We start from the raw sequence: 55,776 nt of genomic DNA, 5'->3' as shown, positions 1-55,776 counted from the left end.
GCTAAAGCGAAGAAAGCCGCCGCGGCGCAGGCAGCGGCCCCGCAGCCTGAAACGGAAACATCACAGCCTGCGGATGCTGCGGCTGATCCGCGCAAAGCCGCAGTGGAAGCCGCCATCGCCCGCGCTAAAGCGAAGAAAGCCGCCGCGGCGCAGGCAGCAGCCGGCACGCTAACTGAAGATGTTCAGCCGGTCGAGGACGTGCCGCCTGTCGATCCGCGTAAGGCGGCTGTAGAGGCCGTCATCGCCCGTGCCAAAGCGAAGAAAGCGGCTGCCGCACAAGGATCAGAAAAGGACGTCGTGACCCTCGACGTTGAAAACAGTGATGCGCGTCCGTCAGACGATGCGCGTAAGGCAGCTGTCGCTGCCGCTATCGCCCGGGCCAAAGCGCGCAAAGCGCAAACGCCGTCGACGTTTGAGGAATAAATGGCTTTTCGTATTGCAAGTTCACCCTATACCCATAATCGTCGTAGCACCGGCAATATTATGATGCTGGTGGTGCTGGCGGCCGTGCCTGGCTTTGCTGCACAGTGGTATTTCTTTGGTTACGGCAGCGTCATTCAGGTGCTGCTGGCCGTGCTAACCGCCTGGCTGGCAGAAGCGGCAATCCTGCGTCTGCGTAAGGCACCGCTGGTGCCAAACCTGGCGGACAACTCTGCACTACTGACGGCGGTGCTTATCGGCATCAGCCTGCCGCCGCTGGCCCCCTGGTGGCTGGTGGTCATTGGCACCGTGTTTGCCATTGTGATTGCCAAACAGCTCTACGGGGGCCTGGGGCAAAACCCCTTTAATCCCGCGATGGTAGGTTACGTTGTGCTGCTGATTTCCTTCCCGGTGCAAATGACCAGCTGGCTGCCGCCCGATGCGCTCCAGTCGGTGAAACCCGGCCTGGCTGACGCGCTGAGCATGATCTTTACTGGCCATACGCTGGCGGGCGACACCATGCAGCAACTACAGCTTGGCGTCGATGGTATCAGCCAGGCAACCCCGCTCGATAACTTCAAGACCGGACTGCGCGCCGGTCACAGCGCAGAGCAGCTGCTGGCGCAGCCGATCTATACCGGTGTGCTGGCGGGTCTCGGCTGGCAGTGGATCAACGTCGGTTACCTGGCGGGAGGACTGTTCCTGCTGTGGAAAAAGGCGATTCGCTGGCACATTCCCGCAGCGATGCTGATCTCACTGGCCTTCTGCGCCACGCTGGGCTGGCTGATTTCGCCGGAAAGTCTGAATACGCCGCTTATTCACCTCTTCTCCGGTGCAACCATGCTGGGCGCATTCTTTATCGCCACCGATCCGGTCACGGCTTCCACCACTAACCGGGGCCGCCTGATTTATGGCGCCCTGATTGGCCTGCTGGTATGGCTAATCCGGAGCTTCGGTGGCTATCCTGACGGTGTCGCCTTTGCCGTGCTGCTGGCAAATATTTGCGTTCCCCTGATCGATTACTACACGCAACCGCGCGTTTACGGCCATCGCAAGGAGTGATCGATGCTCGAAACTATTCGTAAAAATGCTGTCACGCTGGCTATGTTTGCCGTGTTTACCACCGGCCTGACCGCCGTGGTGAACTACGTGACGAAACCGACGATTGCGCATCAGACGGCGCTGAACCAAAAAAATCTGCTGGATCAGGTTGTCCCGACAGAGATGTACGATAATCAGATTCAGCGTGAATGTTACCTTGTCACCGATTCTGCGCTGGGTACGGCAACGCCGCATCATCTCTATCTGGCGCGCAAAGGGGATCAGCCGGTGGCGGCCGCACTTGAGACCACGGCTCCGGACGGCTATTCTGGCGCGATTCAGATGCTTGTGGGCGCGGATTTCCATGGCAAGGTGCTGGGCGTACGCGTGATTGAACATCATGAGACCCCCGGCCTTGGTGATAAAATTGAGCTGCGCATTTCCGACTGGATCAACAGCTTCAACGGCAAAGTGGTACATGGCGCAGACGATAGCGCGTTTGCGGTAAAAAAAGATGGTGGTCAGTTTGACCAGTTCACCGGCGCGACCATTACGCCGCGCGCGGTGGTTAACGCCACCAAACGCACCGCACTACTGATTGAAACCCTGAGCGGCAGACTGAGTTCGCTGCCGGAATGTGGAGACGCAAATGAGTGAAGCTAAAAACTTGCTGGTTGGCGGTCTGTGGAAGAATAACTCCGCGCTGGTGCAGCTGCTGGGCCTCTGTCCGCTGCTGGCCGTCACCTCAACCGCAACTAACGCCCTGGGCCTCGGGCTGGCGACCACGCTGGTACTGACCATTACCAACAGCGCCATTTCCGCCTCGCGCCGCTGGGTGCCCTCTGAAATCCGTATTCCGATCTACGTGATGATTATTGCTTCGGTGGTGAGCTGCGTTCAGATGCTGATCAACGCCTATGCCTATGGCCTGTATGAGTCACTGGGCATCTTTATTCCGCTGATCGTGACCAACTGTATCGTGGTGGGACGCGCCGAAGCGGTCGCGTCAAAGAGCAGCATTCCCCTTTCCGCGCTGGATGGCTTCGCTATCGGCATGGGCGCAACCTGCGCCATGGTGACGCTGGGCTCTATCCGCGAGCTGATCGGCAGTGGAACGCTGTTTAACGGCGCGGATCAGCTGCTGGGACCCTGGGCAAAAGCGCTGCGCATTGAGGTGGTTCACTTCGACTCACCAATGCTGCTGGCCATGCTGCCGCCGGGCGCCTTTATTGGCCTGGGCATGCTGCTGGCGGTGAAATATCTTATCGATCAAAAAACCAGACAGCGCGCTGCCCGTCGTGCCGCAGAGGCGACGGCAGAGGATCTGCATGGACATGCCGGGAAGGCGGTGTGAACCAGACAAAACGCGTTGAAATTCTTCGTCGGCTGCGGGACAACAACCCGCATCCGACCACTGAGCTGAACTTCACCTCGCCGTTTGAGCTGCTGATTGCCGTGCTGCTCTCCGCGCAGGCGACCGACGTCAGCGTTAATAAAGCCACGGCAAAACTCTACCCTGTCGCCCGCACGCCTGCGGCCATGCTCGCGCTGGGTGTCGACGGCGTAAAGGAATATATCAAGACGATTGGCCTGTTCAACAGCAAAGCCGAGAACGTGATCAAAACCTGTCGCATTCTGCTGGAACAGCACGGCGGTGAAGTGCCGGAAGATCGTGCTGCGCTGGAGGCCTTACCGGGCGTGGGCCGCAAAACCGCCAACGTGGTGCTGAATACCGCTTTCGGCTGGCCGACCATTGCCGTCGATACGCATATTTTTCGCGTCAGCAACCGCACTCGCTTCGCGCCGGGAAAAAATGTGGAAGAGGTAGAAGCCAGGCTGCTGAAAGTCGTTCCCGGGGAGTTCAAAGTCGATTGTCACCACTGGCTTATTCTGCACGGTCGCTACACCTGCGTGGCACGTAAGCCACGCTGCGGAGCCTGTCTGATTGAAGACCTGTGCGAGTTTGCGGAGAAAACGGAAATATAACGGGTGCCTGCGCACCCGTGGCTTAGCGCGCAGCCAGTGCCGCCTGTAGCCAGGCAATCACCAGCGGTGAATTTTTCTCCAGCAAGGCGGCACGCTCCGACTGAAAGAGCGTGGCAATAAAGAAAGGGTGATCGGTGAGTTCTATACCGCGCACATCGCCTGCCGCGTCCCACGAAGTAATACGAAGATGCTGCCCCTCCAGCGCCTCACTGAAGGCAGGGTTGACGCCAAAATTACAGTGATAACCCTCAATGCTGGCGTGCGCGCCATAAATCCTGGCAATCTGCGATCCCGGTGCAAACCTCACTTCGCCTCGCTGTTCCACCAGAGAACAGTTCAGCGGCGCGATAACCATGCGTCCGCCCGCGGCTGTTTCGGCGTGGTTTGCATCCTGCCAGCCCAGCACATGGCGGGCATATTCAATAACCGCATACTGAAACCCGCCGCATGAGCCTAAAAAGGGCTTATGGTTTTCACGAACCCAGCGTAGGGTGGCCAATACCGCATCATCATTCTGATAGGGACTGCCCGGCACAACCCAGACGGCGTCGCTTTCGCGCACGGCGCTGAGATCGGCAAGTTCATTAGTGGGTAGCCAGCGGAAATGTACGTTAATACTCAGGTGCTTTGCCGCACGCGCAATTGCCAGAGGAATAGCCTGATGGGCGACAGCGCTGGATCGATAGTCGCCGACCAGCGCAAGATTTAATGATACTGCCATGATGATGTCCCGAAAGAGCAAAGGCGTTACGTTAGTGGATTGTTAATTCTTTGTCGATACGGCAAAAATCGCATTTTCACCCGAAATATCAGCGTTTTCCTTGCATCAGGGCCAGCTATTTCCTGCCAGAACTGCGCTTCTGACCAGGCAGAATTTTACCTGTCAGTTCTGGCCGTCTGCCCTGTGCCGAGCTGAAACGGAGTGACAGTCTTCTTTTATCTGCTGAATTAATTAAGCATTTAGCGAGCTTGATCAACTTTTTATCGCCTGCTGGCAAACTATGTACATTTTATAAACGCTGACTATCCAGATTTGCTGATAAATAGAGCAAAAACAGAACAAAAACCTGCTTAAATTAGCATCCACAACACCTTTCATCACAGGGCGGTCACAGAGCAGCTTATATGGCCTTTGTCATTAGCTTACCGTAAAAAACAAACGTTTATTCTGGTATACTTTGTGCGGGTAAAATTTAAATCCAGCCCACAGACGCTGTTGAGTTTATAAACCTCACATAGCCAGGGCTTTTCAGCATTCAAAAAATTCTTGCCCTGTTGCGCGTAATCAGCCACATTAGGCGCCGATTTTCCCTACTAATAACAATGTCGCGCATGGAATCCTGACATGACGCGAACTTTTTTCCTGTCGTAAAACAGGGTACGCGAAAAACTGAGGTACACGTGTCAACTGCAAACAAACACACTGATGAGGCTGTCAGCCTCAATGCGTTCAAACAGCCGAAGGCGTTCTACCTGATTTTCTCTATCGAGTTATGGGAGCGTTTTGGTTTTTATGGCTTACAGGCCATCATGGCTGTTTATCTGGTTAAACAGCTGGGCATGTCTGAAGCAGACTCCATTACCCTTTTTGCCTCATTCAGCGCGCTGGTTTATGGCCTGGTGGCTATCGGCGGCTGGCTGGGTGATAAAGTGCTGGGTACCAAACGTGTTATCGTTCTTGGGGTACTGGTGCTGGCACTGGGTTATGCGCTGGTTGCCTTTTCTGGTCATCACGTTGGCACCGTCTATATTGGCATGGCGACCATAGCCGTCGGTAGCGGCCTGTTTAAGGCTAACCCCTCTTCACTGCTTTCCACCTGCTATGAAAAAGATGATCCGCGCATCGACGGCGCCTTTACCATGTTTTATATGTCGATTAACGTCGGTTCGCTGTTCTCTATGATGCTGACCCCATGGCTGGCAGCAAAATATGGCTGGAGCGTCGCCTTTTCACTGTCGGTGGTGGGTCTGGTAATCACGCTGCTGAACTTCCTGTTCTGCAAAGGAATGGTAAAGAATTACGGTTCCCGACCCGATTTTGCCCCGCTGCAGATGGGCAAGCTGCTGATGACGCTGGCTGGCGTTGTCGTACTGGTTGCCATCGCCGCCTGGCTGCTGCATCACCAGACCATTGCACGCATTACGCTGGGTGTGGTGGCGCTGGGTATTATTCTGGTGTTCGCTAAAGAAACTTTTGCCCTGAAGGGCGCAGCGCGTCGCAAAATGATCGTGGCGTTTCTGCTGATGGTTGAAGCCATCGTTTTCTTCGTCCTCTATATGCAAATGCCGACTTCGCTGAACTTCTTTGCCATTCGCAACGTTGAGCACACGATTCTGGGTATCACCTTTGAACCTGAGCAGTTCCAGGCACTCAACCCGTTCTGGATTATGCTGGCCAGCCCGCTGCTGGCGGCGGTCTACAATAAACTGGGCGACAAGCTGCCGATGCCATTTAAGTTTGCTATTGGCATGGTGCTCTGCTCTGGTGCGTTTCTGGTGCTGCCGGTTGGCGCAAAATTTGCCACAGACGCTGGTATCGTCTCGGTTAACTGGCTCATCCTGAGTTATGCCCTGCAGTCTGTTGGCGAGCTGATGATTTCCGGCCTCGGCCTGGCGATGGTGGCACAGCTGGTGCCGCAGCGTCTGATGGGCTTTATCATGGGTTCATGGTTCCTTACCACCGCTGGCGCAGCGATGATTGCCGGTAAAGTGGCCGGTCTGATGGCCGTTCCGGAAAACGTGACGAACCCGCTCGACTCGCTTAATGTCTACAGCAGTGTCTTCCAGCAAATTGGTATCGTCACCGGCACCATTGCTGTGCTGATGCTGATTACTGCCCCGCTGCTCAACCGCATGGCGCAGTCGCCGCAAACTGAGCTGAAAAAATCTCAGGTCTGATCGACTACAGATCAGATCCGCCGGGCCAGGTGCCCGGCTTTTTTTTATCCCATTCCGGGCCAGACGCAACGCTTGATCGCTGTCACTGGCAAATCGGCGACAACGCATTAAGCTGCAATAATCCTGTCGCAACCCGGAGGTCCGTCATGAAACTTTTCTGTAAAGCGGGAGCCTGCTCTCTTTCGCCACATATTGTGCTGCGCGAGTGCGGGCTCGATTTTACTCAGGTCAATGTCGACCTGACGCAAAAAGTGACCGAACGCAGCGAAGATTACTGGCTAATCAACCCCAAAGGCCAGGTTCCCGCGCTGGAGCTGGATGACGGTAGCATCCTGACGGAGAGCGTGGCGATTGTGCAGTATCTGGCGGACCTGAAGCCCGATCGGCAGCTGCTGGCGCCGCCCGGCAGTCTGACCCGCTACCATACCCTGGCGTGGCTCAGCTTTATCAGCAGCGAGCTGCACAAGACGTTTATTGCGCTGTTTCAGTCCGATACGCCCGAAGATTACAAAGCCGTGCTGCGCGCCCGGCTGGAGCAGCAGTTCCGCTATGTAGAGCGATCGTTGCAGGATAAGCAATGGCTGATGGGATTGCGCTTTAGCGTGGCGGACGCTTCTCTCTATGTAATGGTGCGCTGGGCGCAGGCAGCGCAGCTCGATCTGGCGGGGCTGACCGCGCTGGAAGCCTGGTTCCATCGCACGTCGCAGCGGCCAGCGGTGCAGGCCGCGCTGAACGCGGAAGGACTGGTGTGACCATCGGGGCCGATCTCTGTCGGCCCCGAAAAATCAAAGGCGCTCTGCCGTAAAGTGCTGGGTGGGCTGGGCAATGGCGTCCTGTGCCGCCACCAGCTGAAGTTCATATTCTCCCATCGCGTGCGTTTTCAGCATGACCTCGTAGACCGCTGCGGTAACGTGCTCCAGTGCGCCCTTGAGATCCTTGCCGTGCAGCAAATTAACCAGCAGCAGGCCACTGGTCAGATCGCCCACGCCGACCGGCTGACGCACGCCGAAATCCACCAGTGGGCGACTGATATGCCAGGCTTCCTGCGCCGTAACCAGCAGCATTTCGAAGCGATCGCTGCGACGCCCTGCACGCGCCAGGTGTTTTACCAGCACCACACGCGGCCCTTGCGCAATCAGCGCGCGCGCGGCGGCCACGGCCTGCTCCACGCTTGCCACCGTGCGCTCGCTGAGCATCTCCAGTTCCAGCAGGTTGGGGGCGATAATATCGCTGGCCGGCATGGCATATTTACAGTGGTATTCCGCCACGCCAGGGGCAACGATGCAGCCCTTTTCAGGGTGACCCATCACCGGATCGCAGAAAAACCAGGCTTCCGGATTCGCAGCTTTCACCATCCGCACGATTTCAAGGATCTGCTCCCCCTGCTCGGCCGAGCCTAAATAGCCGCTCAGTACTGCGTCGCAGGTCCTGAGCCGATCGATATCGCTGATGCCTTTAACAATCTCCGTCAGGTGCGTCGCGGGCATAACGGTGCCCGTCCAGTGGCCATATTGGGTGTGATTAGAGAACTGAACGGTGTTGAGCGGCCAGACATTGGCACCCATGCGCCGCATCGGAAACTCGGCTGCAGCATTACCTGCGTGGCCAAAGACCACATGCGACTGAATAGCGAGAATATTTTTCATTATGTTCTGTACTGTCTTGCCCTTGCCTGCCATAAAAAAGGGCCGGAAACCGGCCCTGAAGTGCTTACTGCCAGACGATCAGGCAGTAGTGTTTTTTACCGCGACGCAGCAGCGTATAGCGGCCAAACAGTTTGTCGCTGTCGCTGAAGCGATATTCTGCGCTGGACTGCTTCTCACCGTTGACGGTGACGGCGTTAGAGCCAATCATGGTACGTGCCTGACCGCGTGACGGTACCAGTTCGGCATTGACCAGCGCCTGTTGCAGATCGTCTTCTGCGCCCAGCTGGATGGTCGGCATGCCGTCCTGCGCCAGCTGTTCAAAGTCTGCTTCGGTCATGTCGCTCAGCGCGCCAGAGAAGAGGCTGTCAGTGATGCGTTTCGCTGCCGCCAGGCCGGTTTCACCGTGCACCAGACGCGTAACATTCTCAGCAAGCACATACTGCGCGCGCGGTGCCTTACCGCTGTTCTTGTCCTCTTCCTCCAGCGCATTGATCTCATCCAGGCTCATGAAGGTAAAGAACTTCAGGAAGCGATAAACATCGGCGTCAGCGGTGTTAATCCAGAACTGATAGAACTTATACGGGCTGGTTTTTTTCGCATCCAGCCACACCGCGCCGCCCTCGGTTTTACCGAACTTCGTGCCGTCAGATTTGGTGATCAGCGGAACCGTGAGGCCGAAGACCTGATTCTGGTAGAGGCGGCGCGTCAGGTCGATGCCGGAGGTAATATTGCCCCACTGATCGGAACCGCCAATCTGCAAGGTCACGCCGTGGCGCTTGTTTAGCTCGGCGAAGTCGAAACCCTGCAGCAGGTTGTAGGAGAACTCGGTAAAGGAGATCCCCTGGTCATCACGATTCAGACGCTGCTTCACCGCTTCCTTGTTAATCATCTGGTTAACAGAAAAGTGTTTGCCGATGTCGCGCAGGAAGGTCAGCACGTTCATGCCGCCAAACCAGTCGTAGTTATTGGCCGCGATAGCGCTGTTGTCACCGCAGTCGAAATCGAGGAAAGGCGCTACCTGCTTGCGGATTTTCTCCACCCACTCGCTGACGGTATCGCTGGTATTGAGTTTGCGTTCTGCTGCTTTAAAGCTGGGATCGCCAATCAGACCGGTGGCACCACCCACCAGTGCGACCGGCTTGTGTCCGGCATCCTGAAAGCGTTTCAGGCAGAGCAGCGGCACCAGATGGCCCAAATGCAAGCTGTCAGCGGTCGGATCGAAGCCGCAATAGAGAGAGATGGGCCCTTGCGCCAGTCGCTCTGCTAACGCGTCTTCGTCCGTTACCTGGGCGATCAAGCCCCGTTCCTGCAATTGTTGTATCAGGTTACTGCTGGTCATCACTGACTCCAAATTGATCAGACTGCACCTATGCTGGTACACAGCTTTCCGCTGAGATGCGGAAGAAAAAAATGAGGGCTATAGCATAAAGCGCTGGCGGCGGATGTGCCAGCGCTGAGAGCGGTTAAAAACGCTGTTTTAGGGGGCTAAACGGTCGATTTTCCAGCCGTTGTTGTCGCGCTGGTAGAGGAAGCGGTCATGCAGGCGATGTTCGCCCCCCTGCCAGAACTCCATGGTGTGAAATTTTACGCGGTAGCCGCCCCAAAAGCTGGGCAGCGGCACTTCACCCTGATGAAATTTCTGTTTCAACTCGAGGAACTTGCCTTCCAGCACGCCGCGCGCCGAGATACGGCTTGACTGTCGCGATACCCAGGCCCCGATCTGGCTGTCGCGCGGGCGGCTATGGAAATATTTTAGCACCTCAAGCGGCGTCAGCTTTTCGACTTCGCCCAGGACCATCACCTGACGCTCCAGAAAATGCCACGGAAAGTGCAGCGAGATGCGCGGATTGGTCGCCAGATGCTGCGCCTTGCGGCTGCCCAGGTTGGTGTAAAACACCAGACCCTTTTCATCATAATGCTTCAACAATACGATGCGCTGGTAGGGCTGCCCCTGGTCATCGACCGTGGCGACAGTCATGGCGGTCGGATCGGGCAACTGCGCATCGCAGGCCTGACGCAGCCAGGTTTCGAACAGCGCCAGCGGCTGCTCGGGCAGATCTTTGCGGCGCAGGCCGCCCTGCGTATACTCACGACGCAGGCTGGCGATATCTTGCAGAGTAAAATGAGAGCTCATACGCGTTACCCGAAATGGACAGGCTGACTGGCAGACTGACGTTCACAATCGTTGATGATGATTTTATCATCGCGCTCAATAAAGGCACTTTCCCCTTTCGTCCAGAAAACATATTTTCCGTCGCTATAGCGCGCGCCCGAGGCGGAAATGGCGCGCTTCAGCGTCAGAGGCTGACCGTCCAGAATAAAACTGACCTGCTCGCTGGCGTTATCCAGCGTCACCGTGAGCGGCAGCGTTCCGCAGCGATAGTGCAGCGTTTGCGGCGCTTCGGCCGGCTTGTTGATTAAGCTGCATCCTGCCAGTAGCAGCACCGCAGCAAGGGGTAAACCCTGTTTCATCATCATTATTCTCCTTACGTCAGTAGAGCGGATTCGCCGGATAGATGGCACCCAGTATACTGGCTTCACGCGCCCCTGTTACGGCGGGCAGATTGCCCGGGAGGCCAGACAGCGTGCGGCTGGCAAGCCATGCAAACGCCAGCGCCTCCATGTCGTCACTGCGAATACCCGCCGCGTCGGTGGTAGTGACTTCCGTGCCGACCAGCAGTGTAGCGAGACGAGCCATCAGCAGCGGGTTTCGTGCGCCGCCACCACACACCAGCAGCCGGTCGCAGCCATCATGAAGCTGCACCTGCCGGGCAATGGTGACCGCGCTCAGCTCAGTCAGCGTCGCCTGAACATCCTGCGGCGACAGGCCGGGGAAGGTTTGTAGCTGGCGCTCGACCCAGCCCAGGTTGAAATGCTCACGGCCGGTGCTTTTCGGCGGCGGCAGCGCAAACCAGGGATCGTTCAACATCTGCTCCAGCAGTGCAGGTATAATGTTGCCGCTACGCGCCCAGCGCGCATCCTGATCGAAAGGTTTGCTTTGATGACGCCAGATCCAGGCATCGATCAACATATTGCCTGGACCGGTATCAAAGCCGCGTACCGGCTGGTCGGGAAACAGCAGTGAAAGGTTGGCAATGCCGCCAATATTTAACACCATGCGGCGCTCCACCGCATCCATCAGCAATGCCTGATGAAAGGCAGGCACCAGCGGTGCGCCCTGCCCCCCCAGCGCCATATCTCGGCGGCGAAAATCACCGACGACCGTAATGCCGGTGGCCGCGACGATCTGATTGTTGTCGCCAATTTGCAGCGTATTGGGTGCGGCGCTCTGCGGCTCATGCCAGACCGTCTGACCGTGGCAGCCAATAGCCACAATATCACTCGGTTCCAGCGCCTCACGCCGCAGTAGCGTATTGACCGCTTCAGCAAACAGCTGACCCAGTCGGGTATCAAGCTGTCCCAGCTGAGAGAGGGTCAGGGATTGTCCCTGACAGATTGCCAGAATCTGCTGGCGCAGATCGCCCGGCATGGGATGGCAGTAGCTGCTCTGCTGAGCCACCATGTTTTCATCAATGGCGGCCAGTACCACATCCACACCATCCAGGCTGGTGCCTGACATCACGCCGATATAACGCCCTGATTTCATCTCTGGTTCCTACTCCGTGGCAGAAAAGCAGTTTAACTGCTATCAGTCTGGCAAATTCCCGGGCTGGATTCGACGGTTACCTGATCTTTTCGCCTGACTTTGTGCAACAAACAATTTTGCGCAACTTTTTTTTCACGCTTATTGAATAATTGTTGACCGTTATGGGTCTATGTTTTGCTTTAGCATGTTTTACTCAGACTAAGATTAATTTGCTTTGTGTCTTATACTGTTTGCAGGATTTCGCGATACACATGGCGCATTGCTTAAGAAAGGAGTTACAGATGATCAAGCGTTTCGTTGCGGTCGCACTGGCTGGCATTACTCTGGCAGGATGCTCAAATACCAGCACTCTGTCAGGCGATACTTACAGTGCCAGTGAGGCCAAACAAGTTCAGAGCGTATCATACGGTACGCTGGTATCCGTTCGCCCGGTGAAAATTCAGGGCGGCGATGAAAACAATGTCATTGGCGCTATTGGTGGTGCCGTGCTGGGTGGCTTCCTCGGCAACACTATCGGTGGTGGCACGGGCCGCAGCCTGGCTACCGCAGGCGGCGCAATCGCGGGCGGCCTGGCAGGTCAGGGCGTTCAGGGCGCGATCAATAAAGCGGACGGTGTTGAACTGGAGATCCGCAAGGATGACGGCAATACCATTATGGTGGTGCAAAAGCAGGCGGCAACCCGCTACTCCGTGGGTCAGCGCGTGGCGCTGGCATCTAACGGCAGTCAGATCACCGTCTCACCGCGCTAACCTGTTGTTCGCAAAAAAAACCGACGCCATGGCGTCGGTTTTTTTATTTTTCCCGGTGTTGTAGCTCAAGGATATTTTTCTCCAGTCGGGCTATCAGCGTCACAACCTGATTGATCTCTTCCCGGCTGATGCCCGCGAGAATATCGTCGCGCGTTGCATCGATCACATTTTCGACCTGTTCGATAATCGGCTCCGCCTGCTGTGTCAGCTTAATGCGCTTCGCACGACGATCGTTGGCGCAGGTTGAACGCGTGATTAATCCCTTCTCTTCCAGCTGATCCAGCGTGCGTACCAGCGACGGCTGTTCAATACCGATCGCTTTTGCCAGCTGAATCTGTGACTGTTCCGGCGGCAGCTGGTGAATATTGTGTAACGTAACCCAGTGTGTCTGTGTGAGTTCAAGCGGCTTGAGGCGTTGATCGATCAACGCGCGCCAGATGCGCACCAGCCGGGACAAATCCGTTCCAAGGGTCGTATCCATTTCACCTCCTTATAATTAGCTTGCTAGCTATCAAGCCAGATTTTACACTATTCTGCGAGTTTAACGGATAAATTACAAACCCAGGCGAAGCGGCAAACGCTCATCTACGCTTTTTTGAGACCATTGCCCGGGTCATATCAGGAGGATGCTACGTGGCCCACACTTTTCTACCCTCATCCCAGCCTTTTACCGATCTGGTATTCGGTGCGTCACTCTTTTTTCCGCCGCTGTTTAAAGCGGTTCTGCTCGGCTTCTTTTTTTGGCTCATCATCCATCCGCTGCTGCGCAGCTGGATCTATTCTGGCGACGTCTGGCATCCGACCCTGCTGGATTTATCGCTGTTTGTGCTCTGCGTGACCGCCGCACTTATCCTGTTGAGCCAGGGATACCCACAATGAAACTCAACGCAGTAAAATATTTTTCGACCCTGATCGTATTTGCAGCCGCTCTGCTGGCTGGCTGGTGGATGTGGAACTATTACATGCAGTCTCCCTGGACGCGTGACGGTAAAGTGCGCGCCGAGCTGGTGGAGATCACGCCGCAGATCTCTGCGCGCATTGTCAGCGTGAAGGTCAGAGACAATCAGTTCGTCCATAAAGGCGAAACGCTGCTCACCCTTGATACTGTGCCCTGGCAGATTGCGCTGGATAACGCCGAGGCGGATCTGGCTAAAGCGCAGGCTGAACTGGCAAAGGCGCAGCATGAATCCCGCCGACGCGCCAGATTGCCGCGCAATGTCATCTCCGCAGAGGATCTGGATGCCGCACGGCTCAATGCTGAATCGATGGCCGCCAGTGCTAAGGCTGCACAGGCGGCACGCGACCGGGCGCACTGGGATCTACAGCAAACCACGGTGGTTGCCCCTGTCGACGGCTGGATCACCAATCTGAGGCTGCGCCCGGGGGACTATGCAACGGCGGGTACGCCGCTATTTGCACTGCTCGACAGCCACTCCTACTACGTAATGGGCTATTTCGAAGAGACCAAGCTGCGTCATATTCGCCCCGGTGCACCCGCACAGATAGTGCTCTACAGTAACGGTGCGCGGCTACAGGGCAGCGTGGAGAGTATCGGGCGGGCCATCTATGACCAGAGCGTCGACAGTGACAGCGGGCTGGTGCCAGACATCAAACCCAATGTGCCCTGGGTTCGGCTGGCACAGCGCGTACCGGTGCGCATTCGCTTAGCCACTATTCCCGACAGCGTGCCGCTGGTGGCGGGCACCACCTGCACGATCGCTATTCAGCCCTGAGCGCGTTATGAATCTGCACTGGCTGGCATGGGATCGGCTCCCCTGGGTTCAAGCGACGGCGAACCAGTGGCGCTATGCGCTGCGTAACGCCATCGCCATGTGTCTGGCACTGACTATCGCCTATGTGCTTGACCTGGACGAGCCCTACTGGGCAATGACCTCGGCGGCGGTAATCAGTTTTCCTACCGTCGGCGGTGCCATCAGTAAAAGTCTTGGGCGCATTGCGGGTAGCCTGCTGGGCGCGGGCGCCGCACTGGTGATTGCCGGTCATACGCTGAACGAGCCCTGGCTGTTTACCTTTTTTATTGCCGGATGGCTGGCGTTGTGTACCGGTATCGCCAACCATTATCAGAATAATGTCGCCTACGCCTTCTCGCTGGCGGGCTACACCGCAGCCATTATCGTCTTCAGCAGCGTCAATCTTACCGACGTCACAGATCTCTGGACGCTGGCGCAGGCGCGCGTGTGCGAAGTGATCTCGGGCATATTGTGTGCGGGCTTTATGATGATGGTGCTGCCCAGTACATCAGATGGCGAGACGCTTATCCTGTCGCTGCAAAAGATGCATGCGCGCCTGCTTGAGCACGCTGCTCTGCTGTTACAGCCTTCCGCTGGCGATAACGTGCGCAGCGCCCATGAGGCGGTGATTAGCCAGATCCTGACCATGAACCTGCTGCGTATTCAGGCGTTCTGGAGTCACTACCGCTTTCGCCGCCATAACAATGTGCTTAATTATGTGCTCCACCAGCAGTTGCGTCTGACCAGCGTGCTCTCCAGCCTACGTCGCATGTTACTTAACTGGCCCGATGCGCCGCCGTCGCTGTATGACGCGATCCACGCACTGATGCAGGAACTGGCCAGCGCGCAGTGCGATAAATACCGGCTGGCACAGATTTTGCGCAGCGTTACCCCCGCCGCCGACGGCGATTATCGTCAGCGCGCCTTTTGTCAGCGATTGCGCTATTTCTGCTGGATGTACCTTAATGTCAGCCGCTGGATTCGACTGATCGCCCGTGCTGATGCCGACAGCCGCCTTCAGCCACCCCGTGTCCCTTCTCTGGCGCGCGAAAGCGACAGCGCTGAAGCGGGCTGGAGTGCTCTGCGTACCTTCAGCGTCATCGTGGCGGGCTGCGCGTTCTGGATCAACACCCAGTGGTCGTCCGGCGCGGCGGCGCTTACCCTCACCGCGATCGCCTGCGTACTTTACTCATCAGCCCCCTCGCCAGGCGGGAGCGTATCGCTGCTGCTAAAAACCCTGCTCTGGCTGTCACTGTTCAGCTTTGTTATGAAGTTTGGACTAATGGTACAGATTTCACAGCTGTGGCAGTTTTTGCTTTTTTTGTTCCCGCTACTGATTACGCTTCAGCTGTTCAAGCTGCAACAGACGCAGCGCGCCGGGCTGTGGGGCCAGTTTATCGTTTTTATGGGCTCGTTTATCGCCGTGACTAATCCGCCAGACTGGGATTACGCTGACTTTCTGAATGATAACATCGCCAAAGTGTGTGGTGTGATGCTTGCCTGGCTGGCGTTCCAGATCCTGCGTCCCAGCTCCGATGCTCGCCGCAGCCGCCGCCATATTCGCGCCCTGCGTATGGCATTTCTCGATCAGATGCGGCCGCGTCCACGCCTGAGTGAAAGCCGCTTTGAATCGCAAATCTACCACCGCATCAGCCAGCTGAGCAGCAGCCGCGATGAACAGGCGCGCGTCTGGCTGCTGCGCTGGGGCGTCGTGCTGCTGAACTGCTCACACATTGTCTGGCAACTGCGCGGCTGGCAGCCTGCGTCATCCTCGCTGGCGTACATGCGCGAAACCAGTCTGCGGGATTTACAGCGCATAATGAGCGCACGTGGCGTGCAGCACACCTCGCTTGAGCATTCGCTGGTGAAGCTGGATGAGATGATTCGCCAGCTGGTCGCAGACGGCAGCGTCGACGCCAGTACGCTGGCGGGGATGTTGTGGCGCTTACGCTGTTCGCTGGCACAGCTGAAGCAAGCGGTGCCTGCATAATCACTTACAGTATTGCAGCTGCTGGCGCTCAAAATCGGCCTGCAGCTGTGACAGCGATTTACGCTGTTCGAAGCGAGTTTTATCGTTAGTGGACATCGGTTCAATCACCAGCGCGCGCTCCTCCGGCGAGTAGATAAAGCGGCGCCTGATGTCGCTGCCGGTGAAGCTCTTGCCAATAATGCTGCCGCACACCATGGTCATGCTGGTCCGGTAAACGGCCGCTTCTGCGAAATTCGTTTCGGTTGCGCTGCGCAGCACAAACTGACAGCCCTTCTCTTCAAGTCGTTTTCGGGCGCCGTGGCTTAACCACTCGCGCCCTTTTGCGATATTTTCACACTCGCGTCGCGCCGGGCTGGCGTCGATGGTACGTTGCAGCTGACGTCCGGTTTCCGTCATCAACTGAGTGTCATTGGTCCCGTCGCAGCCCGCCAGCAGCAGACATAACAGCAGTGCGCCCGCTTTGTTCATTCCTTTCTCCTTTGACCGCACCTGATGAAAACGTCAAGAATCAGCATCATAGGCGGTAAACCGTCAGGAGAATATAACCACAAGCTAAACTAAATGATATTAAAACGGCTCCTGAAAGGAGCCGTCTGAGAGCCAGCCGCTAGATGACGCCGCAGGCGTAGCGTGCGCCGCCGCCGCCAAGCGGCTGCGGATGATCGGCATGATTGTCACCGCCGACGTGCACCATCAGCGCTTTGCCCTTGATCTCATCCAGCGACTTCAGGCGCGGAGCCAGCACCGGATAGGTGGCATTACCTTGCTCATCAACATAGACGGCGGGTAAATCACCGATATGCCCTTCACCATAGGGCCCCAGGTGCTTGCCGGTTTTTTGCGGATCGAGATGCCCACCCGCCGCGCCTGCTGCAACCGTTTTGCCCTCAGACACGCCAGGCTCACAGCTGCCGTTGGCATGCACATGGAAACCATGCACGCCCGGCGTCAGCCCCTTGAGCGCTGGTGTAAACTGCAGGCCATAGGTTGTCTGCTGAATAGTAACGGTACCGATAGCTTCACCGATACCTTCTGCGGTCACCTTGTGCAGCGTTACCTCTTCAGCCAGTGCGTGAGCAGCCATAACGCTGCTCGTCATAAATAAACACGCCAGAATCGTTTTTTTCATTATTGCCTCTTATCTTTCCCACAGGATGTGATAAGCCTGGCCGTAATTTTTGATTCCTGCCGTGGTTTGACACACCTTTACGCTTTAGGGCACATCATAGCCCAGGGCTGCCTTGCGGATGCGGAACCACTGCTGGCGATCCAGCGCGATTTGCAGCGCCCCGACCGCATCGCTGACGCGCTCCGGGTGACCAGAGCCAATAATCGGCAGCGGCCGAGCGGGAAGCGCCAGAACCCAGGCATAGACCACCTGTGCCAGACTGGCAGCACCGGTTTCGCGCCGGATAGTTTCCAGTTCATCACGCAGCGGTTGGTAGTGCGGATCGTTAAACAGTTCTCCTCCACCGAGGCAAGACCAGGCCATCGGCCGCAGGCGCATCTGCTGACACTGATCAAGCGTGCCGTCCAGCAGGACGTTTTGCTGAACAGGTGAGATTTCCACCTGATTCGTGACCAGCGTAAAAGGCAGGCGCGACTGTAAGAGTGTGAACTGTGAGGGCGTAAAGTTTGACACCCCGAAGTGCAACACTTTTCCACTCTGATGTAGCGCCAGAAACGCCTCAGCAACCTCATCGGCGTTCATCAGCGGATCGGGGCGATGGATCAGCAGCAGATCCAGCCGGTCGGTAGCAAAATGGCCCAGAGCGTTTTCCGCACTCGCGATGATATGTGCTTTGTCAGTAATGTAGTGACCGATCTGATGTTCTGGTCGGGCGCGCGTAGCGATGCCACACTTGGTGACAATTTGCAGCCGGTCACGCAGACCTGGCGAGCGTTTTAACGCTTCACCAAAAGCCGCTTCGCAGCGATAGTCGCCGTAGATATCAGCATGGTCAACGGTGGTGATCCCCAGAGAGAGATGGTGCTCGATGAAACTGACGCACTGCTGCGGCGTCATGTTCCACTCCATTAAACGCCAGTAGCCCATAATCAGCGGAGAGAATGCCGGACCCTGCGGCGCGACGGTTTGCGGCTGAAGCATAGTGATATCCCTGTACCTGTTTTTCGATGCGTGTCAGGGAGTATAACGAAAAGGTATCAGAACAGGGATGGCTGCTGCGGATCGGGATCGTCACTGGTTTTTTGCTGACGCAGCAGGCGCAGACGGCGCTGATAACAAAGCCGCAGCACCTCACGCTTCTGCGCATCGCTCAACCTCATCCAGTTAAAGCGCTCATCGCGGCTGCGCAGGCAGCCTATGCAGTAGCCACGCCCATCCACCTGACAGATTCCGCGACAGGGGCTGGGCACCGGGAAAAATTCAAGCTGTTCAGCCACAACTACTCCAGATAAGCAGGCCTGTTTATAAGATAGCTTAGTCGCCGCCCGTTTCCCGGCGTAGCCTGCAACAGAAATCACGAAATGTGATTTATACCTTTGCAAACGCCCTGTCCCACTATATTGTTTAGACCGTGTTAAGGTTACCCTCAGCATTAAGCGTTATGCTGCTCAGGCAACTTTTTGCTTTTTCTGTGGAAAACCATGCTGACCAAAACGTTACGCTGTCACGAAAGCACCTTTAACTTTCTCGTTTCGCTCTTCTTTGCTGTGGTGCTAAACGGCCTTTTCTTGTTCCGTGCCTGGGAACGAATTCCTTATACCTCGCTGCACGATTATGCCTTTGCGGTCAGCCTTCCCATCGTGCTGACCGCTGCGTTTACGCTGATATTTAATCTGATCGCCTGGCCTTACTTGCGCAAACCGCTGCTGGCGGTGCTCATTCTGTCGAGCGCAGCAGCCAATTATTTCATGTTCACCTTCGGTACGGTGATTGACACCAACATGGTGCAGAACGTGTTTGAAACCGATCTGCAAGAGTCTACTGCGCTGGTCAGTCGCAACGCCATTATCTGGGTGGGGGTAATGGGCCTGCTTCCCACCCTCCTTATGACGTCGGTGCGATTCAGGCGTCGTGAAAGCTGGTGGATGAATCTGGCTTATCGCGCACTTTTTATGGCGATATCGCTTGGCGTCATCCTTTTGATGGCGATCCTTTTTTATAAAGATTACGCGTCGCTCATCCGTAATAACAAAGGACTGGTCAAGATGGTAACGCCAGCCAACATCATCAGCGGGACGGGTCACTATATTGACGACCGCTGGTTAAAAGGCAGTCAGGCCTGGGTGCACATCGGCCAGGATGCGCATAAAGGGCCAGCGATAACCGCTGAGCAGAAAAAAACGCTGGTGGTGCTGGTGGTGGGCGAGACTGCCCGCGCAGAGAACTTTTCGCTGGGCGGCTACGCGCGTGAGACTAACCCCCAGCTCAAAAAACAGAATGTGATCTACTATCCGCAGGCCACCTCCTGCGGCACAGAGACCTCTGTTTCTGTGCCCTGCATGTTTTCGGCTATGCCGCGCGCCCATTACGATGCCAGTCTGGCGCATCATCAGGATGGCGTACTGGATATTCTGGCTCATGCGGGTATAAGCGTGCTGTGGCGCGAAAACGATGGTGGGTGTAAAGGGGCCTGCAATCGGGTTCCGCATACGGATATGACGCAGTGGAAATTAAGCGATTACTGCAAAGAGGGCTCCTGTCTGGATGATGTGCTGTTGCATCGGCTGGATAACTACACGCAAAGCCTGAACAATGACGGCATTATCGTGCTTCACCAGATGGGCAGCCACGGCCCTGCCTACTATCGCCGCTATCCGCCACAGTTTCGCCAGTTCACGCCAACCTGCGACAGCAATCAGATTCAGGATTGCGACCATCAGGCACTGATGAATACCTACGACAACACGCTGCTCTACAGCGACGATATGATCAGTCGCACCATTGATAAGCTGAAAGCGCTGAGCAGCCGGTTTAACGTCGCGCTGATCTATCTCTCCGATCATGGTGAATCGCTGGGCGAGCACGGCATGTATCTGCATGGCGCCCCCTATCTGTTCGCGCCTTCGCAGCAAACGCACATCCCTCTGCTACTGTGGATGTCGCCGGACTATGCCAGAACCTTCGGGATTGATGAAGCCTGTTTACGTCAGCAGGCACCAGACGCAACGGTGTCGCAGGACAATCTTTTCCATACGCTGCTGGGAATGTTTGACGTGCAGACCGGGGAATACCAGCCGCCGCTCGACATGATCAGAACGTGCCGAAAGTCAGGGTAAAGATTGCATTCGACCGATCGGTCTATTACCTTAAGCGCCATGAACAAGACGCTGCAACGCAATGAAACCCGTGAACATCTGCTCGCTACTGGCGAGCAGCTCTGTTTACAACGGGGTTTCACCGGAATGGGCCTGAGTGAACTGCTGGCGCAGGCAGCGGTGCCGAAAGGCTCCTTCTACTACTATTTTCGCTCGAAAGAGGCGTTTGGCGTGGCGTTGCTGGAGCGCTATTTTCTCCAGCATCATCAGCAGGTCACTGCCCAGCTTCAGCACGGTGAAGGCACCCCGCGCGAGCGGCTGCTTTCCCACTTTCGCTCTGCGGAGCGTCTGTTCAGCGAGCAGGGGCTGATTGTCGGCTGTCTGGCGGTGAAACTGTCTGCTGAGGTATGCGATCTGTCGGAGCCAATGCGTGATGCGTTGCAACACGGGGCCAGCCGCATTGTTGCAACCTATGCACAAACGCTGGAGGCCGCCGCGCAGCACGAGACGCTGTCACTGCCCTTTGCGTCGCAGGAGATGGCAAATCTCATCTATATTTTATGGCTGGGCGCCAGTCTGCAAAGCAAGCTTTCTCGCGAACCTTTGCCACTGCGCCTGGCTTTAAGCACCATTGAACAGTGGCTACAACCCCACTGATTTTAAAAACACCGTTTGCTAGTTGACCGGTCTACTACAGGAGTTGTTATGGCGAGTACACAGCTGTTTAGCCCGCTTAAAGTGGGTGCGATTACCGTACCAAACCGCGTATTTATGGCACCGCTGACGCGCCTGCGCAGTATTGAGCCTGGCGACATCCCTACGCCGCTGATGGGCGAATATTATCGTCAGCGCGCCAGTGCAGGCCTGATTATTACCGAGGCAACGCAGATTTCTTTTCAGGCAAAAGGCTACGCCGGTGCGCCCGGTCTTCATACTCAGCCGCAGATCGCTGCCTGGAAAGCCATTAACGCAGGCATCCATGAAGCGGGCGGTCACAGCGCCGTTCAGCTGTGGCATACCGGACGTATTTCGCACCGCAATGTACAGCCGGGCGGAGAAGCGCCCGTCGCGCCATCTGCTATCGCGGCCGGTACGCGTACCTCGCTGCGCGCTGAAGATGGCAGCGTCTACCGTGAAGAAACCTCTACACCGCGCGAACTCTCTGTCGCAGAGATCAAACAGATTGTGGCTGATTTCGGCCAGGCAGCTGCCAACGCGCGCGAAGCCGATTTTGACCTGCTGGAGCTGCACTCGGCGCACGGTTATCTGATGCACCAGTTCCTCGCACCCGATTCAAACCAGCGTACCGACGAATATGGCGGCAGCATTGAAAAACGCGGCCGCTTTGCGCTGGAGGTTGTCGATGCCGCTATCGCCAACTGGTCTGCCGACCGCATCGGCATTCGCATTTCGCCAATTGGTAGCTTTCAGAATCTGGACAATGGTCCTGAAGAAGAGAAAGCCGCACTCTGGTATATCGGCGAGCTGGCTAAGCGCAATATCGCTTATCTGCACCTTTCTGAACCAGACTGGGCGGGCGGTAAGCCTTACAGCGACGCTTTCCGTGAAAAAGTGCGCGATCTCTTCCCGGGCGTCATTATCGGCGCAGGGGCCTATAGCGTGGAAAAAGCGGACGATCTGATTACACGCGGTCTGATTGACGCGGTGGCCTTCGGTCGCGACTTTATCGCTAACCCCGATCTGGTGGCGCGTTTGCAGCAGGATGCCCCGCTCAACCCGCAGCGTCCGGAAAGTTTTTACGGCGGTGGCGCAGAGGGCTACACCGACTACCCAACGCTTTAAACAGGGTGCTGGCGTAACAGCAATTACGTCAGCCGCCCTGTTTTGCTATTTTCATCGCTATACTTAGCGTTTGCGTCATTGCGAGATGGCGCGTCAATAAAAGAGGATGTTATGCGTTTACTTCACACCATGTTACGCGTTGGCGATCTGCAACGCTCCATCGATTTTTACACTCGCGTCCTGGGCATGCGCGTGCTGCGTCAGAGCGAAAATACCGAGTATAAATACACGCTGGCATTCGTGGGCTATACCGAAGAGAGCGAAGGCGCAGTGATTGAGCTGACCTACAACTGGGGTGTGGACAGCTACGATATGGGCAATGCTTACGGCCACATCGCGCTGGGCGTGGATGACGTAGCAGCAACCTGCGATCGCATCCGTAACGCGGGTGGTAACGTGACGCGCGAAGCGGGCCCGGTAAAAGGCGGCTCAACAATTATCGCCTTTGTTGAAGATCCCGACGGCTACAAAATTGAGCTGATCGAAAATAAACATGCCGGTCACGGCCTGGGCAACTGAGTTTGCCGCTTCAGTCTGCCCGTTGCGGCAGGCTGAAGCTTTGCCTTCTGCTGCACCCTCCCTTTTTTTTTGCCATAATGCGCGCTGCCTATTTTCTGCAATGAGATGCTGATGTCTGAAACAAACTCCCTGAACGCGCTAAATCAACGTTTCCGAGGTTTTTATCCTGTGGTGATCGATGTTGAAACCGCAGGCTTCAACGCGCAAACCGATGCGTTGCTGGAGATTGCCGCAACCACGCTGAAAATGGATGAAGACGGTTGGCTGCATCGCGACCAGACGCTGCACTTTAACGTCGCCCCTTTTGAAGGTGCCCTGCTGCATCCGGAAGCGCTGGCGTTCACCGGCATCGATCCCGGCAACCCGCTACGCGGCGCGGTCAGTGAATATGAGGCGCTGCACGCCATATTCAAAATGGTGCGCAAGGGCATCAAAGATCATAGCTGTAACCGCGCCATCATGGTGGCGCACAACGCAACCTTTGATCTGAATTTTATGATGGCGGCAGCCGGGCGCGCAGGACTGAAGCGTAACCCTTTCCATCCTTTCGCGACCTTTGATACAGCGGCGCTCAGCGGGCTGGTGCTGGGACAAACGGTACTGGCAAAAGCCTGTAAAGCAGCGGGTATGGATTTTGACAGTACGCAGGCGCACTCTGCGCTCTACGATACCGAACAGACGGCGACGCTGTTTTGCGAACTGGTTAATCGCTGGAAGCGTCTGGGCGGCTGGCCGCTGCCGGCGGTGGATGCGGATGACGAGAGCGAGGCCGCATCAGCCTGAAGACAAAAAAGGCCGACTGAGTCGGCCTTTTTGTTTATTCTGCTTCTTTATGCTTCTCTGCCGTCTCTTTGATCAGCGACTGCAGCTCACCACGCTGGAACATCTCAACAATAATGTCACAGCCGCCGACCAGTTCACCGTCTACCCACAGCTGCGGGAAAGTCGGCCAGTTGGCGTATTTCGGCAGCTCGGCGCGAATATCAGGGTTCTGCAGAATATCCACGTAAGCAAAACGCTCACCACAGGCCGAAAGCGCCTGTACCGCCTGCGCAGAGAAGCCGCAGCTTGGCAGCTTCGGGGAACCTTTCATGTACAGCAGGACCGGGTTTTCTGCGATCTGGCGCTGAATTTTTTCTACAGTACTCATAATTGCCTTCCTTAATTCCCTACTTCGTGTTTGTTTATTGTAGCGACTTCGCCCCGCCCCTGAAAACGACAATTTCTGGCTTGCCGGGCAAAAACGCCATGTTTGTTAAATCGTTTCGTAAAGTTTTGACCTTTTCTGACGATAATCAAAACCTGAGCTGTTCATAACTGGTAATAACTCTGCTGTTATAAACTACTGAAATTGCTTATTTTGAATGCAACTTCTACCCTGTAACAGTTTAATGGAAAAATGGCTTAACTTTTGAAAAAAACCTGGCTTAGAATGGCCCCGGCGCTGATCCTTGATCAGATTTTTCTAACCTCGTTACGGCCAGTTGTCGTAACCGCTAACCCTGTAACCGGACTATGCGTTTACTGATTACGCTTTTCATTTTAGCTTTTGCCCAACTGTTTCTTAACGTCGCTTCGGCTTCGCCGCAAACGCCGGTTAATGCCAGTCTGCATAAAGCGGAGAAAAAGAGTGCGCGCGAAGATGAGCGGCGCAAGCGTCGGCCGGTAAAAACCAGCGCGAAGAAGTCTCGCCTGCCTGCTTCACAAAAATCAAAAGTCAAAAAGCAGCAGAAAATCGAAACCGCGTCACTTTCTCACTCCGCCAGTAAACCCAAAAAATCGTCATCTTCCTCCCGTAAACGCTATGGTCATCAGCGCACACTGAGCAGCATCAAAACTACCCGCGCTGCAAACGTGCAGAAAGTGGAAGCGGACGACGGCACTACCATCAAAATGAGCAAGTCTCACCGCCTGCGTTACCAGAAGGCGCGTGAAACGGCGATGACCAAACTGATGGGGCAGCTGGGTAAACCCTATCAATGGGGTGGCAGCTCACCGCACACTGGTTTCGACTGTAGCGGCCTGGTCTGGTATGCCTATAAAGATCTGGTGAAATTCAGAATTCCGCGCACCGCCAATGAGATGTACCATCTGCGCGACGCCTCACCGATCAAGCGCGAATCGCTGGAGAAAGGCGATCTGGTCTTTTTCCGCATTAACGGACGCGGCACCGCCGATCATGTAGGCGTCTATCTCGGCAACGGTAAATTTATTCAGTCGCCGCGCACTGGAAAAGATATTCAAATCAGCGCGCTTTCAGAGGATTACTGGCAGCGCCATTATATCGGCGCACGCCGCATGATGACGCCAAAGACCATACGCTGAGATAAAAAAACCGGGATATCCCGGTTTTTTTTGTGCCACTTTAATGCAGGATGGCGGTGAGGCTGAACGTCACAATCATCAGCAGCGCCGCACCAGTGGTCATCAATGCCAGTTTTAAATCGGTACTCATTTCCCCCCTCCTTACCCACACAGTTATTATGGTCTTGCGCAATTTTCCCATAGCTGGCGGTAAAAATCTCGTGTTATCTCGCAAGCCTTGCTAGAATCCCCGCCTTTGTTGCGCAACTGGCGCAACCGCAGTTTAGTCCGCACGCAACAGCCCCTGTTTTTTTCCTGCCAGGTAATGACTTTTCCGTCAAGAAATGCAGCAAATTAACAGAAAATAACCTTAGCGGACGCAAACGTTTAACATTATGCTTATCAGTAGCTTACTGACAGGTTCTGGAGTTTCTTTTTAATGGCAACAATCAAAGATGTCGCAAAGCGCGCCGGTGTCTCAACGACGACCGTTTCTCACGTAATTAACAAAACGCGTTTTGTTGCGGAAGAGACGCGCAATGCCGTCTGGCAGGCAATTCAGGAACTGCACTATTCGCCCAGCGCCGTAGCGCGCAGCCTGAAAGTCAACCACACCAAAACGCTGGGTCTGCTGGCAACCTCAAGCGAGGCGCCCTATTTTGCTGAGATCATTGAAGCGGTTGAGCACCACTGCTTTGAACGTGGCTATACCCTTATCCTCGGCAATGCGCATAACGATTTACAAAAGCAGCGCGCCTACCTGTCGATGATGGCGCAAAAACGTGTTGATGGCCTGCTGGTGATGTGCTCTGAATATCCGGAAGACCTGCTAAAAATGCTGGAAGAGAACCGCAACATCCCCATGGTCGTGATGGACTGGGGCGAATCGCGCGGTGATTTTACCGATACCGTACTGGATAATGCTTTCCAGGGTGGCTATCTGGCAGGTCGCTATTTGATCGAGCGCGGCCATCGCGATATCGGCGCTATCCCCGGCCAGCTGGAGCGCAATACCGGCGGCGGTCGCCACGCCGGTTTTCTCAAAGCACTGGAGGAGGCTGGCATCGCCGTGCGTTCTGAATGGATCGTGCAGGGCGACTTTGAGCCTGAATCGGGCTACCAGGCGATGCAGCAGATCCTGCAGCAGAAACAGCGTCCGACAGCAATATTCTGCGGAGGCGATATTATGGCGATGGGTGCGATCTGCGCGGCCGATGAGATGGGGCTGCGCGTGCCGCAGGACATTTCGGTGATCGGTTATGACAACGTACGTAACGCACGCTACTTCACGCCCGCCCTGACCACGGTACACCAGCCCAAAGCCCAGCTCGGTGAGAAGGCGCTGGAGATGTTGCTGGACCGTATTACCAGTAAACGTGAAGAGTCACAGACCATCGAAGTGCATCCGGCGCTGATTGAACGTCGCTCTGTAGCTGACGGTCCGTTCCGCGACTATCGCCGTTAATCTTCGCTTAACCACTCCTGATTTAGCGTTTGCGCATCGCCCAGATAGCTCAGTAGCCAGCTGAGCGCGGGTGATGCCCGCTCTTCTGACCAGCTCACGCAGCAATGGCTATCGGGAAAAGTGACCGGCAGCGTGAGCTCTGCCAGTTCACCCCTGTCCAGCAGAGGACGTGCAAGGTGCCCCGGCATCATCGCTACGCATAGCCCATCCAGCACGCAAACCAGCCCCGCCTGCCAGTCAGGCACTACCAGGCGCCGCTGGTTATCCAGCGTCCAGGTCATACGGCGCGGCAGCGCGCGTGAGGTATCCTCCAGCACCAGCGATGGCCAGGCGCGCAGCACATCATCATCCAGCCGGGACTGCTGTGTCAGCGGATGGTGACGCGCAACCACGCAGCGCCAGTTCAGCGCCCCCATATCGCGAAAGGCAAAGCGACCGCCAACCGGTATGGCCTGGGTTGCGCCAATAGCGACGTCTACCCGCCCGTCGGCCAGCGCGTCCCAGACGCCGTTAAAGACCTCATAGCTGATATGCAACTCCATATCGGGGAAGTGTCGATAGAAATCGGTCACCAGTTGACGGCTGCGCGGCAGTTTCACAATCCGGTCAACTGCAATGCTGAGCTGTCCGCGCCAGCCGTTTGCCAGCTGTTGACACTGCCTGCGGGTAGCGAGCATTTTTTTGATAACGTCCCGTCCTTCACGAACAAAATGTTCGCCGGCCGCGGTCAGGGTGACCTCGCGATGCTGACGTTCAAACAGCGCCACTGCCAGCCAGGTTTCCAGCTGCCGCACCGTATAGCTGACGGCAGACGGCACACGGTGCAGCTCCTGCGCCGCGGCGCTAAAGCTGCCGGTACGTGCTACGGCATCAACTACCTCAAGGGCATATTCAGACCACATCGACTTTCCTTTCAAATTTTTTCACAGCACTCTGCAAATTTTACCGTTTCACAGCCTGAGGTGCACCCTTTTACACTTTGCCGCGTTTAATCTGCCTGACTAATAATGAGAATGAGTCGAACCATGCTGTCTTCAAAAGGATTCATGCCTTACCTTGCCCTGCTCAGCATGCTGGGTTTCCTGGCAACGGATATGTACCTGCCCGCCTTCGGCGCAATGCAGGTGAGCTTTGCCACTTCGCCAGGCGTCATCAGCGCCAGTATGAGTCTGTTTCTCGCGGGATTTGCTCTCGGCCAGCTGTTCTGGGGACCGCTTTCCGACCGTATTGGCCGTAAACCCGTGCTGCTGATGGGCCTGGGGCTGTTTGCGCTTGGCTGCGCCGGCATGCTCTGGGTGGAGAATGTGGCGCTGATGCTGGTGCTGCGCTTTATTCAGGCAACAGGCGTTTGCTCAGCAGCAGTCAGCTGGCAGGCACTGGTGGTTGACCGCTACCCCCAGGCGCGCGCCAATAAAGTCTTTGCCACGATTATGCCGCTGGTTGCGCTGTCGCCGGCGCTGGCACCGCTGCTCGGTGCCTATTTAATCAGCCATTTTCACTGGCGTTCCATTTTCCTGGTGCTGACGCTGACTGGCGTCGTGTTGATGCTGGTTACGCTGCGTTTACCTGCTCGTCGCCCGACAGTGAAAGAAGCCGCCGATCAGCCCGGTTTTCTCACGCTGATGCGCTCCGGCATCTATCGGGGCAACGTGCTGATCTATGCCGCCTGCTCCGCCAGCTTCTTCGCCTGGCTGACGGGCTCACCCTTTATTCTTGCCGACGCTGGTCTGACGCCAGCGGATATCGGCCTGAGCTACATTCCACAGACCATCGCGTTTTTACTGGGTGGATTTGGCTGCCGTGCCCTGCTCAGCCACTTTGCGGGCACGCGGCTACTGCCGTGGCTGCTGACGCTCTATAGCCTGAGCGTCGGAACGCTGTTTGCCGTGGCGCTGATGGATAGCCATCCTCTGGTCGCTCTGCTGCTGCCGTTCTGCGGCATGGCACTGGCTAACGGTGCTATCTATCCCATCGTGGTTTCCAGTGCGCTGCTACCCTTTCCGCACGCAACGGGTAAAGCCGCCGCGCTGCAAAATACGCTGCAGCTTGGCCTGTGTTTTATCGCCAGCCTCGCCGTTTCCGCAGGTTTACAACTGCCGCTACTGATGACTACGCTGGTTATGGTGATCACGATTGTCCTGGCAGTCATTGGCTACATCTGGCAGCGACGCGCCAGCGCACAAACAGATGTTGTCCGCACAACCACTCCCTGCCAGGATAATCACTAAGGCAACTTTTATAGTTAGCCGCCTAACAATAAGTCGTTGAACGTTGACCTGGTTGAGCATATACTCAGTCAGGTTAACAATTCTGCAATATATCAATAAGATAATAGTTTCACGCTTAGGCGAGCTCTGTCGCCCGGATGGTGTCTGCGCGCGTCCCCGCTGTGCCAGACAAAGATTTTCAGATTCAATCCTCTGTAAAACGTCGGATATCAGGCGCACGGAGCGATCCGTGACTTTTCTCACAACGCCTGGGAAATTGGCTATTCTTTTTCTCAGGTTCAAGCGGACAGGTGATGGAGAAGCTATGAGTTCATCGTGTATAGAAGAAATGAGCCTTGAAGAAAACCACTGGTATCGCATTATCCACGAGATGCTGGAAAAAGCGGACATCGAAATCAACGGCAGCCGCCCCTGGGATCTGCAGGTTAAACATCCAGACTTTTTTAAGCGCGTGATTCAGGAAGGCTCACTGGGTCTTGGCGAATCTTATATGGATGGCTGGTGGGAGTGTGAGCGGCTTGATATGTTTTTCCACCGTGTGCTGAAGCACAAGCTGGATCAGCAGTTACCCCATCACTTCAAGGACACGCTGCGCGTTGCTGCGGCACGCCTTACCAATCTGCAATCAAAGAAACGCGCCTGGATAGTGGGAAAAGAGCATTACGACCTGGGTAACGATCTGTTCACGCTAATGCTTGATCCCTATATGCAGTACTCCTGCGCCTACTGGAAAGAGGCGGAGACACTGGAGCAGGCGCAGGAAGCAAAGCTGGATATGATCTGCCGCAAACTACAGCTTGAACCTGGCATGACCCTGCTTGATATTGGCTGTGGCTGGGGCGGCCTTGCCGCTTACGCCGCACGCCACTACGGTGCCATCGTGCACGGCGTGACCATTTCGGCCGAGCAGCAGAAGCTGGCACAGCAGCGCTGTGAAGGACTCAATGTTACTATTCTGCTTCAGGATTACCGCGATCTTGACCAGCAGTTCGACCGCATCGTCTCCGTGGGCATGTTCGAACACGTTGGCCCCAAAAACTATGCCACCTACTTTGACGTGGTGGACCGCAATCTGAAACCAGAAGGGTTATTCTTACTGCATACCATTGGCGCTATCCGCACCGACATGAACGTGGATCCCTGGATCGATAAATATATTTTCCCTAACGGCTGCCTGCCTTCGGTACGCCATATTGCTGATGCCAGTGAACCCCACTTTATTCTGGAAGACTGGCATAATTTTGGTGCGGACTATGACACCACGCTTATGGCCTGGTATGAACGCTTTATCCAGGCGTGGCCGCAGCTGACGGAGAAATATGGGGAGCGTTTTAAACGGATGTTTAGCTATTACCTGAACGCCTGTGCTGGCGCTTTTCGCGCGCGCGATATTCAACTGTGGCAGGTGGTGTTCAGTCGAGGTGTCGAAGGCGGTCTGCGCGTTGCGCGCTAAATCGCTGAGAAGATAAAGGCGCGTAAGGCGCCTTTACCTGGATTATTCAGCGTCGTTGCTGAGCGCCACAGCGGCGGCCGCTTCGCGTTGAGCCAGCACTCGCTCAACGGTATCGACAATCGCCTGCGTATGCGGATCGATCTCGATATTAACGCGGTGGCCCAGTTTTTTTGCCCCGAGGGTGGTGCGCTCCAGCGTTTCCGGAATCAGATAGACGCAAAATTTGCTTTTTGTTACGTCGCCAACGGTCAGACTTATGCCGTCGATGCCCACAAAACCTTTGTGCAGAATATATTTCATCTGCGCCGGATCCTGAATTTTAAACCAGACTTCGCGGTTGTTTTCTGACTGGATAATTTTGCAGATTTCCGCAGTGGTCATAATATGGCCAGACATCAGATGTCCACCAATCTCATCACTGAATTTGGCTGCGCGCTCAATATTGACCACGTCGCCCTGCTGCAGATCGCCTAAATTAGTTACGCGCAGCGTTTCTTTAATCAGATCGAAACTGACGCGGTTCCCCTCAATCGCTGTGACGGTCAAACAACAGCCGTTGTGGGCCACTGATGCCCCCAGCGCCAGCCCCGGCAACAGCTCTTCCGGCAGCTCGGCCACGTGGGTGCGAAACAGTTCTTTTTCTTCTATGGACACAATCTTTGCGGTGCCCTGCACAATTCCGGTAAACATAGTTTTGGCCTCTGCGAAATTTGCTCTAGCTTATCACAGCTTAGCGTGCAGATTTTATTTCCGCGTTGCGCCTCTCTCCGGTTGGGAATATAACGCACAGCATGACAAAACTTGGTGAATCCCGTTAATCCCGCTACACTATCCGCGCATTTCTTCGGGTTCTTTCCCCTTTCTCTTTTTTGACAGGTGTTAACGTGCAGAAGTATTTAACAGAAGCGCGTCAATTGCTTGCCCTTGCGATTCCGGTCATCCTTGCTCAGGTGGCGCAGACTGCAATGGGATTTGTAGATACCATTATGGCCGGCGCGGTAAGCGCCACGGATATGGCCGCCGTTGCAGTCGGCACCTCTATCTGGCTTCCGGCCATTCTTTTCGGTCATGGTCTTCTGCTGGCATTGACGCCCACCGTTGCGCAACTTAACGGCTCCGGCCGCCGCGAACGTATTGCTGAACAGGTCAGGCAGGCATACTGGCTGGCTTTTTTCGTCGCTATTCTGATTATGGTGGTGCTGTGGAATGCCGGTTACGTCATTCGCGCTATGCACGATATCGATGAACAGCTGGCATTAAAGGCCGAAGGCTACCTGCATGCACTGCTGTGGGGCGCGCCCGGCTATTTGTTCTTTCAGGTGATGCGCAATCAGTGCGAAGGCCTGTCAAAAACCAAACCCGGCATGGTGATGGGGTTTATTGGTTTGCTGGTCAATATTCCGCTTAACTGGATTTTCATTTACGGCCATTTGGGTATGCCGGCGCTGGGAGGCGTAGGCTGTGGCGTGGCGACCGGCTCCGTCTACTGGGTGATGTTCCTGGTAATGCGCCTTTGGGTGCGTCGTATGGGCAGCATGCGCGATATCCGTATGAACAAGCGCTGGTCGCCCCCGTCGCGTACCGTGCTGCAAAGGCTGTTTTCACTTGGCCTGCCGGTGGCGCTGGCGCTGTTTTTTGAGGTGACGCTGTTCGCTGTTGTGGCGCTAATGGTCTCACCGCTGGGCATTGTCGATGTGGCCGGTCATCAGATTGCCTTAAACTTCAGCTCGCTGATGTTTGTTTTGCCGCTGTCGCTAGGCGTCGCCACAACCATTCGCGTGGGCTATCGGCTGGGACAGGGCTCGGCGGAGCAGGCGCGGGTGGCGGCCTGGACTGCGCAGGGCGTGGGGGTCTGTATGGTCGCCATCACGGCGTTACTGACCGTCACCTTCCGTCATCAGATCGCCCTGCTCTACAACGACAATCCGGAAGTGGTAGCGCTGGCGGCGCAGTTGATGCTGCTGGCGGCTATCTATCAGTTCTCTGATTCTATCCAGGTGATCGGCAGTGGCATTCTGCGCGGCTATAAAGATACGCGCTCTATTTTCTTTATTACTTTTATTGCCTACTGGATCCTCGGGTTGCCCAGCGGCTATATGTTGGCCATGACCGACTGGATTGTACCGCGTATGGGACCCGCCGGTTTCTGGTGCGGCTTTATCATCGGCCTGACGTCGGCGGCCATAATGATGCTGTGGCGCATTCGTCGTCTGCAACAGCTTCCAGCACAGGTGATCCTGACGCGTGCAGCGCGCTAAGTCTCTGAACGGGCCAGAAAAGGCCCGTTACGCCTAAAAAAACGACGCATAGCACAGTTGCTGGTCAGTCAGGATGAAAAAAGCGTTTTTCCCCTTGCCAGCACTGCAACCTGTCGTTAATATTCGTCCCCGCTGTCGCCCTGACAGCGTGTTGCGCTCTTAGCTCAGTTGGTTAGAGCACCACCTTGACATGGTGGGGGTCGATGGTTCGAGTCCATTAGAGCGCACCAAGTGCGTCCGTAGCTCAGTTGGTTAGAGCACCACCTTGACATGGTGGGGGTCGGTGGTTCGAGTCCACTCGGACGCACCATTTTTTCAATGCGCTCTTAGCTCAGTTGGTTAGAGCACCACCTTGACATGGTGGGGGTCGATGGTTCGAGTCCATTAGAGCGCACCACTTTCTTGTTTATTCCTCCTTGCGCAACCTCACCTTTTATTGATCTCTGTCGCCTCCTTCGGTGCTTTTTAATTGGTTTTCGCATACTTAGCGATTATACTGTGCCCCGTTGTTTCACTTGAAAGGTTTCAGCGCTGCGTGCTTATGGCGATAACTCAAACTCTTTGCGCAACACGCGATTGTCGGTTTCCAGACGTAACCGCACAACTTCCCTGCACGCTCAGCCTCCGTCACCTATCCTTACTCTGTACCGTCCGTTTCGATATCAATCAGAATTTTCATTTCGATGCATCGCCATCGAATCTCAACCTTTATCATCCATCACAACTTACAGATAACCCGTCATGAAAAAGACCAAGATCGTTTGTACTATCGGTCCAAAAACCGAATCTGAAGAGATGCTGACTCAGCTGCTTGAAGCCGGCATGAACGTTATGCGCCTTAACTTCTCACACGGTGACTATGCAGAGCACGGTCAGCGCATCGCTAACATGCGTGCAGTCATGCAGAAAACCGGCCATCAGGCAGCGATCCTGCTCGATACTAAAGGACCAGAAATCCGCACCATGAAACTGGAAGGCGGTAATGACGTTTCACTGAAGGCGGGTCAGACGTTTACTTTCACCACTGACCAGAGCGTGATTGGTAACAGCGAGCGCGTAGCGGTCACCTACCCGGGTTTTACTGAAGATCTGAAAATCGGCAATACCGTACTGGTTGATGACGGCCTGCTGGGTATGGAAGTCACTGAAGTGACCGAAAATACCGTAGTCTGCACCGTGCTGAATAACGGCGACCTTGGCGAAAACAAAGGCGTCAACCTGCCGGGCGTTTCGATCCAGCTGCCTGCGCTGGCGGAAAAAGACAAACGCGATCTGATTTTTGGCTGTGAACAAGGCGTTGACTTCGTTGCGGCGTCCTTTATTCGCAAACGTTCCGACGTGCTGGAGATTCGCGAGCATCTGAAAGCCCACGGCGGCGAAAACATTCAGATCATCTCGAAAATTGAGAACCAGGAAGGCCTGAACAACTTTGACGAAATCCTTGATGCATCAGACGGCATCATGGTAGCGCGTGGCGACCTTGGCGTTGAGATCCCGGTTGAAGAAGTGATCTTCGCGCAGAAGATGATGATCAAGAAGTGTAACAAGGCGCGCAAGGTCGTTATCACCGCGACCCAGATGCTTGACTCAATGATCAAAAACCCGCGCCCTACCCGCGCTGAAGCGGGTGACGTGGCTAACGCCATCCTCGACGGAACCGATGCCGTGATGCTTTCTGGCGAAAGCGCCAAGGGTAAATATCCGCTGGAAGCGGTGACCATCATGGCGACCATTTGTGAACGTACCGATCGCGTAATGAAGTCGCGTATTGATTCACTTGAAGATTCACGCAAGCTGCGCATCACCGAAGCTGTGTGCCGTGGCGCAGTTGAAACCGCTGAAAAACTGGAGGCACCGCTGATTGTCGTGGCCACTGAAGGCGGTAAGTCAGCCAAGTCCGTTCGCAAATATTTCCCTGACGCGACCATCCTTGCCCTGACCACTAATGAGACGACGGCGCGCCAGCTGATCCTGAGCAAAGGCATCGAAACACGTCTGGTAAATGAAATCGCCTCTACTGATGATTTTTACCGTATTGGTAAAGAGATGGCGCTGCAAAGCGGCTACGCGCAAAAAGGCGACGTGGTCGTGATGGTTTCCGGTGCATTAGTACCAAGCGGTACCACAAATACGGCTTCAGTTCACGTTATTTAATAACGACGACCTTTTATTTAAAAGCGCCTTTAAAGGCGCTTTTTTTATTCCATCGCTAATACAAAACCAGGAAATTTCCAATCGAAAATAACTATTCAAAATCCTCCGTAATTAAGGTTAATCCGATTAAATCTCTCTGTTTTCGCTAAATATTTTTATCATATTCGGTTGAGCGCTGATTCTTTGAGCGAACGATCAAGTTTAAGCATGTTCTCATCAAAAATTTATTCTCAACTTAAAAAGCTTTGTGTAATACTTGTAACGCTACATGGAGATTAACTCAATCTAGAGGGTATAAATAATGAATCGTACTAAACTGGTACTGGGCGCGGTAATCCTGGGTTCAACTCTGCTGGCTGGCTGCTCAAGCAACGCTAAAATTGACCAGCTGTCTTCAGACGTTCAGACTCTGAACGCGAAAGTTGACCAGCTGAGCAACGACGTGAACGCAATCCGTTCTGACGTGCAGGCTGCTAAAGATGACGCAGCTCGTGCTAACCAGCGTCTGGACAACCAGGCTCACTCTTACCGTAAGTAAGAGTTCTGGTTTGAAAAATGGCACCCTTGTGGTGCCATTTTTTTTGCGTTGATTTTATGTTGTTGCGTCGGCCTACTCCGGCTGACTAACAGGGTTAAGCTGCGATTGCTGAGCCTGCTCCGCCACTTCTGCCGCTGGGCTCTGCCCCTCAACTGGCTCGCCACTTGATACCAGTACCGGCATACCTGAACGACGCGTCAGCGCAGCCTTGATCAGCACACTGTCGCTCTCTGGACTCTTGATAAATTTCTTCAGTGCAGGCGTGAGCGCCAGCGGCATGGTCTGCGGGTCGTCTTTATCACTGCGCGACAGTGGCTGATGAACTTCGATGTAGCGCTTGCCATCCGGCTCCACGGCGTACTTAACTGGCTGATTAATTACCTGCACGCGCGTACCTTTCGGCACGCTGTTAAACAGCGCTTCGATGTCGTGCGGACGCAGACGAATGCAGCCCGAGCTGACGCGCATTCCTATACCAAAATCGGCGTTGGTGCCGTGGATCAAATAATTGCCGCTGCCGCGTGCCAGACGCAGCGCGAACAGTCCCATGGGGTTTTCCGGACCGGCAGGCACTACCGCAGGTAAGGTAACGCCCTCTTTGGCATAGCGCTTGCGGATATTCGGCGTTGGTGTCCAGGTGGGATTCGGGATTTTCTGGCTGATGCTGGTTACCATCACTGGCGTGGCAGCGCCGAGCTGGCCAATACCGATGGGGTAAACAATGACGCTATCTTCGCCCTTGGGATAGTAATAGAGACGCAGTTCGGCAAGGTTTACCACAATCCCTTCACGCGGCGTATCCGGCAGCAGCATCTGCTGGGGTACAACCAGTTGCGTACCGGCTTTCGGTAGCCAGGGATCGGTGCCCGGGTTCGCTTCCAGCATGCTCAGCAGGCCAGTCTGATATTTCGCTGCAATGGCTTCCAGCGGGCGTTTATCATCAGGAACGATGGTTAACTGGTTTTCGCCGATAAGACGGCTGTCGGCAGGAGGAAGCGGATATTCGGTGGCAAAAGCGGGTGCGGCAAGTCCAACGCTTAGCAGCAGCACACCGGCGAAACGCAAAGCTGATTTCATGCAATCTTCTCTTTCAGATAAAAAAACAGACGCCTGTTGGCGTCTGTAAGTTTAACTCAGAGGAGATTTTGAGCGTTATGGCGAATTGACCGAATCATCGCCTCAAGGCCTTGCGACCGGGAGGGGGTCAGATGCTGGGTCAGGGCCAGCTCTTCAAACCAGTGGCGCACATCCAGCGCCACAATGTCAGACGCTGTCAGATTCTGATAGAGGCTAAACACTACTGCAATCAGTCCCTTAACAATGGCGGCATCACTGTCGCCCTCAAGCGCGATGGTGCCATCGCTCTGCGGCGTCATCTTGATCCAGACCTGACTCTGGCAGCCAGAGATCACATTCTCTGGCTGATGCAGGCTTTCAGAAGATTCCGGAAGTTTGGCACCCAGCTCAATGATGTAAAGATACTTCTCTTCCCAGTTGGCGCAACGGTTGAAGTTGCGCACCAGCTTTTCTTTCTCTGGCAAATTTGCCATGACGGACTCCTGAACTCTACTTAACCGCCCAGCAGACGATGAATACGGGTCAAACCTGCCGCCAGACGATCAACCTCTTCTTCACTGTTATAAAACGCAAAGGAGGCGCGGCACATGGCAGGCACGGCGAAATGACGCATCAGCGGCATAGCGCAATGGTGACCCGTGCGAATGGCGATACCGTATTGATCGAGGAAGCTACCCACGTCATAGGCGTGGTGCTTGCCCAGGTTAAATGCAATTACGCCTGCACGATCCTGCGGGCCATAAATGATGATATCCGGCACCGAGGCGAGTTTATCGAGGGCGTAGCGCATCAGCAGCTGTTCGCGCTGCTGAATGACATCAAGACCCAGCTCTTCCACGTAGCGTAACGCCGCACCAAAGCCGATGATACCCCCGGTATTAGGCGTGCCCGCTTCAAAACGCCAGGGTGCTTTATTCCAGGTGGTGCCAGTGGGCAGCACAACCTGATCGATCATCGAACCGCCGCCTTCCCAGGGCGGCATCTCGTCGAGCAGCGCTTTGCGCCCATAGAGAATGCCTACGCCATTAGGACCGTACAGTTTATGGCTCGAGAAGACATAAAAGTCGCAGTCAATATCCTGTACGTCGACCTTACCGTGCATAACCGCCTGTGCGCCATCCACCAGGGTGACTAGGCCAGCCGCTTTTGCCTGCGCGACCAGCGCACGAACCGGGTTAACGGTTCCGAGCACGTTTGACACGTGCGTCACTGCCAGCAGGCGCGTGCGGCTGTCGATCAGACCCGCGAGTGCCTCCACCGCCAGCTCACCGTTATCGTTCAGCGGCAGCACGCGGATTTCCGCGCCGGTGCGCTGGGCAACCATTTGCCACGGCACGATATTTGCGTGGTGCTCCATCTCGGTAACGATCAGGTTATCGCCAGCCGTCAGCTGGCTTGCACCCCAGCTGTTTGCCACCAGGTTAATCCCCTCGGTGGTGCCTTTGACGAACACAATCTCTTCCGGCGAAGAGGCATTAAGGAAACGCGCCGCCTGCAGGCGGACGTTTTCCATATCGCTGGTGGCCTGCGCACTCAGGCTGTGAATACCGCGATGCACGGCCGCATAGCCGTGCTGGTAAAAATGGCTTTCGGCGTTGATCACCGCCAGCGGACGTTGAGCGCTGGCCGCGCTGTCAAGATAGGCCAGCGGATGACCGTTGACCTCACGCGTCAGGATGGGAAAATCAGCCCTGATACGTTCGAGATCGAAGTTCATCATGAGGTCTCTCCAGGGAAACGCGCCGCGATGCGATGCAGGACCGCCTGACGCAGCGTCTCATCATCCAGCGCTTCGGTCAGCTCGGCCGCAAATGCGTGAATAATCATCTGCTGGGCAGCCTCTTCTGCAATACCGCGCGAGCGCAGGTAGAACATCTGCTCATCATCAATGCGGCCGATGGTTGCACCGTGGCTACACTTCACGTCGTCAGCATAGATTTCCAGCTGCGGCTTGGTATCCACTTCAGCCAGACGACCCAGCAACAGGTTGTTGTTAGTCATCTGCCCGTCGGTTTTCAGGGCGTGCTGTGCCACTTTGATGTGGCCGTTAAACACCGCGCGGCCTTTATCGCGCGAAATGGTTTTGTGCAGCTGGCGGCTCAGGCAGTAGCCTTTATTATGCTCCAGATAGCTGCGGGTATCCGCTACCTCTGCATTCATCGGCAGCACCAGGCTGTTTAGCGACAGCTGGGTATTTTCGCCGTTAAGCTGCACGCTGGTGTTATGACGTGAAAGACCTGCACCCAGCAGGAAGCTGGTGCTGCTCACCTGCGCATCGCGACCAATAACAATATCGTTATGCGCGAAGTGGTAACTGCTGCTCTCTTCAAACGCCAGCTTGACGTGTGTCAGCTGTGCATTGTCACCCACCGCAAAAGTGAAGCGTGCGCCGGTAAAATGCTGCGTACCGTTCAGCGTCACATAGTGCTCGATAACCTGCGCCTGCGCGCTCTCTTCCAGCTCAAAGTGGTGACGGTGATGCACGGTATTGAGCGCCTCAGCCTGTCCACTGGTGATATGCAGCAGATAAAGCGGACGGGCTGCCACTTTGCCACGCGCCAGGCGAACAGAAGTGACCTCTTCCGCCAGACTTTCGGTCAGGTGCAGAAATACTTCAGGCTGAACGGGGGCGGGCAGCGGACGACGCTCAGCGGCGCGGCTGTGCTGCACCTCAAACAGATCCGTCTCTGCCGTGCTCAGCGAAGGCTGAAACTGGCCGTCAACAAACACCAGACGAACAGCGTCAAGCGGCAGCGCAAGCGCGTCAGCCTGTGCCTGATCCAGCGTCTGTGCCTGCGGCAGCGCAAACTGGTGAGCAAGCAGGCCCTCCAGCGAGGTGTATTTCCAGTTCTCATGCTTGCGCGTCGGCAGGCCGACGCGCATCAGCTGTTGCCAGTGCTGCTGCGCCTGCAGTGAGCGCGACTCGCCGCGGGATTCAAACAGGTGGTGCCACTGTTGCAGCGCGTTATCACTCTTCGTCGGTAAGCCAGCCATAGCCTTGCTCCTCCAGCTGTTTCACCAGGGTAAAGTCGCCAGATTTGACGATCTTACCTTTGTACAGCACGTGCACGAAGTCTGGCTTGATATAGTCCAGAATACGCTGGTAGTGGGTGACAATGATAAAGGCGCGCTTGTCGTCGCGCAGGCTGTTGACACCTTCCGCTACGATTTTCAGCGCATCGATATCGAGACCAGAGTCGGTTTCATCAAGAATACAGAGTTCCGGCTCCAGCGCCGCCATCTGCAGAATGTCATTGCGCTTCTTCTCACCGCCAGAGAAGCCAACATTGACCGAACGGGTCAGCAGATCTTCCGGCATTTTCAGCAGATGGATTTTATCTTCGATAAAGTCCTGGAAATCAAAGCGGTCCAGCTCTTCATTACCGCGATATTTGCGCACCGCGTTTACGGCCGTTTGCAGAAAGAACTGGTTGCTGACGCCTGGGATCTCAACCGGGTACTGAAACGCCATGAAGATGCCTTCGCCTGCGCGCTCTTCCGGGTCCAGCTCCAGCAGATCTTTGCCTTTGAACGTGACGGAACCGCCGGTGATTTCATAATCTTCCCGGCCAGCCAGCGTTGCAGAGAGCGTACTTTTGCCTGAGCCGTTCGGCCCCATAATGGCATGGACTTCGCCCGGTTTTACTTCAAGGTTAAGACCGCGCAGAATCTCTTTATCTTCAACGCTAACCTGTAAATCTTTAATGCTTAACATACTTATTCCTTCACATTGCTTCCGGCAACGCGTGTGACGGCATCAGCCCACACTGTGCTCAAGGCTGATGGCTAACAGTTTTTGTGCTTCCACGGCAAATTCCAGCGGCAGCTCAGAGAAAACATCTTTACAGAAGCCGTTGACGATCATGGAGATCGCATCTTCTTCACTGATACCGCGCTGCAGGCAGTAGAACAGCTGATCTTCACCAATGCGCGAGGTGGTCGCCTCATGCTCCAGCTGGGCGGTATTGTTGCGGGTTTCTACATACGGGAAGGTATGTGCGCCGCAATCCGGGCCGATCAGCATCGAGTCACACTGCGTAAAGTTACGGGCATTTGTAGCAGTCGGCATGATTTTAACCAGACCACGGTAGGTATTCTGGCTCTTACCGGCCGAGATACCCTTTGAGATGATGGTCGATTTGGTGTTTTTACCAATGTGGATCATCTTGGTGCCGGTATCCGCCTGCTGGCGACCGCTGGTGAGTGCAACAGAGTAGAACTCACCAATAGAGTTATCACCGCGCAGAATGCAGCTCGGGTATTTCCAGGTAATAGCGGAACCGGTCTCGGACTGCGTCCAGGACATTTTGCTGTTCTCACCTTCACACAGGGCACGCTTGGTTACGAAGTTCAGAATACCGCCTTCGCCTTCCCCACCCGGGAACCAGTTCTGCACGGTAGAATATTTCACTTCTGCATTTTTATGAATGATCACCTCTACCACTGCCGCATGCAGCTGATAGGTGTCACGCACCGGCGCTGAACAGCCTTCGATATAGCTGACGTAGCTGTCTTCATCCGCAATCAGGATGGTACGCTCAAACTGACCCGTTTTTGCCGCATTGATGCGGAAATAGGTCGACAGCTCCATGGGACAACGAACCCCTTTCGGGATATAGACAAACGTTCCGTCCGAGGCGACCGCTGAGTTCAGCGCCGCAAAGAAGTTGTCATTGGCTGGTACGACGGTGCCCAGATATTTCTGTACCAGCTCAGGGTGCTCCTGAATCGCTTCGCCGAAAGAGCAGAAAATAATGCCCTGCTCCGCCAGCTTGCCACGATAGGTGGTGGCCACGGAGACGGAGTCGAATATCGCATCGACCGCGACTTCACGACCTTCACGCACCGGTACGCCAAGCTGATCGAACGCTTTTTCCACTTCCTGCGTCAGGTAGGTGTTGGTCTCTTCGATACCTGACGACTGTAGCGCACCCGGCTCGGAGGCGCAGCTGTCATCGCAGTTGCCGCATGACGGGGCCGAGTAGTAGCTGTAATCCTGGTAATCGAGCTTGTCGTAGTGCGCTTTCAGCCAGTGTGGCTCTTCCATTTCCAGCCAGGCGCGAAAGGCTTTAAGACGAAACTCCAGCATCCACTCTGGCTCGTTACGTTTAGCCGAGATCGCGCGCACCACATCTTCATTGATGCCGTGCGCCATTTCGTCGGTTTGCAACTGGGTAAAGAAGCCCTCTTTATAATTGAGCTTGCCTTCCCACATTTGTACATCGTCAGATGTTTCGCTGTGTCGTGACATATTTCACTTACTCGACGCCAAAGCTTTCACCGCACCCGCAGGCGTGCTGAGCTTTAGGGTTGTTGAATTTAAAGATCTGGTTCAGGCCTTCGCGGACATAATCCACTTCGGTGCCATCGATAAACGGCATGGCCTGGAGCGGCACATAAAGTGATGCGCCGTTGTGCGTGAACTGAAGATCGTCATCGGCTGGCGTTTTTACCAGATCCATGACGTAACCGAAACCGGCGCAGCCGGATTGCTTCACTCCCAGGTGCAGACCTTTAACTTCAGGATCTTGCGCTACCAGGGTAAGAATTTGCTTTGCAGCAGAATCTGTCAGCGTGACCCCTTTCCAGATAAAATCATCAGGCGAAAAAGTTGCTGCATTTTCAGATGCCATGTTGATACCTCGTAAGTCCGGACCTTTTCAGGCTATCCCCCTATGGTAAGGATCTGGACGATCACTTCAACCTCTTGTTTTGCAGGGATAATCATCTAGTGCTATTTTTCATTGCTGATTAATTAAGCATAGTCGCTTCACAGCGCTTTGCGGCAGGCCAGCGGGCGCACCCATCGCACGGCTAACCTGTTAAAAATACGTAAAAAAATTTTCAGCCAGTTATTAATAAAATCTTATTGATAGGTTACTCCTTTATTCATCCCAAGAGGATTGTTCCTGCCGATTTTATTAACAGGCTAAGTAAATCATAAAAAGTTTTTCTGTCGCGTCATTGCAATCCACACCCAGTTGAATATGATAATTATTATCATTAACCACCTGAGTTGGCCCCATGATGCTATCTGTCTCCGCCTGGTTACAACACAAGATCGACGATTACCACTTTTCGATACGCGACATAACTGTCGATTTCTACCTGGCTGAGGCAAAACTTAACCGGGCCGACTGTACAATTCATCAGCTGCGTCAGTTTAATGACACCTGTCTGGATATGGCCGAAATTTGTCAGGTTAACGGAGACGACCAGAGCTATCTCCACGCTATGGGCAAACTGCACCACCGTCTGGTGCAGGAGATGAGCAACAGCGACCGCGATCGTCTGTTCCGCATTCAGGCCTATCAGCTGGCGCGGCTCTCGCTCACCACACTTTGTCATCAGCTCGCCCTGGTGGGAAAGTGGGACAACGCCACGGTCTTGCAGAGCGACTTTGTGCGTCACGCGGGCTGGATATTCTAATCCAGCCACGCAGTAACGTCGCGCACAATTTTTTTACATCATTTCCAGCAGCGCCTGCAGCGGATGGCGCATGCCATTACCTTCCAGCCTTTTGACCTGACTGCGGCAGGAGAACCCCGTCGCCAGACAGCGCTGACGCGGAAGTTTTTGCAGCTGCGGGTGCCAGGAAAGCCCGTAGATGCCAAGCGAGTTTTCGAGATTTTTGCTCTCATGCCCGTATGTCCCTGCCATACCGCAACAGCCTACGTTGACGTTTTCCAGCCTCGCGCCGAAGCGAGAGAAAATGGCCTGCCACTGGCCGGGCGTATTCGGCAGCGCCGTCACTTCGGTACAGTGCGCAAACAGATACCAGCTTTCGCCGCTGCTCTGCTGCACCGCACGCGCACTCACCACGTCACCCAGCCATTCATGAACCAGTTGCACATGGAACGCGCCCCGCTGCTCACCAAGCACCTGCTTATATTCGTCGCGGTAGCAAAGCACCGTGGCGGGGTCGACCCCAACCATCGGTATCGCCAGTTTCGCCACGCGATTGAGGAAGTCAGCTGTTTTACCTGCGGTGCGTGCAAAGCGCTGTAGAAAGCCCTTCACGTGTTGCGCCTTGCCGTTGGGTTTGAACGGCAGCAGCACTGGTCGCCGCCCCAGCTTCTCAATCAGGCGGATAAAGTCGGCAATCAGCTGCGCTTCATAGAAGCTGGTGAACGGATCCTGCACCACCAGCACATAGTCAGCGCGCTGGTCAGGCGACAGCGCTTCCAGCTGCTCCAGCGTCATATTCATCGCCGGATGGCCGCTCAGCGCCTGCTTCAGTGAGGGGGATGAGAGCAATGGCAGGTCAACCATGCCGATATGATTTTTACTTAGCTCGCGCATCCAGGGCTGCTTCAAAAAGAAGTTAAAGGTCCTGGGCGCTTTCGCCATAAGTGGCGCATAGCTCTCGACGGCGGCCACCAGATGGTCACTCACCGGTCGCAGGTAGCGCGTATGGTAGAGCTGTAAAAAACGGGCGCGAAAGTCCGGGACATCGATTTTAATCGGACACTGGGTTGAGCAGGCTTTGCAGGCCAGGCAGCCTGACATCGCCTCATGCACTTCGTGAGAGAAATCATATTCACCTTTGCTGGCATGCCAGCTGTTACGCACGCGGCCGATTAAGGCGCGCAGCGACAGCTGTTTCTCCGGCAGCTGTTTCTCCAGCTCAGCGGGATCGACGCCCTGCTCCGCCAGCAGACGCAGCCACTCTCGTGTCAGCGTCGCTCGCCCTTTAGGTGAATGAATACGGTTGCGGGTAATTTTCATTGAGGGACACATGGGGCTGCGCGCATCAAAGTTAAAGCAGAGCCCGTTACCGTTGCACTCCATCGCACCCCGCCAGTCGCTGCGCACCGTCAGCGGGATCTGGCGGTCATAGCTGCCGCGTTTGACCGCATCCACCTGCATCATCGGCTCGTTACTGCCAAGAGGGGTACAAATTTTGCCGGGATTCATGCGGTTGTCGGGATCGAACGCAGCCTTTATACGCCGCAGTTCTTCAAACAGGGTTTCGCCAAAAAACGCGGGGCTATACTGCGCGCGAAAGCCTTTACCGTGCTCACCCCACAGTAAACCGCCATAGCGTGCTGTCAGCGCCACCACCTCATCAGAGAGCGTTTTCATCAGCATCTCCTGCTGCGGGTCGCACATATCCAGTGCAGGGCGCACGTGCAGCACGCCCGCATCAACATGGCCGAACATGCCATAACTCAGGCCGTGGCTGTCAAGCAGCGCACGGAACGCCACAATATAGTCCGCCAGGTTCTCTGGCGGCACGGCGGTATCCTCAACAAAAGGGATCGGCTTGGCGCGCCCTTTAGCGTTACCCAGCAGCCCTACCGCTTTTTTGCGCATGTTATAGATGCGTTCAATGCCGTCGAGTTCCTGGCAGAGCTGATAACCGATCACGCCCCCCTCGCGCTGCGCCATCAGCATATCCAGTCGCGCGCAGAGCGAGCTGACCTGCTGTTCAATCAACGCGCCGTCATCGCCAGCGAACTCAACGATGTTCAGCCCCAGCATCTCTTTATCAGGCACATCGGTAATCAGTTCACGCACGGAATGCCAGACGATATCTTCGCGCGCCAGGTTAAGGACTTTGGAGTCTACCGTTTCAACCGACAGCGCTCTGGCCTCGACCATAAAAGGCGCATTACGCAATGCAGAGTCGAATGAGTCATATTTGATGTTTACCAGGCGACGCACTTTCGGGATTGGCGTGATATCGAGCCGTGCCTCGGTAATAAACGCCAGCGTGCCTTCCGCGCCGCAGAGAATACGCGTCAGATCGAAGGTCTGCATATCGTCGCTAAAGACGTGGCGCAGATCGTAGCCGGTAAGAAAGCGGTTCAGCTTTGGGAATTTTTCCAGAATCAGTTCACGCTGCTCGCGGCAGCGCGTCAGAACCTGCTGATAAATACGGCCTTCCGGCGTAGGCGTCTGCGCCAGCGTCTCCGCCAGCGCCGCGGCCATCGGTCGCGTATCAAGAATATCGCCGCCTAACAGCACTGCACGTAATCCCAGCACATGATCGGAGGTTTTACCGTACACCAGCGAGCCCTGCCCTGAGGCATCAGTGTTGATCATGCCACCCAGCGTGGCGCGGTTACTGGTCGACAGCTCCGGTGAAAAGAAAAAGCCGTAAGGCTTCAGCCACGCGTTAAGCTGGTCTTTTACTACGCCCGCCTCTACGCGCACCCAGCCCTGTTCAGGGTTGATCTCCAGGATGCGGTTCATATGGCGCGACATATCAACGACGATGCCCTGGTTTAGTGACTGACCATTGGTTCCCGTACCGCCTCCGCGCGGAGTGAAAACCAGTTCGCTAAAGCGCTCTTCGCCTGCCACGCGTGCAATTAACGCCACATCGGCGGTCGATCGTGGAAACAGCACCGCATCGGGTAACAGCTGGTAAATGCTGTTGTCAGTGGACATTAACAGGCGGTCGGCGTAGCTGGTGGCGGTATCGCCGGTAAAACCCTGCGCGTTGAGCGCTTCGAGGAATGTCAGCACCCGTTGAACGAGGCCAGGTGCCTGGGAAATCTGTGGGATCATTATGTAAGACCAGGATGTTGGAAATGTTTGCGTTGTCTTTTTTGTCTGAACGCTCCGTTTTAACACATTTTTTTGCCGCTGGCTGTTTTTTCAGGAAAGGTAAAAACCGCCCGGTTGTACTCTGTTTAATGTCAGTAAAATAGCTCATGATTGTGCCGGGCCTGTTTGCCCCCTAATGAAGGATTATTCGAGGTCGTTGTCCCCTATGAAAAACCTGCACCGCACGACAGATTTCCCGCAGATGCTGTTTACGCTGATGTTTATCCTGCTGATGATTGTCGCCTGCATCTGGATCGTTCAGCCTTTTATTCTGGGCTTCGCCTGGGCAAGCATGGTCGTTATCGCCACCTGGCCGCTGATGCTGCGCGTCCAGCGACTGCTCTGGAACCGCCGCTCACTGGCGGTGATCGTCATGACGCTGATGCTACTGCTGCTGTTCATTATTCCTATCGCACTGCTGGTCAATAGCCTGATTGACAACAGCGCCCCGGTGATTGCCTGGGCCACCCAGGGCCATATGGAGATGCCAAAACTGTTATGGCTGAGTGATATCCCGGCCATAGGCGACAACCTCTACTCCAGCTACCACAAGCTGATAGCGGGCGGCGGCTCCGCTATCCTGGCCAAACTGCAGCCCTATGTGGGCCGCACCACGGGCTTCTTCGTGGCGCAGGCTGGCCATTTTGGCCGACTGATGATTCATCTGGGTGTCATGCTGCTGTTCAGCGCGCTACTCTTCTGGCGCGGCGAGCAGGCTGCACAGGGCATACGTCACTTTGCCTTTCGTATGGCGGGCCGTCGCGGTGATGCCACCGTGCTGCTGGCAGGTCAGGCTATTCGCGCCGTGGCGCTCGGCGTGGTAGTCACGGCGCTGGTACAGGGCGTATTGGGTGGCATTGGGCTGGCGCTTTCGGGTATCCCCTATGCTACGCTGCTCACCGTTCTGATGATCCTTTGCTGTCTGGTGCAGATCGGACCGCTGATTGTGCTGGTTCCGGCGATAGTCTGGCTTTACTGGAGCGGGGATACTACCTGGGGTACGGTGCTGCTGATCTGGAGCTGCGTCGTCGGTACGCTGGATAACGTGCTGCGGCCAATGCTGATCCGTATGGGTGCTGACCTGCCGATGATTCTCATCCTCTCTGGCGTTATTGGCGGCCTGGTGGCTTTTGGTCTTATCGGGCTGTTTATTGGCCCGGTGGTGCTGGCGGTTTCCTATCGGCTGGTCTCTGTCTGGATGCATGAGGCACCCGCTCCCGCAGACGACCCGGCAAGCGTGGTCGATATATTATCCGATCACGACGAAGAGCAGCTGCCTTCCTGAAGCCAAACAAAGGGCGGTTAACTGCCCTTATTCATTTTCGTCACGTTACTATTTTTTTCATTAGCATTTTTTAAGATAAAACGTAGTTTTCAGCCCTGAGGCCGCACATCCAGAGTGAATAGTTTATTTTTCGCACTGTATTGACCAGCTTTACGCGCAAAAGAGGCGACAAAAGTTTACTGACTTTAAACTAATAAGAGGATTCTTAAAGACTCAGGACCGCGTGGTGAATAACATGATTCCTAAGTTTGAAATCAACCTACTGATTTTTAAACAACCTTTTTCCCCTGAGTAAAGTGAAGAATTGCTGTGTGTAGTCTTTGCCCATCCCCTGTGATGGGCTTTTTTTTGGCTGTCATAAAGTAAAAAGGCCAGCAAAGCTGGCCTTCAGAAAAGAAATTTACCCGGTAAATCATGCAGTTTTGCTTAAATCCGACAGTGACAGCCAGGTTTCAACCACCGTATCCGGGTTAAGTGACAAGCTGTCGATGCCCTCTTCCATTAGCCAGGCAGCGAAGTCCTGATGGTCAGAAGGGCCCTGGCCGCAGATGCCCACATATTTGCCCTGCTTTTTCGCCGCCTGAATCGCCATAGAGAGTAGCGCCTTCACTGCGTCATTGCGCTCATCAAACAGCGCTGAGACCACGCCTGAATCGCGATCCAGCCCCAGCGCCAGCTGTGTCATATCGTTTGAGCCAATTGAGAAGCCATCGAAGTGTTCGAGGAACTGCTCTGCCAGCAAGGCGTTAGAGGGGATCTCACACATCATAATCACCTTCAGGCCATTTTCGCCGCGCCTGAGGCCCTGACGTGCCAGCTCTTCTACCACCGCCTCTGCCTGCGCTACGGTGCGCACAAACGGAATCATGATTTCGACATTGGTCAGCCCCATCTCGTTACGCACGCGTTTTACCGCTTCGCACTCCAGTGCGAAACAGTCGCGGAAGCTGTCGGCCACATAGCGTCCTGCACCCCGGAAGCCCAGCATCGGGTTCTCCTCCTCCGGCTCATAGCGCTCTCCACCGACCAAATTGGCGTATTCGTTCGATTTGAAGTCTGAAAGGCGCACAATGACACGTTTTGGTGCAAAAGCCGCGCCCAGCGTTGCGATACCTTCAGTGAGGCGCGCAATGTAAAACTCAACCGGATCGTCAAAGCCCTTCATCATGCTGCGGATCTGCTGTTGCAGCTCTGGCGTTTGCTGATCAAACTCCAGCAGCGCTTTCGGGTGCACACCAATCATGCGATTGATAATGAACTCCAGACGCGCCAGGCCCACCCCTTCATTTGGCAGGCAGGCAAAGTCAAACGCACGGTCGGGGTTACCCACGTTCATCATAATTTTCAGCGGCAGATCGGGCATCTCATCAACCTGTGAGCTGGTTACGTCAAAATCGAGCAGGTCGCTATAGACGTAGCCGGTATCCCCCTCCGCACAGGAGACGGTGACCTTATTGCCATCTTTTAAACGATCGGTCGCATCGCCACAGCCGACGACTGCCGGGATGCCCAGCTCACGCGCGATAATCGCTGCGTGGCAGGTACGGCCTCCGCGGTTGGTCACGATAGCGGACGCTTTTTTCATGATGGGCTCCCAGTCCGGGTCCGTCATATCGGTCACCAGCACATCGCCTTTCTCAATGCGGTTCATCTCGCTGATATCGTGAATCACCTTCACTTCACCTGCGCCGATACGATGGCCAATAGCACGACCTTCAACCACGACGCTGCCTTTCCCTTGCAGGTTATAGCGCTCCATCACCTGGCCGTTAGAACGCACGGTTTCCGGACGCGCCTGAACAATAAACAGCTTACCCGTGTGACCGTCTTTGGCCCATTCAATGTCCATCGGGCGCTGGTAATGCTGTTCAATCAGCACGGCCTGCTGCGCCAGCGCCTGGACCTCTTCATCCGTGAGGGAGAAACGGTCACGTGCCTCTTCCGGCACGTCTTCAATGCGTACCTGTTCGCCGTGTGCTTGGGAGTCGGCGTAGACCATACGCACTTTTTTCGAGCCCATATTGCGGCGCACAATCGCAGGCCGACCGGCGGCCAGCGTCGGCTTGTGCACGTAGAATTCATCCGGATTGACGGCCCCCTGCACCACCATTTCGCCCAGGCCGAAAGCAGAGGTGATAAATACCACCTGATCAAAGCCCGACTCGGTGTCGATGGTGAACATCACGCCTGAAGAGGCGAGATCCGATCGCACCATGCGCTGAATACCGGCGGACAGGGCAACACCGCGATGATCGTAACCCTGATGCACGCGGTAGGAAATGGCGCGATCGTTGAACAGAGAGGCATAGACATGCTTTACGGCAATAATGACCGCATCATAGCCCTGCACATTGAGAAAGGTTTCCTGCTGTCCGGCAAAGGACGCATCCGGCATATCTTCAGCCGTGGCGGAGGAGCGCACGGCAAATGAGGCTTCAGCATCATCAGAAGAGAGCTGTTCGTACGCCTCGCGAATAGCCGTTTCCAGCTCCGGCTGGAACGGCGTATCCACGACCCACTGCCGGATCTGTTTGCCCGCTTTCGCCAGTTCATCTACGTCGTCAACATCGGTCTTGTCCAGTAAGTCGTAAATGCGCTGGTTAAGGCCGCTTTGATCGAGGAACTGATTAAACGCAAAAGATGTGGTCGCATACCCGTTGGGCACGGAAACGCCCAGCGACGACAAATTGGTAATCATTTCACCCAGAGAGGCATTTTTTCCTCCCACGCGATCCACATCATGCATGCCAAGCTGGTTATACCAGAGCACTAACGGCTGTTCGCCTGTAATGGACATCGAGATTATCCTTTTAACAATGAATGGGCACATGGAACATTTAGCTATTCGCAAAATTAGCCTGGCACAATGCCCAATTAATAACTAAGTGTTGAATCGTTAAAGCGCGGAAATTTGAGCAATTTAGGAATATTTCCGATACGCTTTTGCTGTTGCGCAAAAAGGGAATTTAAATCTAACGCTTTGAATGAGATGGTTTTCTCTTTTTTTCATTATCTTAGCGGCGTTTTTTGTTGCGCAACAGATGCGCGATTTATTTAGGGCAACCCACAAAAGACAAGGGAAATAAACAGATCAAAACGCTATTTCACTCTTTTACCGTTGCGTTGTTTTCTCACTTTTGCATGCGAAAAAACAGAAAGTTCACAAAAGTAAAATATGGATTTTTTATTTTGAGCAGGTCAGATGCATAATGCGGTTAACGTAACGAACATCTCTTTGCGAAAGGTAAACCTCGATGAGCAGCGAACGAAGCGTATTTTATATTTCAGACGGTACGGCAATTACCGCTGAAGTATTGGGACATGCCGTACTGTCGCAGTTTCCTGTGGGTATCAACAGCCTGACACTGCCCTTTGTCGAAAATGTGCAGCGTGCCCAGGCAGTTAAGGCGCAAATTAACGCGCTCTATCAGAAAAGCGGCGTCCGCCCGCTGGTTTTCTTCTCCATCGTCACCCCAGAAGTGCGTGACATCATTATGCAGAGCGAGGGATTTTGTCAGGATATTGTGCAGGCGCTGGTGGCACCGTTACAGGAGGAGCTGGGACTGGCACCTGCGCCTGTGGCACACCGGACGCACGGGCTTGACGCCAGCAATCTTGGCAAATATGACGCCCGCATCGCCGCCATTGATTACACCCTTGCTCATGATGATGGTATTTCCCTGCGCGGGCTCGAAGATGCACAGGTGATTTTGCTGGGCGTCTCGCGCTGCGGCAAAACCCCTACCAGCCTCTATCTGGCCATGCAGTTTGGCATCCGCGCCGCTAACTACCCTTTTATTGCCGACGATATGGATAACCTGAAGCTACCTGCGGCGCTGCGCCCGTTCCAGAATAAACTGTTCGGGTTAACCATCGATCCGGAACGTCTGGCTGCTATTCGCCAGGAGCGAGCGGAAAATACCCGCTACGCCTCAATGCGTCAGTGCCGGCTTGAAGTCGGTGAAGTTGAAGCGCTGTTTCGCACTCACCAGATCCGCTATCTCAACAGCACCAACTATTCGGTTGAGGAGATTGCGACCAAAATTCTCGACATCATGGGCCTGACGCGCCGCATGTACTGAACCGCAAACGGCAGCGTTTTGTAAACCGGCGCTGCCGACAGAAAAAATTTCATTTCAGTTTAAAGGGTTGCATTCGCAAACTAATAATTTATTGTGAGGATCATCACTTCCCGGTATGTCACCGTTGCGAAGAAAAGCTTTCGAGATCCTCATGACTAAAACAGATGAACTGCGTACGGCACGCATTGGCAGCCTGATCACGCCTGCGGCTCTGGCGGCTGAATACCCCCTTTCCCCTGACGTTGCAGAGAACGTTATCCAGGCGCGGCGACGTATCGCCCGTATTCTCACCGGTGAAGACCCGCGCCTGCTGGTCATTATTGGCCCCTGCTCCCTGCACGATCCGCGCGCGGCGCTTGATTACGCGCAGCGTCTGAATGCGCTGCGCACGCGCCATGCCGATCGCCTGGAGATCGTGATGCGTACCTACTTTGAAAAACCGCGCACCGTCGTTGGCTGGAAAGGTCTCATTTCCGATCCCAATCTGGACGGCAGTTTTGACGTCAATCGCGGTATCAGCCTGGCACGCCATATTCTGCTACAGATTAACCAGCTCGGTTTGCCCACCGCCACCGAATTCCTCGATATGGTCACCGGGCAGTTTATTGCAGATCTGATCAGCTGGGGCGCAATTGGCGCACGCACCACCGAAAGCCAGATCCATCGTGAAATGGCCTCTGCGCTCTCCTGCCCGGTCGGCTTTAAAAACGGCACAGACGGTAATGTGCGTATTGCGGTAGATGCCATTCGCGCTTCACGCGCCAGCCATATGTTCCTGTCACCGGACAAAGATGGCCAGATGACCATTTATCAGACCAGCGGCAATCCTCACGGCCATGTGATCCTGCGCGGTGGGAAAGCGCCCAACTACCACGCCGCTGATGTGGCGGCGGCGGCGGCCGATTTGCAAGCATTTGGCTTGCCGCAGCAGCTGGTAATCGATTTCAGTCACGGCAACTGCCTGAAGCAGCACCGTCGTCAGTCAGAGGTGGCGGCGGATGTTGCCCGGCAGATTCGTGCCGGATCGCGTGCGGTGGCCGGAGTGATGATTGAGAGCTTTATTGAAGAGGGAAATCAACAGGTGGCAGCGGGTCAGCCGCTGGTTTACGGCCAGTCGATTACCGATCCCTGCCTCGGCTGGCAGGATAGCGAAGCGGTGCTGTCGCTGCTGGCCGAGGCGGTAAACAGCCGTTTTTAAGCCGTTAGCTCGAGCAACTGACCTCCAGCGATTTTCCCCAGTCTGGCGGTCGCTGACGATATTCAGCGGCCGTCTGATCGCTAAACGGCTGTTGCAGCGCCTGATGCAGCCGTGCCAGCGCCCCGTTTTCACCTTTTTCCGCCTCCTCAATCGCCTGCTGCGCCAGATAGTTACGCAGCACGATGGCCGGGTTGGCAGCCTTCATTGCCTGCTGGCGGGTTTCATCGCTGACGCCCTCCTGTAACAGACGCGCACGATAGCGCTGATACCAGCGGTCAAATGCCTCTCGATCCACAAACTCATCGCGCAGCGGCGAACGCGCCTCCTGCTGCTGCGTGTCGCTCAGCAGGCGGAACGTTCGGGTATAGTCGCTGTGCTCCTGAGTCATCAGCGAGAGCAGATCCACCAGCAGCGCATTATCACCGCTGTCAGCCTGGGTGAATCCCAGCTTCGCGCGCATCCGCTCACCCCACACGCGCATCAGCTCTGGTTCATAGTGGCTCAGCGCCTGTTTGAGCTGGTCAACTGTCAGCAAACCAGACAGGGCATGCGCCAGTCGATTAAGGTTCCACAGGCCTGTCATCGGCTGATTTTCAAAGCTGTAGCGCCCCTGGTAATCGCTGTGGTTGCAGATAAAACCGGGCTGGTAGTCGTCCAGAAACCCATAAGGGCCATAATCGATTGTCAGCCCCAGCAGCGACATGTTATCGGTGTTCATAACGCCATGCGCGAAACCCACGCTTTGCCACTGCGCGATCAGGCGCGCCGTACGTTTTACGACGTCAGTAAACCATAACAGGTAGCAGTCAGGATCGTTCATCAGGTGCGGCCAGTGGTGGCGCAGCGCATAGTCTGCCAGTTGCTGCACCTTGTCCTGCTGCTGACTATAGAAGAAATGCTCAAAGTGGCCGAAACGGAGATGGCTTTCAGCGATACGCATCAGGGTGGCACCGCGCTCGGCAGTTTCGCGGTAGACCGGCTCGTCACTGACAGCGATCGTCAGGGCGCGGGTGGTGGGAATACCCAGATGATGCAGCGCTTCAGACGCCAGAAACTCGCGCACCGTAGAACGGATCACCGCGCGTCCGTCGCCCATACGTGAATAAGGGGTGAGACCCGCCCCTTTCAGATGCCAGTCAACTTTCTGGTCAGCGGAGAGACGCTGCTCGCCCAGCAAAATTCCACGCCCGTCACCTAACTGTCCGGCCCAGACGCCAAACTGATGGCCGCTGTAGACCTGAGCCAGCGGTGCCATACCCGGCAGCAGTGCGGCACCGTACCAGACGCCATGTCCCTCGCCGGCAAAAAGCTGCTGATCGACGCCCAGCGTCTGCGCCAGCGGGGCGTTATGGTAAAAGAGGCGTCCGCCTTCCAGCGCAGTGGGTGACTGTGCCGTATAGAAACCTGGCAGTTCGCGCTGCCAGCTATTATCAAACAACATAAACTCTCCCGAGCGGCAGCCAGGTCAGTCAGGGCCGTCGTCGTTTCAGAAAAACAGGTGTCGGGGCATCCCGTTACTAAAGTTCAGGTACGGGATACCGCCAAGTATAGTGGCGGGGAATCAATTACAACAGGCGAGCTTAATCAGGCGCGTAGCATGCATCGGCTATGAGCCTGCCAAGCGCCTCGGCTTTTACCGGTGGAAAAAGCGCGCCCTGAATCAGACCCTCCGGCAGGAAGGAGACTTTTTGCAGCAGCGCGTCATCGTCAATACCACAGATAATTATCTGCCGGGTATGACCGCTAATGTTATCTATAATGCTCTGAATAAAAGGCTGGAAAGCGGCGCGTTTTGCCAGCGCCTGAATAAACTGTCTGTCCAGTTTAATAGCATCGAACAGGTTATCGTAGACGGCACGGGTTGAGGATTTACCGGCACCAAAATGGGAGAGTGATAAACGGAACTGTTGTTTTAGAGAAAAAATAAGAGGATCATTAATTCCATTTGAAAGCTGCGGAAACGTTTCGCTGACGTCCAGTAATATAAAAGGCAGCTGTTTTATTTTGCGTATAAGTAATTCACTGGCCAGCAATGTCTTCGCCAGCTTTTCATCAATACGCAGGAATGCCAGAACATGATTTTTATCAAAAAAGTCACGATGCTGTTCCAGCAGGTTAATCTGAATGTGCAGCAGGCGTAACTGCTGCGTTTCATCGAGCTGCGGCAACAGCAAATCCTGCGGCAAGGTAACAGGCGCAGTGTCGTGAACAAACTGACTGACCATTTCAACGGCCATCAGTTGCCCGCCAGATGTGTAAACAGGATAAAACCAAATTTCCGACTGATAGTCGGCAGATAAATGAACTTTCATTTTTTACAGCCAGATAAAGTGGCGATTGGCGCATCGTATATCATCGAAATGTGGCAAGCAATAGTACCAAACGAGAGAAGAGATGGACATCTTTGCCGTTAAGTTTCGCTTTGCCCGCTGCACCATATCCCTAAGCCAAATAAGGGTAGCGTAACTGCCCTTTCCCTGAGAATTAATCTTCGCTGTTATTGATATCTTTATTTTCTCGCAACGTAAAGTACCATTTTAAATAAGACTTTAACCACTGGAACATTCACCGCTGCTATTTGCATCAGCAATAGAGCGCTGAGCAATTAATTTGGCTTAAATCCGGCGCGCCTGCCAGAACGCTTTTCGCCAGTAAACATTATCCAGTGAGGAACGGATTACGCCCTGGCTGGTGGAGGCATGAATAAAGGCATTATCGCTGTCGTAAATGCCGACGTGCAGACCATTTTCTCCGCGACCGGTTTTGAAAAACACCAGATCGCCGGGTTGCAGATCTGCCTTGCTGATCCGGGTGCCTGTATCGCTTTGCGCACGCGTGCTACGCGGTAGCTGTAAATCAAACTTGTCACGCATGGTCAGATAGACAAAGCCGGAACAGTCAACGCCGCCGCGACTCATTCCCCCATAGCGGTAAGGCGTCCCGCGCCAGGCGCTCAGCTGATCGTTAAGCTGCGCAACCACCATAATGGGGTCAGACAGTCGGCCGTTCACCGGCGGCGCGCGATGGCTGCTACATCCCGCCAGTATTAACACCAGTAAAATCACGCCCATCCGCATTCGCGCACATCCTCCTTTCATCGCAACGGCTCACTCTAGCGTCAGGCGCGCAGCGTGGCAAGACGCGCGCGTCAGGGGTGTGTCATCAACAGAGGACGTCCATCCAGCTCAAGCTGACGAAAAGAGATGGCGTAGAGGTCACTTAAACGCGCGGGCGTCAGAACAGCGGCCGCCGTCCCCTGCGCAACGACCCTGCCCTGCGCCATCAGCCAGACGCTGTCGGCATGGTGCAGCGTGTGGTTAAGATCGTGGCTGCTGGCAATCACGCAGAGGCCCGCATGACACAGTTCCACAATGTGCTGATGCACAGCCTGCTGCTGGGCAATATCCAGCCCGGTCATGGGCTCGTCCAGAATCAGCACCTTTCCCTGCGGATTCATATGGGGATCGATTTGGGCGAACACGGCCGCCAGCCTGACGCGCTGCCACTCGCCGCCGGAGAGCTGTGACAGCGGACGCCCCAGCTTG

54 protein-coding genes, 3 tRNA genes, 1 other RNA gene and 1 pseudogene (1 of these 59 only partly in view) are annotated in these 55,776 nt (G+C 55.1%); 31 read left to right on the top strand and 28 right to left on the bottom strand.

Features of this window, described 5'->3' with window-relative positions; translation table 11 throughout:
* From HP564_RS04645 to nth, 5 genes and pseudogenes are all read left to right on the top strand, one after another.
* Positions 1-423: pseudogene (locus HP564_RS04645) on the top strand (electron transport complex subunit RsxC); the annotation flags it as partial.
* Positions 424-1,482: an electron transport complex subunit RsxD gene (gene rsxD, locus HP564_RS04640; protein ID WP_371240591.1), complete on the top strand. Its 1,059-nt coding sequence runs from the start codon at positions 424-426 to the stop codon at positions 1,480-1,482.
* Between the two features lie 3 nt (positions 1,483-1,485).
* Complete coding sequence (rsxG, locus tag HP564_RS04635) at positions 1,486-2,118, top strand: electron transport complex subunit RsxG (RefSeq protein ID WP_371240589.1); 633 nt, start codon at positions 1,486-1,488, stop codon at positions 2,116-2,118.
* A complete protein-coding gene (locus tag HP564_RS04630) occupies positions 2,111-2,815 on the top strand; it encodes an electron transport complex subunit E (protein WP_371240587.1) in 705 nt (234 codons plus the stop codon). The genes rsxG and HP564_RS04630 overlap by 8 nt, the downstream gene beginning before the upstream one ends.
* The gene (nth, locus tag HP564_RS04625; RefSeq protein ID WP_371240585.1) at positions 2,812-3,447 is read left to right on the top strand and encodes an endonuclease III; all 636 of its coding nucleotides are present in this window, start codon (positions 2,812-2,814) and stop codon (positions 3,445-3,447) included. Before HP564_RS04630 ends, nth begins: the two co-directional genes overlap by 4 nt.
* A gap of 22 nt (positions 3,448-3,469) precedes the next feature.
* On the opposite strand, the gene HP564_RS04620 is transcribed toward nth, so the two are convergent.
* Positions 3,470-4,168: a CTP synthase gene (locus tag HP564_RS04620; protein ID WP_371240583.1), complete on the bottom strand. Its 699-nt coding sequence runs from the start codon at positions 4,166-4,168 to the stop codon at positions 3,470-3,472.
* Positions 4,169-4,848: 680 nt separating this feature from the next.
* Here HP564_RS04620 and dtpA point away from each other — a divergent pair.
* Positions 4,849-6,345, top strand: coding sequence for a dipeptide/tripeptide permease DtpA (gene dtpA / locus HP564_RS04615; protein ID WP_371240581.1), 1,497 nt, complete (start codon positions 4,849-4,851; stop codon positions 6,343-6,345).
* A gap of 146 nt (positions 6,346-6,491) precedes the next feature.
* On the top strand, positions 6,492-7,097 hold the full coding sequence (gstA, locus tag HP564_RS04610) for a glutathione transferase GstA (protein ID WP_371240579.1): 606 nt from the start codon (positions 6,492-6,494) through the stop codon (positions 7,095-7,097).
* 33 nt (positions 7,098-7,130) lie between these two features.
* On the opposite strand, the gene pdxY is transcribed toward gstA, so the two are convergent.
* The 5 genes from pdxY to anmK all read right to left on the bottom strand — a co-directional run bounded on the left by pdxY (position 7,131) and on the right by anmK (position 11,598).
* A complete protein-coding gene (gene pdxY, locus HP564_RS04605; protein WP_371240577.1) occupies positions 7,131-7,991 on the bottom strand; it encodes a pyridoxal kinase PdxY in 861 nt (286 codons plus the stop codon).
* Positions 7,992-8,055: 64 nt separating this feature from the next.
* Complete coding sequence (gene tyrS, locus HP564_RS04600; protein WP_371240575.1) at positions 8,056-9,330, bottom strand: tyrosine--tRNA ligase; 1,275 nt, start codon at positions 9,328-9,330, stop codon at positions 8,056-8,058.
* 138 nt (positions 9,331-9,468) lie between these two features.
* Positions 9,469-10,125: a pyridoxamine 5'-phosphate oxidase gene (pdxH, locus tag HP564_RS04595; RefSeq protein ID WP_371240573.1), complete on the bottom strand. Its 657-nt coding sequence runs from the start codon at positions 10,123-10,125 to the stop codon at positions 9,469-9,471.
* Positions 10,126-10,130: 5 nt separating this feature from the next.
* Positions 10,131-10,463 (bottom strand): MliC family protein, encoded by a 333-nt coding sequence (locus HP564_RS04590; RefSeq protein WP_371240691.1) that lies wholly within the window; start codon positions 10,461-10,463, stop codon positions 10,131-10,133.
* A gap of 19 nt (positions 10,464-10,482) precedes the next feature.
* Positions 10,483-11,598: an anhydro-N-acetylmuramic acid kinase gene (anmK, locus tag HP564_RS04585; RefSeq protein WP_371240571.1), complete on the bottom strand. Its 1,116-nt coding sequence runs from the start codon at positions 11,596-11,598 to the stop codon at positions 10,483-10,485.
* A gap of 281 nt (positions 11,599-11,879) precedes the next feature.
* Between anmK and HP564_RS04580 the strand changes: the two genes are divergently transcribed.
* Positions 11,880-12,347 carry a glycine zipper 2TM domain-containing protein gene (locus HP564_RS04580; RefSeq protein ID WP_371240569.1) on the top strand — a complete coding sequence of 156 codons (468 nt, stop codon included), beginning with the start codon at positions 11,880-11,882 and terminating at the stop codon, positions 12,345-12,347.
* A 43-nt stretch (positions 12,348-12,390) separates the two neighbouring features.
* Here HP564_RS04580 and slyA read toward each other — a convergent pair whose 3' ends face one another.
* The gene (slyA, locus tag HP564_RS04575) at positions 12,391-12,828 is read right to left on the bottom strand and encodes a transcriptional regulator SlyA (RefSeq protein WP_371240567.1); all 438 of its coding nucleotides are present in this window, start codon (positions 12,826-12,828) and stop codon (positions 12,391-12,393) included.
* Between the two features lie 152 nt (positions 12,829-12,980).
* Between slyA and HP564_RS04570 the strand changes: the two genes are divergently transcribed.
* Genes HP564_RS04570 through HP564_RS04560 form a run of 3 tightly spaced genes read left to right on the top strand, consistent with a single transcriptional unit; the run spans position 12,981 to position 16,088 of the window.
* Entirely contained in the window at positions 12,981-13,226 is a 246-nt protein-coding gene (locus HP564_RS04570) for a DUF1656 domain-containing protein (RefSeq protein ID WP_371240565.1), read from the top strand.
* Positions 13,223-14,080: an efflux RND transporter periplasmic adaptor subunit gene (locus tag HP564_RS04565; protein ID WP_371240563.1), complete on the top strand. Its 858-nt coding sequence runs from the start codon at positions 13,223-13,225 to the stop codon at positions 14,078-14,080. Before HP564_RS04570 ends, HP564_RS04565 begins: the two co-directional genes overlap by 4 nt.
* Positions 14,081-14,087: 7 nt before the next feature.
* Positions 14,088-16,088 carry an FUSC family protein gene (locus tag HP564_RS04560; RefSeq protein WP_371240561.1) on the top strand — a complete coding sequence of 667 codons (2,001 nt, stop codon included), beginning with the start codon at positions 14,088-14,090 and terminating at the stop codon, positions 16,086-16,088.
* Here the strand turns inward: HP564_RS04560 and HP564_RS04555 are convergent, their stop codons facing one another.
* From HP564_RS04555 to HP564_RS04540, 4 genes are all read right to left on the bottom strand, one after another.
* The gene (locus HP564_RS04555; RefSeq protein WP_371240559.1) at positions 16,089-16,556 is read right to left on the bottom strand and encodes a hypothetical protein; all 468 of its coding nucleotides are present in this window, start codon (positions 16,554-16,556) and stop codon (positions 16,089-16,091) included.
* A gap of 139 nt (positions 16,557-16,695) precedes the next feature.
* Positions 16,696-17,217 carry a superoxide dismutase [Cu-Zn] SodC gene (gene sodC, locus HP564_RS04550; RefSeq protein ID WP_371240557.1) on the bottom strand — a complete coding sequence of 174 codons (522 nt, stop codon included), beginning with the start codon at positions 17,215-17,217 and terminating at the stop codon, positions 16,696-16,698.
* An 84-nt stretch (positions 17,218-17,301) separates the two neighbouring features.
* Complete coding sequence (locus HP564_RS04545; protein ID WP_371240556.1) at positions 17,302-18,198, bottom strand: aldo/keto reductase family oxidoreductase; 897 nt, start codon at positions 18,196-18,198, stop codon at positions 17,302-17,304.
* Between the two features lie 56 nt (positions 18,199-18,254).
* Positions 18,255-18,494 (bottom strand): DUF1289 domain-containing protein, encoded by a 240-nt coding sequence (locus HP564_RS04540; protein ID WP_371240554.1) that lies wholly within the window; start codon positions 18,492-18,494, stop codon positions 18,255-18,257.
* A 204-nt stretch (positions 18,495-18,698) separates the two neighbouring features.
* Here HP564_RS04540 and eptA point away from each other — a divergent pair, with 204 nt between their 5' ends.
* From eptA to rnt, 5 genes are all read left to right on the top strand, one after another.
* Complete coding sequence (eptA, locus tag HP564_RS04535) at positions 18,699-20,333, top strand: phosphoethanolamine transferase EptA (protein ID WP_371240552.1); 1,635 nt, start codon at positions 18,699-18,701, stop codon at positions 20,331-20,333.
* A 39-nt stretch (positions 20,334-20,372) separates the two neighbouring features.
* Entirely contained in the window at positions 20,373-20,969 is a 597-nt protein-coding gene (locus HP564_RS04530; RefSeq protein ID WP_371240689.1) for a TetR/AcrR family transcriptional regulator, read from the top strand.
* Between the two features lie 48 nt (positions 20,970-21,017).
* Complete coding sequence (locus HP564_RS04525) at positions 21,018-22,115, top strand: alkene reductase (protein ID WP_371240550.1); 1,098 nt, start codon at positions 21,018-21,020, stop codon at positions 22,113-22,115.
* Positions 22,116-22,226: 111 nt separating this feature from the next.
* Positions 22,227-22,634 carry a lactoylglutathione lyase gene (gene gloA / locus HP564_RS04520; protein ID WP_371240549.1) on the top strand — a complete coding sequence of 136 codons (408 nt, stop codon included), beginning with the start codon at positions 22,227-22,229 and terminating at the stop codon, positions 22,632-22,634.
* Positions 22,635-22,745: 111 nt separating this feature from the next.
* A complete protein-coding gene (rnt, locus tag HP564_RS04515) occupies positions 22,746-23,417 on the top strand; it encodes a ribonuclease T (RefSeq protein WP_371240547.1) in 672 nt (223 codons plus the stop codon).
* Positions 23,418-23,451: 34 nt separating this feature from the next.
* Here the strand turns inward: rnt and HP564_RS04510 are convergent, their stop codons facing one another.
* A complete protein-coding gene (locus HP564_RS04510; protein ID WP_179256429.1) occupies positions 23,452-23,787 on the bottom strand; it encodes a Grx4 family monothiol glutaredoxin in 336 nt (111 codons plus the stop codon).
* A gap of 362 nt (positions 23,788-24,149) precedes the next feature.
* Here HP564_RS04510 and HP564_RS04505 point away from each other — a divergent pair, with 362 nt between their 5' ends.
* The gene (locus HP564_RS04505) at positions 24,150-24,959 is read left to right on the top strand and encodes a C40 family peptidase (protein WP_371240545.1); all 810 of its coding nucleotides are present in this window, start codon (positions 24,150-24,152) and stop codon (positions 24,957-24,959) included.
* Between the two features lie 40 nt (positions 24,960-24,999).
* Here the strand turns inward: HP564_RS04505 and HP564_RS04500 are convergent, their stop codons facing one another.
* A complete protein-coding gene (locus tag HP564_RS04500) occupies positions 25,000-25,089 on the bottom strand; it encodes a YnhF family membrane protein (RefSeq protein ID WP_371240543.1) in 90 nt (29 codons plus the stop codon).
* Between the two features lie 288 nt (positions 25,090-25,377).
* On the opposite strand from HP564_RS04500, the gene purR reads away from it, so the two are divergent.
* The gene (purR, locus tag HP564_RS04495) at positions 25,378-26,403 is read left to right on the top strand and encodes an HTH-type transcriptional repressor PurR (protein ID WP_371240541.1); all 1,026 of its coding nucleotides are present in this window, start codon (positions 25,378-25,380) and stop codon (positions 26,401-26,403) included.
* Here the strand turns inward: purR and punR are convergent.
* Positions 26,400-27,305 carry a DNA-binding transcriptional activator PunR gene (gene punR, locus HP564_RS04490; protein ID WP_371240539.1) on the bottom strand — a complete coding sequence of 302 codons (906 nt, stop codon included), beginning with the start codon at positions 27,303-27,305 and terminating at the stop codon, positions 26,400-26,402. The two genes, purR and punR, sit on opposite strands and share 4 nt — an antisense overlap.
* Positions 27,306-27,428: 123 nt before the next feature.
* Between punR and punC the strand changes: the two genes are divergently transcribed.
* On the top strand, positions 27,429-28,631 hold the full coding sequence (punC, locus tag HP564_RS04485) for a purine nucleoside transporter PunC (RefSeq protein ID WP_371240537.1): 1,203 nt from the start codon (positions 27,429-27,431) through the stop codon (positions 28,629-28,631).
* Positions 28,632-28,935: 304 nt separating this feature from the next.
* Entirely contained in the window at positions 28,936-30,084 is a 1,149-nt protein-coding gene (gene cfa / locus HP564_RS04480; RefSeq protein ID WP_371240535.1) for a cyclopropane fatty acyl phospholipid synthase, read from the top strand.
* Positions 30,085-30,126: 42 nt separating this feature from the next.
* Here the strand turns inward: cfa and HP564_RS04475 are convergent, their stop codons facing one another.
* Positions 30,127-30,774: a riboflavin synthase subunit alpha gene (locus tag HP564_RS04475; protein ID WP_371240533.1), complete on the bottom strand. Its 648-nt coding sequence runs from the start codon at positions 30,772-30,774 to the stop codon at positions 30,127-30,129.
* 194 nt (positions 30,775-30,968) lie between these two features.
* On the opposite strand from HP564_RS04475, the gene HP564_RS04470 reads away from it, so the two are divergent.
* The 6 genes from HP564_RS04470 to HP564_RS04445 all read left to right on the top strand — a co-directional run bounded on the left by HP564_RS04470 (position 30,969) and on the right by HP564_RS04445 (position 35,034).
* The gene (locus HP564_RS04470; protein ID WP_371240531.1) at positions 30,969-32,342 is read left to right on the top strand and encodes an MATE family efflux transporter; all 1,374 of its coding nucleotides are present in this window, start codon (positions 30,969-30,971) and stop codon (positions 32,340-32,342) included.
* A 153-nt stretch (positions 32,343-32,495) separates the two neighbouring features.
* Positions 32,496-32,572, top strand: a tRNA-Val gene (locus tag HP564_RS04465).
* A 3-nt stretch (positions 32,573-32,575) separates the two neighbouring features.
* A tRNA-Val gene (locus tag HP564_RS04460) sits at positions 32,576-32,652 on the top strand.
* 10 nt (positions 32,653-32,662) lie between these two features.
* Positions 32,663-32,739 (top strand) — tRNA-Val (locus HP564_RS04455).
* A 344-nt stretch (positions 32,740-33,083) separates the two neighbouring features.
* Positions 33,084-34,496 (top strand): pyruvate kinase PykF, encoded by a 1,413-nt coding sequence (pykF, locus tag HP564_RS04450; RefSeq protein WP_371240529.1) that lies wholly within the window; start codon positions 33,084-33,086, stop codon positions 34,494-34,496.
* 301 nt (positions 34,497-34,797) lie between these two features.
* Positions 34,798-35,034 (top strand): major outer membrane lipoprotein, encoded by a 237-nt coding sequence (locus tag HP564_RS04445; protein WP_007374746.1) that lies wholly within the window; start codon positions 34,798-34,800, stop codon positions 35,032-35,034.
* Between the two features lie 72 nt (positions 35,035-35,106).
* On the opposite strand, the gene HP564_RS04440 is transcribed toward HP564_RS04445, so the two are convergent.
* From HP564_RS04440 to sufA, 7 genes are read right to left on the bottom strand one after another with little or no spacing between them, the layout of a single operon-like run.
* Positions 35,107-36,111, bottom strand: a complete 1,005-nt coding sequence (locus HP564_RS04440) for a L,D-transpeptidase family protein (protein WP_371240527.1) — start codon at positions 36,109-36,111, stop codon at positions 35,107-35,109.
* Between the two features lie 56 nt (positions 36,112-36,167).
* Positions 36,168-36,584 (bottom strand): cysteine desulfuration protein SufE, encoded by a 417-nt coding sequence (gene sufE, locus HP564_RS04435; RefSeq protein ID WP_371240525.1) that lies wholly within the window; start codon positions 36,582-36,584, stop codon positions 36,168-36,170.
* Positions 36,585-36,604: 20 nt separating this feature from the next.
* Entirely contained in the window at positions 36,605-37,828 is a 1,224-nt protein-coding gene (gene sufS, locus HP564_RS04430) for a cysteine desulfurase SufS (RefSeq protein WP_371240687.1), read from the bottom strand.
* A complete protein-coding gene (sufD, locus tag HP564_RS04425; RefSeq protein ID WP_371240523.1) occupies positions 37,828-39,105 on the bottom strand; it encodes a Fe-S cluster assembly protein SufD in 1,278 nt (425 codons plus the stop codon). The genes sufS and sufD overlap by 1 nt, the downstream gene beginning before the upstream one ends.
* Complete coding sequence (gene sufC, locus HP564_RS04420) at positions 39,080-39,826, bottom strand: Fe-S cluster assembly ATPase SufC (RefSeq protein ID WP_371240521.1); 747 nt, start codon at positions 39,824-39,826, stop codon at positions 39,080-39,082. Before sufC ends, sufD begins: the two co-directional genes overlap by 26 nt.
* Before the next feature lie 42 nt (positions 39,827-39,868).
* A complete protein-coding gene (gene sufB / locus HP564_RS04415) occupies positions 39,869-41,362 on the bottom strand; it encodes a Fe-S cluster assembly protein SufB (protein WP_033747483.1) in 1,494 nt (497 codons plus the stop codon).
* A 7-nt stretch (positions 41,363-41,369) separates the two neighbouring features.
* Positions 41,370-41,744 carry a Fe-S cluster assembly scaffold SufA gene (gene sufA / locus HP564_RS04410; protein WP_371240518.1) on the bottom strand — a complete coding sequence of 125 codons (375 nt, stop codon included), beginning with the start codon at positions 41,742-41,744 and terminating at the stop codon, positions 41,370-41,372.
* Between the two features lie 391 nt (positions 41,745-42,135).
* Between sufA and HP564_RS04405 the strand changes: the two genes are divergently transcribed.
* Positions 42,136-42,540, top strand: coding sequence for a hypothetical protein (locus HP564_RS04405; protein WP_371240516.1), 405 nt, complete (start codon positions 42,136-42,138; stop codon positions 42,538-42,540).
* A 33-nt stretch (positions 42,541-42,573) separates the two neighbouring features.
* Here HP564_RS04405 and HP564_RS04400 read toward each other — a convergent pair whose 3' ends face one another.
* On the bottom strand, positions 42,574-45,627 hold the full coding sequence (locus tag HP564_RS04400; protein ID WP_371240514.1) for an FAD-binding and (Fe-S)-binding domain-containing protein: 3,054 nt from the start codon (positions 45,625-45,627) through the stop codon (positions 42,574-42,576).
* 205 nt (positions 45,628-45,832) lie between these two features.
* On the opposite strand from HP564_RS04400, the gene ydiK reads away from it, so the two are divergent.
* Together ydiK and rprA are read left to right on the top strand one after the other, a co-directional pair.
* Complete coding sequence (ydiK, locus tag HP564_RS04395) at positions 45,833-46,951, top strand: AI-2E family transporter YdiK (RefSeq protein ID WP_371240512.1); 1,119 nt, start codon at positions 45,833-45,835, stop codon at positions 46,949-46,951.
* Positions 46,952-47,194: 243 nt separating this feature from the next.
* An RNA gene (rprA, locus tag HP564_RS04390) (antisense sRNA RprA) lies at positions 47,195-47,303 on the top strand.
* Positions 47,304-47,363: 60 nt separating this feature from the next.
* Here rprA and ppsA read toward each other — a convergent pair.
* On the bottom strand, positions 47,364-49,748 hold the full coding sequence (ppsA, locus tag HP564_RS04385; RefSeq protein ID WP_371240510.1) for a phosphoenolpyruvate synthase: 2,385 nt from the start codon (positions 49,746-49,748) through the stop codon (positions 47,364-47,366).
* Between the two features lie 457 nt (positions 49,749-50,205).
* Between ppsA and HP564_RS04380 the strand changes: the two genes are divergently transcribed.
* Complete coding sequence (locus HP564_RS04380; protein WP_371240508.1) at positions 50,206-51,033, top strand: pyruvate, water dikinase regulatory protein; 828 nt, start codon at positions 50,206-50,208, stop codon at positions 51,031-51,033.
* Between the two features lie 151 nt (positions 51,034-51,184).
* The gene (locus HP564_RS04375; RefSeq protein ID WP_371240506.1) at positions 51,185-52,231 is read left to right on the top strand and encodes a 3-deoxy-7-phosphoheptulonate synthase; all 1,047 of its coding nucleotides are present in this window, start codon (positions 51,185-51,187) and stop codon (positions 52,229-52,231) included.
* 4 nt (positions 52,232-52,235) lie between these two features.
* On the opposite strand, the gene HP564_RS04370 is transcribed toward HP564_RS04375, so the two are convergent.
* The 4 genes from HP564_RS04370 to btuD all read right to left on the bottom strand — a co-directional run.
* A complete protein-coding gene (locus HP564_RS04370; protein ID WP_371240504.1) occupies positions 52,236-53,672 on the bottom strand; it encodes a YdiU family protein in 1,437 nt (478 codons plus the stop codon).
* A gap of 139 nt (positions 53,673-53,811) precedes the next feature.
* Positions 53,812-54,543, bottom strand: a complete 732-nt coding sequence (locus HP564_RS04365; protein WP_371240502.1) for an EAL domain-containing protein — start codon at positions 54,541-54,543, stop codon at positions 53,812-53,814.
* Between the two features lie 303 nt (positions 54,544-54,846).
* A complete protein-coding gene (locus HP564_RS04360) occupies positions 54,847-55,308 on the bottom strand; it encodes a C40 family peptidase (protein WP_371240500.1) in 462 nt (153 codons plus the stop codon).
* Positions 55,309-55,379: 71 nt separating this feature from the next.
* Positions 55,380-55,776, bottom strand: partial view of a vitamin B12 ABC transporter ATP-binding protein BtuD gene (gene btuD / locus HP564_RS04355; RefSeq protein WP_371240498.1) — the 3' portion only. The gene runs 344 nt beyond the window's last position; the window shows 397 of its 741 coding nt (coding positions 345-741); the start codon falls outside the window, past its right edge; it ends in the stop codon at positions 55,380-55,382.

The organism is Pantoea sp. KPR_PJ, assembly GCF_041386365.1.
GTDB lineage: Bacteria > Pseudomonadota > Gammaproteobacteria > Enterobacterales > Enterobacteriaceae > Pantoea.
The sequence above is the reverse complement of the archived record's forward strand: the minus strand, read 5'-3'. Positions and strand labels throughout refer to the sequence as shown.

Excerpts from the sequence above, each read along its gene's own strand:
- rsxD (WP_371240591.1), top strand. The coding sequence starts at position 424 with ATGGCTTTTCGTATTGCAAGTTCACCCTATACCCATAATCGTCGTAGC.
- rsxG (WP_371240589.1), top strand. The coding sequence starts at position 1,486 with ATGCTCGAAACTATTCGTAAAAATGCTGTCACGCTGGCTATGTTTGCC.
- HP564_RS04630 (WP_371240587.1), top strand. The coding sequence starts at position 2,111 with ATGAGTGAAGCTAAAAACTTGCTGGTTGGCGGTCTGTGGAAGAATAAC.
- HP564_RS04620 (WP_371240583.1), bottom strand. The coding sequence starts at position 4,168 with ATGGCAGTATCATTAAATCTTGCGCTGGTCGGCGACTATCGATCCAGC.
- gstA (WP_371240579.1), top strand. The coding sequence starts at position 6,492 with ATGAAACTTTTCTGTAAAGCGGGAGCCTGCTCTCTTTCGCCACATATT.
- pdxY (WP_371240577.1), bottom strand. The coding sequence starts at position 7,991 with ATGAAAAATATTCTCGCTATTCAGTCGCATGTGGTCTTTGGCCACGCA.
- tyrS (WP_371240575.1), bottom strand. The coding sequence starts at position 9,330 with ATGACCAGCAGTAACCTGATACAACAATTGCAGGAACGGGGCTTGATC.
- pdxH (WP_371240573.1), bottom strand. The coding sequence starts at position 10,125 with ATGAGCTCTCATTTTACTCTGCAAGATATCGCCAGCCTGCGTCGTGAG.
- HP564_RS04590 (WP_371240691.1), bottom strand. The coding sequence starts at position 10,463 with ATGAAACAGGGTTTACCCCTTGCTGCGGTGCTGCTACTGGCAGGATGC.
- anmK (WP_371240571.1), bottom strand. The coding sequence starts at position 11,598 with ATGAAATCAGGGCGTTATATCGGCGTGATGTCAGGCACCAGCCTGGAT.
- HP564_RS04580 (WP_371240569.1), top strand. The coding sequence starts at position 11,880 with ATGATCAAGCGTTTCGTTGCGGTCGCACTGGCTGGCATTACTCTGGCA.
- slyA (WP_371240567.1), bottom strand. The coding sequence starts at position 12,828 with ATGGATACGACCCTTGGAACGGATTTGTCCCGGCTGGTGCGCATCTGG.
- HP564_RS04565 (WP_371240563.1), top strand. The coding sequence starts at position 13,223 with ATGAAACTCAACGCAGTAAAATATTTTTCGACCCTGATCGTATTTGCA.
- HP564_RS04560 (WP_371240561.1), top strand. The coding sequence starts at position 14,088 with ATGAATCTGCACTGGCTGGCATGGGATCGGCTCCCCTGGGTTCAAGCG.
- HP564_RS04555 (WP_371240559.1), bottom strand. The coding sequence starts at position 16,556 with ATGAACAAAGCGGGCGCACTGCTGTTATGTCTGCTGCTGGCGGGCTGC.
- sodC (WP_371240557.1), bottom strand. The coding sequence starts at position 17,217 with ATGAAAAAAACGATTCTGGCGTGTTTATTTATGACGAGCAGCGTTATG.
- HP564_RS04545 (WP_371240556.1), bottom strand. The coding sequence starts at position 18,198 with ATGCTTCAGCCGCAAACCGTCGCGCCGCAGGGTCCGGCATTCTCTCCG.
- eptA (WP_371240552.1), top strand. The coding sequence starts at position 18,699 with ATGCTGACCAAAACGTTACGCTGTCACGAAAGCACCTTTAACTTTCTC.
- HP564_RS04530 (WP_371240689.1), top strand. The coding sequence starts at position 20,373 with ATGAACAAGACGCTGCAACGCAATGAAACCCGTGAACATCTGCTCGCT.
- HP564_RS04525 (WP_371240550.1), top strand. The coding sequence starts at position 21,018 with ATGGCGAGTACACAGCTGTTTAGCCCGCTTAAAGTGGGTGCGATTACC.
- gloA (WP_371240549.1), top strand. The coding sequence starts at position 22,227 with ATGCGTTTACTTCACACCATGTTACGCGTTGGCGATCTGCAACGCTCC.
- rnt (WP_371240547.1), top strand. The coding sequence starts at position 22,746 with ATGTCTGAAACAAACTCCCTGAACGCGCTAAATCAACGTTTCCGAGGT.
- HP564_RS04505 (WP_371240545.1), top strand. The coding sequence starts at position 24,150 with ATGCGTTTACTGATTACGCTTTTCATTTTAGCTTTTGCCCAACTGTTT.
- HP564_RS04500 (WP_371240543.1), bottom strand. The coding sequence starts at position 25,089 with ATGAGTACCGATTTAAAACTGGCATTGATGACCACTGGTGCGGCGCTG.
- purR (WP_371240541.1), top strand. The coding sequence starts at position 25,378 with ATGGCAACAATCAAAGATGTCGCAAAGCGCGCCGGTGTCTCAACGACG.
- punR (WP_371240539.1), bottom strand. The coding sequence starts at position 27,305 with ATGTGGTCTGAATATGCCCTTGAGGTAGTTGATGCCGTAGCACGTACC.
- punC (WP_371240537.1), top strand. The coding sequence starts at position 27,429 with ATGCTGTCTTCAAAAGGATTCATGCCTTACCTTGCCCTGCTCAGCATG.
- cfa (WP_371240535.1), top strand. The coding sequence starts at position 28,936 with ATGAGTTCATCGTGTATAGAAGAAATGAGCCTTGAAGAAAACCACTGG.
- HP564_RS04475 (WP_371240533.1), bottom strand. The coding sequence starts at position 30,774 with ATGTTTACCGGAATTGTGCAGGGCACCGCAAAGATTGTGTCCATAGAA.
- pykF (WP_371240529.1), top strand. The coding sequence starts at position 33,084 with ATGAAAAAGACCAAGATCGTTTGTACTATCGGTCCAAAAACCGAATCT.
- HP564_RS04445 (WP_007374746.1), top strand. The coding sequence starts at position 34,798 with ATGAATCGTACTAAACTGGTACTGGGCGCGGTAATCCTGGGTTCAACT.
- HP564_RS04440 (WP_371240527.1), bottom strand. The coding sequence starts at position 36,111 with ATGAAATCAGCTTTGCGTTTCGCCGGTGTGCTGCTGCTAAGCGTTGGA.
- sufE (WP_371240525.1), bottom strand. The coding sequence starts at position 36,584 with ATGGCAAATTTGCCAGAGAAAGAAAAGCTGGTGCGCAACTTCAACCGT.
- sufS (WP_371240687.1), bottom strand. The coding sequence starts at position 37,828 with ATGAACTTCGATCTCGAACGTATCAGGGCTGATTTTCCCATCCTGACG.
- sufD (WP_371240523.1), bottom strand. The coding sequence starts at position 39,105 with ATGGCTGGCTTACCGACGAAGAGTGATAACGCGCTGCAACAGTGGCAC.
- sufC (WP_371240521.1), bottom strand. The coding sequence starts at position 39,826 with ATGTTAAGCATTAAAGATTTACAGGTTAGCGTTGAAGATAAAGAGATT.
- sufB (WP_033747483.1), bottom strand. The coding sequence starts at position 41,362 with ATGTCACGACACAGCGAAACATCTGACGATGTACAAATGTGGGAAGGC.
- sufA (WP_371240518.1), bottom strand. The coding sequence starts at position 41,744 with ATGGCATCTGAAAATGCAGCAACTTTTTCGCCTGATGATTTTATCTGG.
- HP564_RS04405 (WP_371240516.1), top strand. The coding sequence starts at position 42,136 with ATGATGCTATCTGTCTCCGCCTGGTTACAACACAAGATCGACGATTAC.
- HP564_RS04400 (WP_371240514.1), bottom strand. The coding sequence starts at position 45,627 with ATGATCCCACAGATTTCCCAGGCACCTGGCCTCGTTCAACGGGTGCTG.
- ydiK (WP_371240512.1), top strand. The coding sequence starts at position 45,833 with ATGAAAAACCTGCACCGCACGACAGATTTCCCGCAGATGCTGTTTACG.
- ppsA (WP_371240510.1), bottom strand. The coding sequence starts at position 49,748 with ATGTCCATTACAGGCGAACAGCCGTTAGTGCTCTGGTATAACCAGCTT.
- HP564_RS04380 (WP_371240508.1), top strand. The coding sequence starts at position 50,206 with ATGAGCAGCGAACGAAGCGTATTTTATATTTCAGACGGTACGGCAATT.
- HP564_RS04375 (WP_371240506.1), top strand. The coding sequence starts at position 51,185 with ATGACTAAAACAGATGAACTGCGTACGGCACGCATTGGCAGCCTGATC.
- HP564_RS04370 (WP_371240504.1), bottom strand. The coding sequence starts at position 53,672 with ATGTTGTTTGATAATAGCTGGCAGCGCGAACTGCCAGGTTTCTATACG.
- HP564_RS04365 (WP_371240502.1), bottom strand. The coding sequence starts at position 54,543 with ATGAAAGTTCATTTATCTGCCGACTATCAGTCGGAAATTTGGTTTTAT.
- HP564_RS04360 (WP_371240500.1), bottom strand. The coding sequence starts at position 55,308 with ATGCGGATGGGCGTGATTTTACTGGTGTTAATACTGGCGGGATGTAGC.